Annotated in this window: 47 protein-coding genes (2 of these 47 running past the window's edge); 39 read left to right on the top strand and 8 right to left on the bottom strand. The window is 44.3% G+C overall.

Annotated elements, in window-relative coordinates:
- Nucleotides 1-444: the end of an ANL family adenylate-forming protein gene (locus AC6CIF_RS18690; RefSeq protein WP_498200998.1), read on the top strand. The gene continues 936 nt to the left of window position 1, outside the view; the window shows 444 of its 1380 coding nt (coding positions 937-1380); its start codon lies off the left edge, out of view; the stop codon is at nt 442-444.
- A 384-nt stretch (nt 445-828) separates the two neighbouring features.
- Here the strand turns inward: AC6CIF_RS18690 and AC6CIF_RS18685 are convergent, their stop codons facing one another.
- Together AC6CIF_RS18685 and AC6CIF_RS18680 are read right to left on the bottom strand one after the other, a co-directional pair.
- Nucleotides 829-2607: an alpha-glycosidase gene (locus AC6CIF_RS18685; RefSeq protein WP_498200996.1), complete on the bottom strand. Its 1779-nt coding sequence runs from the start codon at nt 2605-2607 to the stop codon at nt 829-831.
- A 262-nt stretch (nt 2608-2869) separates the two neighbouring features.
- The gene (locus AC6CIF_RS18680; protein WP_076213307.1) at nt 2870-3451 is read right to left on the bottom strand and encodes a hypothetical protein; all 582 of its coding nucleotides are present in this window, start codon (nt 3449-3451) and stop codon (nt 2870-2872) included.
- 424 nt (nt 3452-3875) lie between these two features.
- On the opposite strand from AC6CIF_RS18680, the gene AC6CIF_RS18675 reads away from it, so the two are divergent.
- The 15 genes from AC6CIF_RS18675 to AC6CIF_RS18605 all read left to right on the top strand — a co-directional run bounded on the left by AC6CIF_RS18675 (nt 3876) and on the right by AC6CIF_RS18605 (nt 24872).
- Nucleotides 3876-4889 carry an ABC transporter substrate-binding protein gene (locus AC6CIF_RS18675; protein WP_498200994.1) on the top strand — a complete coding sequence of 338 codons (1014 nt, stop codon included), beginning with the start codon at nt 3876-3878 and terminating at the stop codon, nt 4887-4889.
- Nucleotides 4890-4986: 97 nt separating this feature from the next.
- On the top strand, nt 4987-6000 hold the full coding sequence (locus AC6CIF_RS18670) for a FecCD family ABC transporter permease (RefSeq protein WP_498200992.1): 1014 nt from the start codon (nt 4987-4989) through the stop codon (nt 5998-6000).
- The gene (locus tag AC6CIF_RS18665) at nt 5997-7040 is read left to right on the top strand and encodes a FecCD family ABC transporter permease (RefSeq protein ID WP_498200991.1); all 1044 of its coding nucleotides are present in this window, start codon (nt 5997-5999) and stop codon (nt 7038-7040) included. The genes AC6CIF_RS18670 and AC6CIF_RS18665 overlap by 4 nt, the downstream gene beginning before the upstream one ends.
- Before the next feature lie 13 nt (nt 7041-7053).
- Nucleotides 7054-7875, top strand: a complete 822-nt coding sequence (locus AC6CIF_RS18660; protein ID WP_100526515.1) for an ABC transporter ATP-binding protein — start codon at nt 7054-7056, stop codon at nt 7873-7875.
- A gap of 538 nt (nt 7876-8413) precedes the next feature.
- On the top strand, nt 8414-9436 hold the full coding sequence (locus AC6CIF_RS18655) for an ATP-grasp domain-containing protein (RefSeq protein WP_498200988.1): 1023 nt from the start codon (nt 8414-8416) through the stop codon (nt 9434-9436).
- Between the two features lie 78 nt (nt 9437-9514).
- A complete protein-coding gene (locus AC6CIF_RS18650; RefSeq protein WP_498200987.1) occupies nt 9515-10870 on the top strand; it encodes a diaminobutyrate--2-oxoglutarate transaminase in 1356 nt (451 codons plus the stop codon).
- A gap of 11 nt (nt 10871-10881) precedes the next feature.
- Nucleotides 10882-12297, top strand: coding sequence for an MFS transporter (locus AC6CIF_RS18645; RefSeq protein WP_498200985.1), 1416 nt, complete (start codon nt 10882-10884; stop codon nt 12295-12297).
- Nucleotides 12275-14062 carry an IucA/IucC family protein gene (locus tag AC6CIF_RS18640; RefSeq protein ID WP_498201058.1) on the top strand — a complete coding sequence of 596 codons (1788 nt, stop codon included), beginning with the start codon at nt 12275-12277 and terminating at the stop codon, nt 14060-14062. Before AC6CIF_RS18645 ends, AC6CIF_RS18640 begins: the two co-directional genes overlap by 23 nt.
- Nucleotides 14037-16049: an IucA/IucC family protein gene (locus AC6CIF_RS18635; RefSeq protein ID WP_498200983.1), complete on the top strand. Its 2013-nt coding sequence runs from the start codon at nt 14037-14039 to the stop codon at nt 16047-16049. Before AC6CIF_RS18640 ends, AC6CIF_RS18635 begins: the two co-directional genes overlap by 26 nt.
- Nucleotides 16046-16822, top strand: coding sequence for an HpcH/HpaI aldolase family protein (locus AC6CIF_RS18630; protein ID WP_498200981.1), 777 nt, complete (start codon nt 16046-16048; stop codon nt 16820-16822). Before AC6CIF_RS18635 ends, AC6CIF_RS18630 begins: the two co-directional genes overlap by 4 nt.
- On the top strand, nt 16819-18138 hold the full coding sequence (locus AC6CIF_RS18625) for a type III PLP-dependent enzyme (protein WP_498200979.1): 1320 nt from the start codon (nt 16819-16821) through the stop codon (nt 18136-18138). Before AC6CIF_RS18630 ends, AC6CIF_RS18625 begins: the two co-directional genes overlap by 4 nt.
- Nucleotides 18098-19945, top strand: coding sequence for an IucA/IucC family protein (locus AC6CIF_RS18620; protein WP_498200977.1), 1848 nt, complete (start codon nt 18098-18100; stop codon nt 19943-19945). The genes AC6CIF_RS18625 and AC6CIF_RS18620 overlap by 41 nt, the downstream gene beginning before the upstream one ends.
- A 314-nt stretch (nt 19946-20259) precedes the next feature.
- Nucleotides 20260-23742, top strand: coding sequence for a glycoside hydrolase family 2 TIM barrel-domain containing protein (locus AC6CIF_RS18615; RefSeq protein ID WP_498200975.1), 3483 nt, complete (start codon nt 20260-20262; stop codon nt 23740-23742).
- 357 nt (nt 23743-24099) lie between these two features.
- A complete protein-coding gene (locus AC6CIF_RS18610) occupies nt 24100-24453 on the top strand; it encodes a VOC family protein (protein WP_498200973.1) in 354 nt (117 codons plus the stop codon).
- A gap of 35 nt (nt 24454-24488) precedes the next feature.
- Nucleotides 24489-24872, top strand: coding sequence for a VOC family protein (locus AC6CIF_RS18605; protein WP_498200971.1), 384 nt, complete (start codon nt 24489-24491; stop codon nt 24870-24872).
- 117 nt (nt 24873-24989) lie between these two features.
- Here the strand turns inward: AC6CIF_RS18605 and sstT are convergent, their stop codons facing one another.
- Complete coding sequence (gene sstT / locus AC6CIF_RS18600) at nt 24990-26219, bottom strand: serine/threonine transporter SstT (RefSeq protein WP_498200970.1); 1230 nt, start codon at nt 26217-26219, stop codon at nt 24990-24992.
- Nucleotides 26220-26609: 390 nt separating this feature from the next.
- Between sstT and AC6CIF_RS18595 the strand changes: the two genes are divergently transcribed.
- The 7 genes from AC6CIF_RS18595 (at nt 26610) to AC6CIF_RS18565 (ending at nt 31986) form a co-directional block, all read left to right on the top strand.
- A complete protein-coding gene (locus tag AC6CIF_RS18595; RefSeq protein WP_498200969.1) occupies nt 26610-27449 on the top strand; it encodes a DUF4183 domain-containing protein in 840 nt (279 codons plus the stop codon).
- Nucleotides 27450-27531: 82 nt separating this feature from the next.
- The gene (locus AC6CIF_RS18590) at nt 27532-27816 is read left to right on the top strand and encodes a DUF4183 domain-containing protein (protein ID WP_433751008.1); all 285 of its coding nucleotides are present in this window, start codon (nt 27532-27534) and stop codon (nt 27814-27816) included.
- Between the two features lie 253 nt (nt 27817-28069).
- Nucleotides 28070-29230: a WXG100 family type VII secretion target gene (locus AC6CIF_RS18585; RefSeq protein WP_498200968.1), complete on the top strand. Its 1161-nt coding sequence runs from the start codon at nt 28070-28072 to the stop codon at nt 29228-29230.
- Between the two features lie 18 nt (nt 29231-29248).
- A complete protein-coding gene (locus AC6CIF_RS18580; protein WP_498200967.1) occupies nt 29249-29737 on the top strand; it encodes a hypothetical protein in 489 nt (162 codons plus the stop codon).
- Nucleotides 29738-29864: 127 nt separating this feature from the next.
- A complete protein-coding gene (locus tag AC6CIF_RS18575) occupies nt 29865-30353 on the top strand; it encodes a hypothetical protein (RefSeq protein WP_498200966.1) in 489 nt (162 codons plus the stop codon).
- Between the two features lie 392 nt (nt 30354-30745).
- Nucleotides 30746-31219 carry a hypothetical protein gene (locus AC6CIF_RS18570; protein ID WP_498200965.1) on the top strand — a complete coding sequence of 158 codons (474 nt, stop codon included), beginning with the start codon at nt 30746-30748 and terminating at the stop codon, nt 31217-31219.
- A gap of 104 nt (nt 31220-31323) precedes the next feature.
- A complete protein-coding gene (locus tag AC6CIF_RS18565; RefSeq protein ID WP_498200964.1) occupies nt 31324-31986 on the top strand; it encodes a hypothetical protein in 663 nt (220 codons plus the stop codon).
- Between the two features lie 64 nt (nt 31987-32050).
- Here AC6CIF_RS18565 and AC6CIF_RS18560 read toward each other — a convergent pair whose 3' ends face one another.
- Nucleotides 32051-33007: an IS30 family transposase gene (locus tag AC6CIF_RS18560; protein WP_498200963.1), complete on the bottom strand. Its 957-nt coding sequence runs from the start codon at nt 33005-33007 to the stop codon at nt 32051-32053.
- 246 nt (nt 33008-33253) lie between these two features.
- Here AC6CIF_RS18560 and AC6CIF_RS18555 point away from each other — a divergent pair, with 246 nt between their 5' ends.
- The 5 genes from AC6CIF_RS18555 (at nt 33254) to AC6CIF_RS18535 (ending at nt 39965) form a co-directional block, all read left to right on the top strand.
- On the top strand, nt 33254-36391 hold the full coding sequence (locus tag AC6CIF_RS18555) for a DUF3427 domain-containing protein (protein WP_498200962.1): 3138 nt from the start codon (nt 33254-33256) through the stop codon (nt 36389-36391).
- A 446-nt stretch (nt 36392-36837) separates the two neighbouring features.
- Complete coding sequence (locus AC6CIF_RS18550; RefSeq protein ID WP_498200961.1) at nt 36838-37965, top strand: hypothetical protein; 1128 nt, start codon at nt 36838-36840, stop codon at nt 37963-37965.
- 34 nt (nt 37966-37999) lie between these two features.
- Nucleotides 38000-38380: a hypothetical protein gene (locus tag AC6CIF_RS18545; protein ID WP_498200959.1), complete on the top strand. Its 381-nt coding sequence runs from the start codon at nt 38000-38002 to the stop codon at nt 38378-38380.
- Between the two features lie 91 nt (nt 38381-38471).
- Nucleotides 38472-38891 (top strand): hypothetical protein, encoded by a 420-nt coding sequence (locus tag AC6CIF_RS18540; protein WP_498200958.1) that lies wholly within the window; start codon nt 38472-38474, stop codon nt 38889-38891.
- Nucleotides 38892-39230: 339 nt separating this feature from the next.
- Nucleotides 39231-39965, top strand: coding sequence for a restriction endonuclease (locus AC6CIF_RS18535; RefSeq protein ID WP_498200956.1), 735 nt, complete (start codon nt 39231-39233; stop codon nt 39963-39965).
- 77 nt (nt 39966-40042) lie between these two features.
- Here the strand turns inward: AC6CIF_RS18535 and AC6CIF_RS18530 are convergent, their stop codons facing one another.
- The gene (locus AC6CIF_RS18530; protein ID WP_498200955.1) at nt 40043-40390 is read right to left on the bottom strand and encodes a helix-turn-helix domain-containing protein; all 348 of its coding nucleotides are present in this window, start codon (nt 40388-40390) and stop codon (nt 40043-40045) included.
- A gap of 141 nt (nt 40391-40531) precedes the next feature.
- Between AC6CIF_RS18530 and AC6CIF_RS18525 the strand changes: the two genes are divergently transcribed.
- From AC6CIF_RS18525 to AC6CIF_RS18500, 6 genes are all read left to right on the top strand, one after another.
- Nucleotides 40532-41047 (top strand): HEPN domain-containing protein, encoded by a 516-nt coding sequence (locus tag AC6CIF_RS18525; RefSeq protein WP_498200954.1) that lies wholly within the window; start codon nt 40532-40534, stop codon nt 41045-41047.
- Between the two features lie 516 nt (nt 41048-41563).
- On the top strand, nt 41564-41890 hold the full coding sequence (locus AC6CIF_RS18520) for a nucleoside triphosphate pyrophosphohydrolase (RefSeq protein WP_293200237.1): 327 nt from the start codon (nt 41564-41566) through the stop codon (nt 41888-41890).
- The gene (locus tag AC6CIF_RS18515) at nt 41874-44312 is read left to right on the top strand and encodes a DEAD/DEAH box helicase family protein (protein ID WP_498200952.1); all 2439 of its coding nucleotides are present in this window, start codon (nt 41874-41876) and stop codon (nt 44310-44312) included. The genes AC6CIF_RS18520 and AC6CIF_RS18515 overlap by 17 nt, the downstream gene beginning before the upstream one ends.
- Before the next feature lie 21 nt (nt 44313-44333).
- The gene (locus tag AC6CIF_RS18510) at nt 44334-44630 is read left to right on the top strand and encodes an EndoU domain-containing protein (protein ID WP_498200951.1); all 297 of its coding nucleotides are present in this window, start codon (nt 44334-44336) and stop codon (nt 44628-44630) included.
- Nucleotides 44631-44642: 12 nt separating this feature from the next.
- Entirely contained in the window at nt 44643-44954 is a 312-nt protein-coding gene (locus tag AC6CIF_RS18505) for a hypothetical protein (RefSeq protein ID WP_498200950.1), read from the top strand.
- A gap of 525 nt (nt 44955-45479) precedes the next feature.
- Complete coding sequence (locus AC6CIF_RS18500) at nt 45480-45839, top strand: hypothetical protein (RefSeq protein WP_017690437.1); 360 nt, start codon at nt 45480-45482, stop codon at nt 45837-45839.
- Nucleotides 45840-45863: 24 nt separating this feature from the next.
- Here AC6CIF_RS18500 and AC6CIF_RS18495 read toward each other — a convergent pair whose 3' ends face one another.
- Nucleotides 45864-46919 carry a matrixin family metalloprotease gene (locus tag AC6CIF_RS18495; protein WP_498200949.1) on the bottom strand — a complete coding sequence of 352 codons (1056 nt, stop codon included), beginning with the start codon at nt 46917-46919 and terminating at the stop codon, nt 45864-45866.
- Between the two features lie 369 nt (nt 46920-47288).
- Here AC6CIF_RS18495 and AC6CIF_RS18490 point away from each other — a divergent pair, with 369 nt between their 5' ends.
- Nucleotides 47289-49334, top strand: a complete 2046-nt coding sequence (locus tag AC6CIF_RS18490) for a DEAD/DEAH box helicase (protein ID WP_498201056.1) — start codon at nt 47289-47291, stop codon at nt 49332-49334.
- Nucleotides 49335-49385: 51 nt separating this feature from the next.
- Here the strand turns inward: AC6CIF_RS18490 and AC6CIF_RS18485 are convergent, their stop codons facing one another.
- Entirely contained in the window at nt 49386-49766 is a 381-nt protein-coding gene (locus tag AC6CIF_RS18485; RefSeq protein ID WP_498200948.1) for a hypothetical protein, read from the bottom strand.
- 22 nt (nt 49767-49788) lie between these two features.
- Nucleotides 49789-50679 carry a hypothetical protein gene (locus AC6CIF_RS18480; protein ID WP_498200947.1) on the bottom strand — a complete coding sequence of 297 codons (891 nt, stop codon included), beginning with the start codon at nt 50677-50679 and terminating at the stop codon, nt 49789-49791.
- A 298-nt stretch (nt 50680-50977) separates the two neighbouring features.
- Here AC6CIF_RS18480 and AC6CIF_RS18475 point away from each other — a divergent pair, with 298 nt between their 5' ends.
- The 4 genes from AC6CIF_RS18475 to AC6CIF_RS18460 all read left to right on the top strand — a co-directional run.
- Entirely contained in the window at nt 50978-52897 is a 1920-nt protein-coding gene (locus AC6CIF_RS18475; RefSeq protein WP_498200946.1) for a 3'-5' exonuclease, read from the top strand.
- Between the two features lie 1159 nt (nt 52898-54056).
- Nucleotides 54057-55436, top strand: coding sequence for a radical SAM protein (locus tag AC6CIF_RS18470; RefSeq protein ID WP_498200944.1), 1380 nt, complete (start codon nt 54057-54059; stop codon nt 55434-55436).
- 23 nt (nt 55437-55459) lie between these two features.
- Nucleotides 55460-56707, top strand: coding sequence for a radical SAM family protein (locus tag AC6CIF_RS18465; protein WP_498200942.1), 1248 nt, complete (start codon nt 55460-55462; stop codon nt 56705-56707).
- Between the two features lie 97 nt (nt 56708-56804).
- A protein-coding gene (locus AC6CIF_RS18460; protein WP_498200940.1) for an ABC transporter ATP-binding protein crosses the window boundary here: on the top strand, nt 56805-57671 show its 5' portion. 792 nt of this gene lie beyond the right edge of the window; the window shows 867 of its 1659 coding nt (coding positions 1-867); the start codon lies at nt 56805-56807; the stop codon falls past the right edge of the window.

Here is a 57671-nt window from a genome sequence, read left to right as displayed (position 1 = left end):
GAAACTGCGATGATCGGATATTTGAATGCACCTTCACCTTTTACAGAGGACGGGTGGCTACGTACTGGGGATGAAGCTGTGCTGGAGCAGGGTTACATTCGTATTCTGGGACGTCGTTCCGAGATCATTAACGTAGGGGGACGGAAAGTGTATCCTGCCGAGGTCGAGGGTGTTCTGGAAGAGATGGAATGTATTGAAGCGGCCGTAGTTTCGGGAGAACAGAGTGGTATCACTGGTCAGAGGGTGAAGGTGACGATCCGGCTGGCTACAGAATGTACTCTCACCGATCTGCGGCGATCCATCTGGGAATATTGTCGGGACAAGCTGCCTTCATACAAGATTCCGCAGAAAATCGTAATTACACAGGGAGCGCTCGTAAGTTCAAGAATGAAGAAAATACGAAAACCGATGACTTCGACACCCTTCGCCTCGGCTGGGAAATAGGTCGCTGCCTCGAAGAGTTTCACCTTGCTTGAATCGCTATCGAACCTTAAACATCGTATTGATGGGATAAACAAGAAAAGTAAAAACCTAACGAATCTCAGTAACGTTATTGCTTCAAAAATACGGCTTCTGGTCTCGAAAATCGACGTATTGGACGAAATAAGGTCTCTCTGATTCGTTAGGCATTTAACCCGCGTATAATGAAGCGAATAAGGTGTGCTGGGTTCGTTAGGATATGACGTATAAGATACAGAAGAGGCTGTCCTTGGTCTGATATGCTACCCATACAGTAACAGGATTTTATTATTTTATCTGTCTACTTTATGGGGAGCATATCACCTGGAGGACAGCCTTTTTGAAGTTATTTTCCCTTGTTAGCTGTATTTATCTCAGGCCTCTAGCTGGTTGTTTAACCTCAAGTTTCATCAGGGAGAATCCGTATGCTTCCAGATCGAGGGTCAGTTTATTTTGCCGAGCTTCCACGGTGTTTGATGTGAACAGATTTCGCCAGACGTTACGATCTGCCAAAGGGAGTTCAAGGGTACACGGCTCATCACCCGCATTCAGCACAAGAAGCATGCGCTCTCCCGTCTGCGAATCCAATCGTTCGATGGCAAGACAAGGGTCTCCGGCTTTCGCATATACAATCTTCAGTTCCGTGCTGCGCAGGGCAGGGTGCTGTTTGCGAAGGGAAATCGTACGGGTGAAGAATTCCAGAAGCTCGCGATTCTGCTTGGTCTCATCCCACTCCATACACTTGCGGCAACCCGGATCATATCCCCCGTCAAGCCCCACTTCGTCTCCATAATAGATACATGGCACACCTGGATACGTAAGTAGTAACGTAACGGCAAGTTTCATCTTGCGCTCATCTCCATCACACAAGGACAGCAGTCTGGGTGTATCATGACTTCCAAGCAGATTGAAGGCGGCTTCCGTTACAGGCTGTGAATAGGCTGCAAGCAGTTTGCCGATCTCATTGGCGAATCCAAGTCCATCGAGCTTGCCATGCACCGTATAGTCCAATACCGAATTGGTAAACGGATAATTCATCACGGCATCGAACTGGTCTCCCTGAAGCCACATGAGCGAGTCATGCCAGATCTCACCAAGCAAATAGGCGTCAGGCTTGATGGCTTTTACCGTCTGACGGAATTCGCGCCAGAACTGATGATCCACCTCGTTGGCTACATCGAGCCTCCAGCCGTCAATGTCCATCTCTTCAATCCAGAAACGTCCTACCTCCAGCAGATATGCTTTCACCTCAGGGTGTTCTGTATTTAGCTTCGGCATAAGCGGTTCAAAGGCAAAAGTGTCATAAGTCGGTATGCCATCCTCCACACGTGGCGGCCAGTCCTTGATATAAAACCAGTCTGCGTAGGGGGAAGAGGCTCCATTCTTCATGACATCGACAAAAGGAGGGAACTCTCTGCCGGAATGATTGAATACCGCATCCAGAACGACACGTATGCCGCGCTGATGACAGGCGTCCACGAACGCCTTGAACTGTTCATTGGTTCCGAAGTGAGGATCAACTTTCATGTAATCGCCTGTATTGTATTTGTGATTCATCGTGGCCTCGAACAGCGGACAGAAGTAGATGGCATTGATGCCAAGCTGACTTATATGATCCAGATGATCCAGCACACCTTGGAGATCACCGCCGAAGAAGTTCACCGGTGTAGGTTCTCCTCCCCAGGGTTCTGCATTTTTGGGACTGATGGATGGATCGCCATTGGCATAACGTTCAGGGAAAATCTGATAAAACACAGCGTCCTTAACCCAGGCAGGCGGTTCAAAAATGTCGACTGGATTCATAAATGGAAAATCAAAAAATTCAAGTGGATGATCAGGCAGCGCCTGCTCGAATCCACGTTCTGTCATCCAGACTGATTCCTCTCCCTGAATCAGTTGGAATCCATACCGCAATCTGCGATAGGGAGGTGAAGTCTCAGCTTCCCAATAATCGAACATTTCATCCCGGGCAAAGATGTGCATAGGGATATGTGTGATCGTCCGATCCCAGGCATATTTGTCACCGGTAATGGCAATCACCGCATCCAGATCCCCACGTTTGGACCGAAGTCGGAGGTGCATGGTCGAGCGGTCATAAGCATAAGACCAATTGAGTTTGGGGCGGTGGTAGATGGCTTCAAGAATCATGTAAATCACTCCTCGTCAGATGATGAAATTCAGATAAAAGCGGCCATTAAACGCAAAAAAGGCACAACCTCAATTGTTCACGAGGTTGTACCTTTCGGCAGCATAGCCTTTTGATTATAGTGCTATTATACGAACTAACGCAGCAAAAGAAAACACTTTTTTTCCTTAAATTTCAAAAATTCTTAAAAAGGATAAAACGATGATTCCATTCACACGTGAACGCCAGAATAGTGTAGTCTGACGTTATACATGTGTGGCTGCTTTACATTTGATAGCCGAGTTTTTCGCCATAGGCTCTGATTTCAGCATGGTATTGTTGAATGCTTTTGATTCCTAATGCAATCTTGTCATTACCTTGTTTAAGGAGCTTGCTGTTTACTTTTGTTTTGGCAACAGACTTTTTGAACAATTGATATCCTTCAAGCTGAGCATAGCTGCCTTTGATCAGTTTGGCATGGATTTTTTTCAGTTCAGCGTTCTCCGGTTTGATCTGTTTCAGCATGGAGACATACTTGGTGTAGTTAGGGATGGCTGTATTATTTAGTTTCAGATAGAAGGATTTGCGATTGGAAGATGTGATGTACGTGCTGCCACCCACTGCATTCAAGGCTTTCTTCTCGTATACGGCAGGATCAGTCAATGCATCCAGGTAGTTGAGGAAATCTTCTTCTTCGACTGTAGGAATCGGTTCTTGTTCTGACGTGTCAACTTCTTCATAGTATTCGTCTTCTGAATATGTAGTGGTTGAGTCATCCGCAGCAGCGGCATAGGACCCTGCTGGTGCGAACACCCCGCCGAGCAATACAAAGCTCATAATAAATGATAAAATCCAAGATTTCTTCACGTTAAAAATTCCCCTATCTATAGATGTGATTTTATTCCAATGGATAATCTAACATAGTACGACAAGAAATTACAGGAATTGTTTTACAGTTGATTCATCAGTTAATCGCATATGAATGAATAATGATTCACTATCCAAAAGGACATGTATTAGATGAAGCTACAAGTAAGAAGAGAAATGTGCATGTTAAGTTATAGAGAAAAAAATACATATATGGTTTATGTATAGCCGTATTATATCGATATATATTGTATTGGTTGGGTTAATATATCTTCATTTAATGTTGTTTTATGAAGTTGAAGAGTTCGACAGGGAGTGAGAAGTTTTTCCAAAAAAAATGCTTGTATAATGATTTCAACTCTATTACAATACAATTGATAATGAGATTCAATATCATTTAGAGGAAAAAGGGGAGACGGATTTCATGTATAAAGTAAAGAAAAAGCTATACATTTATGCAGCACTTATTCTGATGATTTCACTACTTGCTGGTTGTGCTTCGGGTGGAAGTGCCGAGACAACGAATACGTCCAGCCAAGTTGCAAGTAGCAATGAGAGCAATAATGAAAGTGATACAACTGCCAGTGCGACTGAAGATCAGACCCGAGTGATCAAACATGCCATGGGCGAAACCACAATCAAGGGAACCCCGCAAAAGATCGTGACACTGTTCCAGGGTGCGAATGATGTCGTTGTTGCACTTGGCGTGAAACCGACAGGCGTGGTTGAATCCTGGGTTCAGCAGCCGGTATATGAATATTTGAGAGCAGATCTGGATGGAGTTCCACAAGTAGGACAGGAATCGCAGCCCAATCTGGAAGAGATCAACAAGTTGAAACCCGACTTGATTATTGCTACGAAGATCAGACATGAAGAGATCTATGAGCAACTGTCGCAGATCGCACCAACGGTAGTGACGGAGACGCTGTTTGACTGGAAAGAAACGGTGAAAACTGTTGGAGAAGCGATGAATATGGTTGAGCAATCGGATAAATTGTTGTCTGATTGGGATGGCCGTGTAGCTGATTTCAAAGAGAAAATGGGGGATCGTCTGCCAATTGAAGCAACCATCACGAACTTTAGAGCCGATCAGGTTCGTATTTTCTACATGGGATATGCAGGTAAGATTCTGAATGAACTTGGGTTCACCAGACCTGCCGGACATGACGCAGACACATGGGGAGTTGAATTGACTTCCAAAGAAAACATTCCGGATATGAATGCAGACATGATCTTCAACTTCAACTCAGGCACAGAAACAGATGCCATCCAGAAAAATTATGATGATTGGACCAGCAGTCCACTGTGGAAAAACCTTGATGCAGTCAAGAACAACCAACTGGTTCAGGTCGATGAAGTGGCCTGGAACATGGCAGGTGGATACACATCGGCCAACATGATGCTGGACGATCTATATAAGCAGTTCAACCTGAACTAACTAACAGGAGCAGGACCTGCCATGCACCAGGACATTCGTTAACGAAGTGTATGGGCAGGCAGGTCTTTTATCATTTTACAGATGAAAGAGTGAGAGTATGTTTCCCCTTTTTACAAAGGCAAGCGCCAAGATCTATGGACTGGCTGGTTTATTCATATTACTTCTACTTGCTTGCCTAGCCAGTATGATTCTGGGACGTACACATATCACGTTTCAGATGGCATGGGAAGCACTGCATTTCTATGACGAGAGTTCTGTGGAACATGTGGTTCTGCTGACGGAACGGTTGCCACGTACAGTTATTGCTGCCGTTGTGGGAGCAAGTCTGGCCGTGGCGGGTGGACTCATGCAGGCATTGACACGTAACCCGCTGGCATCGCCAAGTGTGTTCGGGATCAATGCCGGGGCGATCTTTTTTATTGTCATTGCCATCGTGGTATTGTCCGTATCTTCGCTAACCACCATGATGTGGTTTGGTTTTGCAGGGGCTGCCGTTGCGGCGGCAATTGTATATGGGCTAGGTTCCCTCGGTCGTGATGGCCTGACACCGATCAAAATTGTACTGGCGGGTACGGCTATCTCAGCATTGTTTGCCTCGTTCACACAGGCCATTCTGGTGCTGGATGGAACCGGATTGCAGGATGTATTGTTCTGGCTTGCCGGTTCAGTTAGCGGGCGGACATTGGATATGTTATATCCTGTTCTGCCGTACATGACAGCCGCAGCCATTGTCTCTCTGTTCATGGGCAGAGCCATCAATCTGCTCTTGACGGGTGATGATATCGCCAAAGGCATGGGACAGAATGTACTTTTGGTCAAGGTGCTCATGGGAATTGTTACGGTATTGCTGGCGGGTGGTTCGGTTGCCGTAGCCGGTTCGATCGGGCTCGTTGGTCTGGTTGTCCCACATATCATGCGTGCACTTGTAGGCAACGATTACCGCTGGCTCGTTCCTTACTCTATTGTAGGGGGAGCGATTCTGCTGTTGTCTGCGGATGTGGTGGCAAGGCTGGTGATTATGCCGCAGGAAGTTCCACTTGGTGTCATGACTGCACTGATTGGCGGACCCTTCTTCGTGTACATTGCCCGTAAGGGGGTGACGAAGATATGAGGAAGCTGTTGACTTTCCGCAACAAAAAAGACACCGTCTCGGTGCAAATGGAACGAAAATCATTGGTTGTCATCGGCACGTGTATCCTCTTGTTCCTGGTGGCCGGAGTTGTTGGTACCAGTGTGGGCAGTGACTTTATCTCTCCGCTGGATGTGCTTCGAACGATATTCGGTCTGAATGAAGGGGAGCATGACTTCGTCGTGCTGACCTTAAGACTGCCACGGGTGTTATTATCTCTGCTCGTAGGAGCAGCCCTCGGTATGTCAGGCGCACTTCTGCAAGGTATTATCCGTAATCCGCTGGCCTCACCGGATGTCATCGGCATCACCGGCGGCGCGGCCGTTGCAGCTGTAGGTTTTGTTACGTTGCTGGGTGGAGCGGTAAGTATCAAGTTGTTGCCGTTGTTCGCCATTGCTGGCGCAATTGTGACGGCATTGATCATCTACGTGCTTGCCTGGAAAAAGGGAGTCAGTCCGATCCGTCTGGTGCTGATCGGAATTGGAGTTTCAGCTATTACCGGAGCCGGAACCACCTTTATGCTGATCCTGAGTCCGTTCTACACGGCAGGTCAAGCCTATATCTGGCTGACAGGAAGTGTATATGGAGCATCGTGGACTGATGTCCAAACGATTTTACCGGTTATCGTAATCGTTGTACCGCTGGCGATCTGGTTCGCCCGTAGTCTGAATGCACAGGAGTTCGGGGATGATCTGGCTACGGGATTGGGTGTTACCGTTCAACGGCATCGTTCGGCATTGTTGTTATGCAGTGTATTGCTGGCGGGAATTGCCGTGGCAGTAGCCGGAACCATTGGGTTTGTTGGCCTGATCGCTCCGCATATTGCCCGGAAAATGGTTGGACGGATGTTCGGCAGTATGTTAATTGTGTCTGGCCTAGTCGGTGCTTTGCTTGTATTTGCAGCAGATCTGATTGCCCGCACAGCTTTTCTACCGTTAGATGTTCCCGCAGGGGTATTCACCGCAGGCGTAGGCGCACCATTTTTCCTGTATTTGTTGTTCAAGAATCGAAATCAGTTTTGAGGAGGAGCGAGCTGTGAGTATTCTGGAAGCCAAGGAGCTTACGATCTCCTATGGAGCAGATCCTATTATTGAAAATTTGAACCTGACCATTCCCAAGGGACAGATTACCGTCCTGATTGGTAGCAACGGCTGTGGTAAATCTACGCTGCTGCGTACGATGGCCCGGTTGCTGAAATCCAGCTCCGGTTCGGTGCTGCTGGATGGCGAAGAGATTGCAAAGCTGCCAACCAAGGAAATTTCAAGACGCATGTCCATCCTGCCACAGGGCCCGACCGCTCCGGAAGGCTTGACGGTGAACCAACTGGTTAAGCAAGGACGTTATCCACATCAAACATGGCTGAAGCAATGGTCACGAGAGGATGAGCGCATGGTTAAGCTGGCACTTGAATCCACACATCTGACAGAACTCGCGGATCGACCTGTGGATGCATTGTCCGGTGGACAGCGTCAGCGTGCCTGGATTGCGATGACACTTGCGCAGGGTACCGAAACGCTGCTGCTGGATGAACCTACAACCTATCTGGATATGACACATCAGATTGATATCCTCGATCTGTTGTTTGAGTTGAACGAACGGGAAGGGCGCACGATTGTCATGGTACTTCATGATCTGAATCTGGCATGTCGTTATGCGCATCACATTGTGGCTGTTCACAACAAGTCGATCTACGCAGAAGGTAAACCGGAAGATATTGTTACACAGGACATGGTCCGTAAAGTCTTCCAGATGGAGTGTGAGATTGCAGTTGATCCGCTATTCGGCACACCAACCTGTATCCCGCACGGACGGGGAAGGAAGCTGAATGGGGAACAGCGTTATACACAATTGGCTTGAAGATCAAAAAGTCCGCTCTTGATTCGTTCAATAGTTATTCAAAACTCCACATCGACTCCATTGCATGATCATGCAGATGACAAATTAGGCAAGCCGTTGGTAAAACCATGTCCCAGGCTTGCCTGGTTTGTTGTGCCTGTTATTCGATAAAAGCCTACCTGCATCAACTTAAACCACACGAAATTCAATCTTATTTTCCCTTAAAAGTTTATTATTGACAATATAACTCGAATTGCCATAAAATAGATTTTATATGATATTGATAATCATTATCAATATATAATTACAAAAAAAATTGATGAAGTATGAACTATATAAGTTTAATTCAAATTTCACACCTTAACGGAGGGGGCAGAACAGATCTGAAGAAGCGTAGCGTGCGCCTTTATCACCGGATTTCCCCTTTGTAAAGGGATTCAAAAAAATCTGGGGATAACAGCGATCGGAAGATGGTTCTGACCGCGCAGTGATTTCGTGTAAAAACAGTATTCAACTTATATAGGAGCGAGTACTTTCATTCGATCGAGGAGGATTTTCAGTGTTTCCGAAAGGGATTCATAATCTGCAAAACCGACTCATTATAAGCAAAGCGAGAGAAATGGGCATCACCTGTGAGCCACTTCTTGAGGGATGCGAAGATTTTCTGAAGCTGTCTGTAGGGGACAAAGAGATCATCATTAACAAAACCAGATCTCATCGTCTGCCGTTAATCGCTGGACTGCTCGCGAAGAACAAGCAGGCATGTAATATGTTGCTGCATGAACAGGGAATGCCTGTACCGTCATTTATCGTGATCCCGGAGATGGGAAGCGAAGCAGTAGCTTTTCTGAATAGATACGGCTCTATTGTAGTGAAACCACTGGATGCGAGCAGCAGCATGGGCGTGACGCTGGATGTGCGTACTGAAGAAGAACTGGAGACAGCCATTCAGCTTGCGAGTGTCCACGGCAGCAGCATTATGTTACAGCAATATGTGACCGGGATTGATTACAGAGTGCTGATCATCAACGGAGAAGTGGCGGCTGTGAACCAGTATCGGCCTGTCTATGTTGAGGGAGACGGAACTTCAACCGTTCGAGCGTTAATTGAGCAGTTGAATCAGGAACGAATCGAGATGACACTCATTGGCGAGTATGAAGCGTTTCCCGAGGTCAATGCAGACACGGAACGACTGCTGGAGGTATTACATGCACAAGGGACAACACTGGATGAAGTTCCTGCCGCGGGAAAAGAAATTGAGTTATACAATCTCCGCAATTCTGCCGCCGGAAAAATCAGTGAATTCTACAAGGATTGTACCGAAATCATTCATCCCGAAAATGCCCGGATGATCATTCAGGCGGCAAAGACTCTTCAGATCGATGTAGCAGGAGTTGATGTTCGTTGTCGTGATATCCGCACTCCGATCTCCAGAGATCAGGGAGGCATCCTGGAAGTGAACGCCTTGCCAGATCTGACACACCACGTCTTTCCCCATGGTGGAACAACTCGTGATGTGGTTCGGTTATACCTGGAATACCTGTGTCAGGAGCAACTTCAATATAAGATATACAGCTTATAACAACGGATAAAAGATGCAGAACAAGAATCACAGGCAGCAGGTTCAGCCTGAATCGATTATAAGGAGCGTTAGAGGGCTATGTCAGTAGAGGTGCAGACGGAATATCTGAAGATGCAAAATGAGAAGGAATCCAATGCAAGATCGTACCCGAGACATTTCCCGCTTGTCATTAGCAAGGCCCATGGGGTGAAGATTACCGATACGGAAGGCCGCGTATTCTACGACTGCCTGGCTGGTGCAGGAACATTGGCGCTGGGGCATAACCATGACACGGTGGTCAACGCCATTCGCGATGTTCTGGATCAGCAGATTCCGCTTCATACACTGGATTTGGCAACGCCGCTGAAGCTTGCATATATGCAAGAACTGTTCTCCATTCTTCCAGCAGAGATGCGAGATAAAGCCAAAATTCAGTTCTGTGGTCCATCGGGAGCCGATGCAGTAGAAGCAGCCATTAAGCTAGTCAAACATGCCACAGGTGGCAAGTCCATTCTTGCCTTTCAGGGAGGTTATCACGGTTCGACCCAAGCGACGATGTCGATGAGTGGCAACCTGAGCAAGAAGCAACATCTGCAAAGCCTGCTGCCCGATGTACATTTCCTGCCGTTCCCTTATGAATACCGCTGCCCATTTGGTGTTGGTGAAGGTATGACGGCCCGGTTAAGTTCACAGTATATCGAGAACTTGCTCGATGATTGCGAGAGCGGTATTGCCGCACCGTGTGGGGTCATTGTGGAGACGGTGCAGGGTGAAGGTGGAGCCATTCCTGCAGATATCGAATGGCTGAGGGAGCTGCGCCGAATCACAGCAGAGCGAAGTATTCCGCTCATCATCGACGAAGTGCAGACAGGCATCGGACGGACAGGCCGGATGTTTTCATTTGAACATGCCGGAATCATACCCGATGTAATCATCTGCTCCAAAGCAGTTGGCGGAAGTCTGCCCATGTCTGTTGTCATTTACCGAGAAGAACTGGACCAATGGCAACCTGGAGCACACACAGGTACGTTCCGTGGCAATCAGCTGGCCATGGCTGCGGGACTTGCTACACTTCGTTATATTCGGGAACAGGATGTTCTACACAACGTACATTTGCGCAGTGAGCAGTTCATGAATCAACTGAATGCAATGAAAGAGCGGTATGCAGAGATTGGTGACGTGCGAGGCAGAGGACTGATGATCGGCGTTGAGGTGGTTGATCCAATGGGACGCAAGGATCGTCTGGGACATTATCTGCCTAATGGTGCACTTGCTGAGTCTATTCAGCGTGAATGTTTCAAGAATGGATTAATTGTGGAACTGGGCGGGCGTCATTCAGCGGTTGTTCGTTTTCTGCCGCCTCTGAATATTACGGAACAAGAATCGGGTGCGATCCTGGCGATATTTGAGAAATCAGTAGCTGAAGCGATTGCCCTAGCAACGGCTGCATGTTGAAGCTATCCCTGATGAAAAGGCATGCAGTATTACTCGCGATTCTGATCGGTGCCTTTTCGCTGGTGCTGACCAACAGTGCATTTAACCTGCTGCTGCCTTATTTTGTGCAATACTATCAGATCTCTACCACAGCAGGCGGATGGATCATTGCGCTGTACATGCTGGCTATGACGTTAACAATGCCGCTGGCTTCCCTGATCGTGGACCGAATGGGTCGTAAGCAGACGTATATGCTGGGCATCACCATCTATGGACTGTTCTCGGTGGCAGGTGCGTTGTTTTATCACTCTATCGAAGTACTCCTGATGGTCCGTTTCATGCATGGCGTTGCCGCGGGGCTGATGATTCCGTTATCGCTTGTGCTGCTGTTTGATGTATACGGACCGGAGGTAAGGGGGCGAATTACCGGAGCGTGGGGCTTGCTGCTTATGCTGGCTCCGGCTGCTGGGCCAACGCTGGGTGGCTTCATCATACAGTATGGACGGCTTGAAATGTTGTTCTGGCTCAATGTGCCACTGGCTATATTCTCGTTGATCGGCTGCGGTCGAGTCATTCAGACCTATATTCCTGCCCGCAGGAAAAAATGGCATCCGACCAGTGTCATGCTACTGATCTGCGCGGTAGGTGCCCTTAGTCTGGGGTTACAGTTGTATGCGAGTCCTGTCGTGGCGGTATGGGTACCTTGGATATTGATTGCTATCGGTGTATTGCTGCTCATTCGTTTTGTCCAGACCGAGAACAGTCGCAAGGAACCACTGATCCGGTACCAGTTGTTGCGGCGTAATGCTGTCTTTCCGCTGACGGTATTGATCTCGACGATTCAGGATTGTGTCATGTTTGGGGTGATCTTTGCATTGCCGTTATTGTTCCAGGACGTTTTCCACCTATCGCCGGCCCTGTCCGGTGCACTGTTCATTCCCTTATCGATCTGTACAAGTCTATTCATGTGGATTGGCGGCAGCTTGCTGGATCGCGGTCGGTCCATGCATTTTATCGCATGGGGCACGTTGCTGGTGTCCATATCGATCTTGTCGTTTGCGGTTGTGCCGATGGGAGCATCGATCTGGATCATCGGTATGCTCATGGCGTGCCGTGGAATTGGTGTTGGTCTGTCAGGCATGAGTATCTCTGCGATTGGTCTGCAAGCATTACCGGACGAAGACATGCACGAAGGGTCGGTGTTATCAACCACGATTGAGCGTCTGGCTTCTTCGTTTGCGGTGATGGGCATGACCCTATATTACGATATGCGTTGGCAATGGCTTGCCGGGGCAGGAACGTCCATGGAGATGGCAAAATGGGGAGCACTCAAAGAGATCTGTATCGGACTTGGCTGCGCCATACTGCTTACACTTCCCCTGGTCTTACTTATAACCCGAAAGAAGGTTGGCATCATTGTTCGAGATGGAAAACAAGCTCCGGTCTGAGGCTGAGCAGCAGGCCCGTGAACATTCATGCAAGCTGCTGCTGAACTGTTACATCCGTGAGCTTGCGTTAGAGAAGGAAAGCGATATTTGGATCAATCCAAATATGCTGACGTACACTGTTGCTTTTCAAGCCAGTAGGGTGAAGGTGACAGGACGCTTGTCTTATTACTCTGCCATTGGGGAGCATGAATACCTCAGCATGGAATCTGGCGGGGAAGCGGTGCATTATAGCGACCTGGTTCGTTGGATCACATCTGAGCTAAGCGGGAATGGGGAACAGGGAGCGAGTTCGGATCAACATGGAATGAAGAAAAGCGTGATGGAAATGAAGCGTTCATTTGAGCTGGAGAATGTACATCCATGGGATGAGAATACGAATCGCGTAGAGGCGGCGTATGCCAGAGATTTTGCACAAAAGGTAGATAACAGTGTGGAGAACCTTACGTTGTATATCGAACAAGCAGCTGGTCTCGACATCCACGATTATTGTACATCGGAACAGTCACTGTTGTATGGTCATCCGTTCCATCCGTTCCCGAAGAATTCCAAAGGCTTCAGTGAGCAGGATGTTCAGAAGTACAGTCCAGAGTTACGGACATCATTTCAACTCTGTTATATCGCCGTGAGGCAGGATGTCTATATGCAGGAATGGGTGGATGAAGAGGCGGTAATGGATTTGCAAGACCTCCTGAGGAGCCATGTGGAACCTGTTTTAAAAGAAAAGAGTGAAATGTATGGGCTACTGCCTGTCCATCCATGGCAATATGCGTACATATCACGGTTGACCGAGGTACAGTCTTATCTTCGAGATGAAAAATTAATTCTGCTTGGTAGTGCGGGGCCTACCGTCTATCCAACCTCTTCGGTTCGTACGGTTTATGTTCCCGAATGGAACTGCAATATCAAGCTGTCACTGAATATGCAGATCACCAACATGATTCGCACCAATAGTGCTGAGCAGATGCGCAGAACACTGGATGCCTCCAAGTACGTCAGGCGGCATGACTGCTTCGGTGCTGAACCGAACACGCATATTGCGTATGAGACAGGTGTAGCGACTTGTGCTTTTGAAGATGAAGAGTTAACCAGTCTGTTTACGATAGCTTATCGGCCCATTGAGTTTGATGTTGAGAATACGTATGTCTTATCCAGTCTGGTTGAAGCACCGCTTCCCAGGATGCGGTCGAGACTGATGACGATGCTGGGTGGTGGACGTGACATTGCCGAGCGTTGGCTGGAACGTTATCTGAAATGTTCGCTGCTGCCGATTGTACGGGCGGCGGGAGAGAAAGGCATTCATTTTGAAGCTCATTTGCAGAATACCCTTGTGACCTTAAAGGATGGGTTGCCTGTGGATTTTATCGTCCGCGATCTGGAAGGGGTCAGTGTGGATGAGGAACTTATCCTTGAGCAGGATCGTGCTGCGTCCGATTTATTATTTTATTCGCGAGAGAAAGCCTGGGCGCGGACATCGTACTATTTTATCGTCAATCATCTGGGGTCTCTGATTCATGCGATGGCGCGAGACGTGAACGTATCCGAGGAGCGTTTCTGGAAGCAGGTACGTGAGGTGCTTGTGGATGAACTGGAACGAACGGGCAATGCATATGTGCGACATCTGCTGACAACGGATGCATTCTTGGCCAAACAAAATTTGGTGAGTTGTCTAAGGGGTATCAGCCAGACCCCGGCCTACGTGCCGGTGAGCAATGTAATGAAACGAATAGGGAGTGAAGTGCGTGGGAGTCGTGGGATACAGGGCTGAAGCAGGCGGCAAGACAGAAGCAGTCTACTTGGGTGTACAGGAACGGATCATGCGGCAGACACTGGAGGCGATGTGGTTCGAAGGCATTCTGGACAGTCATGTGAGTGGAAGCGAATGGCGAACCAGCGGCCTTACATCTTACGGTCATTCTGTGGCGTACACGTGTGAAGCCGAGCGGAAGTTTTCATTTGGCCGGGTGAAGGTGAAGAAGGGTTCGATTCAAAGAGAGGGCGTACCCTGCACCGATCTGGATCTGTTTTTGGAAGAAATTGTGCTGAACGCGTTGAAGGGTGCAAATGTGACTGCTTTTATCCAGGAACTGCTTGAAACGATGGCAAAGGACAGCCAGTGCCAAGCTATATTGCCCTTGAACATTCCGAATGAAGATCGGCATTATGATGCGCTCGAAAGTCATATGACCGACGGTCATCTGTACCATCCGAGTTATAAGTCGAGGCTGGGATTTTCTTTGAAAGACAATCTGGCCTATGGCCCTGAATTTAACTCGGAGGTTTCATTAGTCTGGGTTGCTGTGAAAAAAGAATTTGCTCAGACCGCTGTATCCGTAGGGTATAGCTCTGAAGAACTGGTGGGGCAACATCTGACCGCAGAGGATATGCAACGATTTCATCAGATCCTGCAACAACAAGGTCGTACGGACATGGGTGAGAACGTCAACGCATATGCTACGAGTGCAGATCAGCTTGGGAGCAGTGCCGAGGTTGGTGAAAGCGTTGGAGAGACAATCCAAGCGAAGCTTCATGAGGCAGTTCGTGAAAAAGGCGAAACAGTCCGTAGCTCGGGTAGGGAAGACGGCAAGGTTGGTATAGGAATAGGTTCTGACATTGGTGATCGATATGTATTCATTCCGGTTCATCCATGGCAGTGGGAGCATCAGTTGGAGTCGGTATATGCCCGTCAGCTGATGGATGGGGACATCGTGTATCTTGGTCCATCGTCTTCGCCCTATCGTGCGCAGCAGTCGATCCGTTCGCTATCGAACCGGATGAACCTGGACGCCCCTTACCTCAAGCTGGCTCTCAGCATTACCAATACATCGAGTACACGTATTCTGGCACAGCACACAACCCAGAATGCACCGCTGATCAGCGACTGGCTGGATAAACTCGTTCGTGATGATGAGCTGTTGCAACGGACGCAGTTTGGCATTTTAAAAGAAATCATGGGACTGTCGTTCCGTTATGAGCAGTTGCCTGCAACCCAGTATGGACGGGCCTACGGTACACTCGGTGCCATCTGGCGGGAGAATGTATCGGTTCATCTGAAGGAAGGTGAGACGGCATGGCCGCTCAATGCATTGATGTTGGTGCAGCCGGATGGTGTTCCATTTATCCAGGATGCTGTAGAACGACATGGTGTGGAAAAGTGGAGCGAGGCCCTTGTTCGCACAGTTACCCTGCCGATTATCCATTTGCTCTATGCACACGGGATTGCGCTGGAATCTCATGCTCAAAATATTATTTTGGTACTGGAAGATGATCTGCCAAAACGAATCCTTATCAAGGATCTGCATGATGGTGTTCGCTATGTACCGGATCAACTGTTGCACCCGGAACGGGCACCGAAGCTGAACCCGGAGCCGGAAACCCACCGCAAGTTCAATCGGTATTCATTCATCTATGCCGGAGATGTGTCGGAAGTCCGTGACTATACGTATGACGCATTCTTCTTTATCTGCATGACGGATATTGCGCTGGCTTTGGAGAAGTTTGGTTTGTCAGAGGAAGCGTTCTGGCAGCTGTGCGCAGGTGTAATTGTAGATTATCAGCGAGAGCACCCGGAGTATACGAAACGGTTTGTGGCATTTGACCTTTTTGCCGAAGATGCACTGATCGAAGAGATGACCAAGCGCCGTCTGTATGGGGATGGAGAGTTATATTTCCGCAAGGCGAGCAATCCGCTCAAGATATCAAAGGATGTACTTGAATCAAAGAGAACACCCGAATTAAAGGGAATCGTCGAATGAGAATTAACACGCTGAAGGAAAAAATTGCACGCAAACAGCCTGTCTACGGTCTTTTTGTATCCATACCACACCCAGTGATCATCGAGATGATCGGACATGCAGAATATGACTTTGTCATTATTGATCTGGAACATGCCGCAACATCGATGGAATCGGTGGAAGAGTTGGTTCGTGCGGCGGAACTGGTGGGCCTAACCCCGTTGGTTCGGATTTCGAAGGTGGAGCGAGCGGAGATTCTTAAAGTGCTGGACTGTGGCGCCCAAGGCATCGTCATTCCGCATGTCGAGCAACTGGAGCAGGTGGAGGAAGCGGTTCGTCACGCCTACTATCATCCGGTTGGCACGCGTAGCTTGAACAGCGGTCGTCCGGGTGTATTCGGGAAATATCCACTCACGGGATACGTTGGGAAAGCGAACGAACAAGTGATGGTTGTACCCATGATCGAAAGTGTGGAGGGTGTGCGGCAAAGTGCACAGATTCTGTCTCACCCTCAGGTGAGCTTTGTATTGGAAGGGGCAGCGGATCTGTCGCAATCCCTCGGTGTGCCATGGCAGACCGAGCACCGGGATGTGAGACGTGCGCTGGATGAATTACATGCTACCGCCCAGCAGTGCGAAGTACCTTATGCAACGGTCACCAGAGGTGTGGAGGATATGTCTCTCTGGGCTGAGCGGGGAGTACATATATATGTGCTTGGTGATGATCGGAATACGGCGTTTCGGGCATATGCCCAAAAACGGAATGACTACAGGAATGCGGGTGGGCAGATATGAAACCTAGTGTATGGCATGCGATTGATGAACTGCAACGCGGGATGGAAGAACCGGTATGTGCGTACGTTTACGACCTGGCTGGCATTCAGGAACAAGTACGTCGGATGTTAGGCTGTATGCCCGGAAACACACAGTTGTTTTACGCCATCAAGGCGAATCCAGATCCGCGCATCATTGAGGCGTTGCTTCCACTGGTGAAGGGTTTTGAAGTGGCTTCGATTGGAGAGCTACTCAAGGTTAGAGCGGTAAGTCGTGAGGTTCCGATTCTGTTTGGAGGTCCGGGTAAAAAGGAGAGCGAGCTGCGGCTGGCGATCGAGCATGGCGTGAGCTACATCCATGTGGAAAGTTTGCTGGAGCTGCGGCGGATCATTGCGATTACGAAAGAGAGAGCGATGGATCAAGAGCAGGTGCAGGAGCAAGTGCAGAAGCTAGAAAATGAGCCGAAACAGAAGAAAGCGCAGGAAGTACGCATACTGCTCCGAATCAATCTGCGAAGCAGTACGTTACCCCGGACGAAGATTGTTATGGGCGGTGGGCCGAGTCCTTTTGGGATCGATGAAGAGGCAGTGGAAGAAGCCATTGAACTCATTCGTGTGGAAGGCGCGGGTGTGGTTCGGTTAAGCGGATTCCATTTTCACTCTTTGTCTAACAATATGGACGCCAGGCTGCATGCCGAGATGATTGAGCTGTATTTGCAAAAGGTGGAGCAGTGGCAGCAGCGGTATGATCTTCCTGTGGAAGTGGTGAATGCAGGAGGCGGATTCGGAGTGACGTATGATGGGAGCCCCGGATTCGACTGGCCGTTGTTTACTTCCTTACTTGAACAAAGTGAAGCCAGACAGCGCCTAGTTTCACGCGGAGGTCAGCTGTATTTTGAATCGGGTCGGCTGCTGGTGGCAGACCATGGGTATTACGCAGCAGAGGTTACGGATATCAAAACTTCTCATGGTCAGTATTTCGCTGTGTTAAGGGGAGGTACGCATCACAATCGTTTACCTGCTTCATGGGGGCATAACCATCCGTTTCAAATTATGGAGACGGACCGTTGGAAACATTCGTTTGCCCGGCCAGAGGTAAGAGGCCGTCGAGTCCATATTGTAGGTGAGCTATGCACACCCAAGGATCGCATGCATTCTGATGCGGAGGTAACACTGCTGCGCGTGGGAGATATTGTTTTGTTTGAAAAGTCTGGGGCTTATTGCTGGACCATCTCGCATCATGATTTTCTGGGGCATCCGCACCCGGCATTCCATTATCTAACGGAGGACAATAATCATGTCAACACTGATGAAGCGTTCCAGTCTGCAAGCCGCTGAACGCCGGATTATGGCGGATTTGATGAATTCATTTTTGTCGGAGCAATTACTCCCACTGGAGGATCACCCGTTCATTGATTTTGCCGCAGCACCTGCACCGTTCCGTCGATTGTATAAGGAATATGACAGCGAAGAGCATAATCAGAATGGTGCTTCTCATGTCAGATTGCACACTCTAGGTGTACTGTGTCTGGTTGAAACAGGAGTAAGACAGGGGACTCAGTGGATTCAGGGTTCACCGATCTACGAGGAGAAAACTGATGGAAGCTGGGTTCTCCTTGATACTCCGGCAGAAGTTGGACGTGCGGTGTTACAGAGGGCTTTGTCGGATAAGGACTATGCGCAGCCTGGGGTGGCGGAATTCCTGGTTAGTCTGGACATTGCTGTGGAGCAGTATGCTTTGGGCTGGGAACAAGTCCAGTATCTGTCCGCTAACGTCCCGGCTTCTGCTTATGAATGGTTTATCAAAGGTGAACGTGTTGCGGCATTGCGGGATCGTCCATTTCACCCATCGTCCAAAGCCAAGGTGGGATTCAATGCAGAAGATGTAACTCGGTATGCAGCAGAATTCGGGAAGGCGATTTCGCTGCGCTGGGTGGCTATACAGCTGGATGCCGTGCAGCAAGGGTGCGAAGATGGATTGTCCATTTTGGACGTATTAGACGATGTTCAGCGCGGAGTGGTGGAAGCCGAGTTTGCCCGAAAAGGGATCACCTTGAACGATTATCTGCCGATGCCCGTTCATCCGTGGCAATTGGAACATGTGATTCTGCCTCGCTTCACGGGAGAGATCGAAGCGGGTAGCATTATCGTATTGGACATAGAAGTGGGCGACGTACAGGCTACATCCTCTCTGCGCTCGATGGCTCCGTCAATTGAATCCACTCGGATGCTTAAACTTCCGGTTAGTGTGCTGTCGCTGGGGGCAGCTCGCTATCTTCCAGTAGTCAAACTTCTGAATGGTCTTGCTGGAGAACGGATGTTAAGGCAAGCTGTTGCTTGTGACGAGACGTTGAAGCACAAGGTGTATATGTGCGAAGAGCAGAACTGGTGGGGCTTCATGCCAGAATCCATGGGACTGTTCGATGATCATCCACGCCATCTGGCTGCACAGATTCGTGTGTATCCCACTGAGTTGCTTAATGAAGCCTACAAAGTCATTCCAATGGCCGCACTGAGTGTGAATCTGGAAGGGCATCATCTATTAACGGAAATTCTAGGGGAAAACCTGAGCAGCACGGATGTTCTCGAGTTCTATACCAGTATAGCTACGACGTTCTATGATATCGTGATGCGTCTGTTCAAAGTGGGCGTTGTACCTGAGATTCATGGTCAGAACTGCTGTCTGGTGTTACGGGATAATCAGGTAAAAGGTCTTTTGTTCCGGGATCATGATTCCGTGCGTTTGCATCAGCCTTATCTGGATATACATGGCATTGCAGACCCTGCCTATCATATTCGCCCGGGCTACTCGAATAGCCTGTATAACGAGACGATTCAGAAGCTGATTTTCTATGTGCAGTCTTTGGGGACGCAGGTGAATCTGGCTGCGATCATGGAGGCACTTAGCGAGGTGTATCACATCCCGGAAACGAAGTTATGGGAGATCACGGAGCAGGCTTGGAAGGAAGCGCTGCAACATGTGCAGCTTCCCGAATCCGACCGGGCCGCGCTCGCTCATGCGATATTCGAGAGCAAGGAGTGGCCCGTGAAGTTAGTTGTCCGTCCGCTGCTTGAAGCGGATGGGGTGCCTGGCGCGATGCCATCGGGCAAAGGCATAGGGTGGAACCCTTTTTACAAGGGATAGAAGTAGAGTATGGTTGGTGTAGGAGTGTATAGAGAAGAAGTGGCGTGCTAAAGGATAGATATAGAAGGTGACCCGGTTAACGGGTTGCCTTTTTGGTTTGTTGTCATCGAAAGTTACAATGCTTGGAGGGAATAAAACGTTCATCATTATGGCTAAAAAATCTTATGAAATGGAGGTGTAGGAAAGAGACTGATGGTATAATCGGGTTATGTGGTATAGTACTACTTGTGTATTACCGAAAAGGTTTTCGGAAAAAGTGACATCAACTGTTGTAACCGCAATCATAATTTACTTCAAGAAAGTGAGAATCTACCATGAATCAGAAGAGACTTTTTAATGATGGATGGCAATTTGCGAAAAGTAAGCTGGATGTTACGGAACCTGCGGGTCTGGTGTATGAACCTGTGGAGCTTCCCCATGATTGGCTGATATATAATACGCTTGAACTGTATGAAGACAGTATTGGTTGGTACCGCAAGACGTTCCATTACACGAAGGATGAGCAACAGCTTCTGCTTTGTTTTGATGGCGTATACATGGATTCGTCGGTGTATGTGAATGGGCAGCTGGTCGGAGAGTGGAAGTATGGTTATTCCGCGTTTGAACATGAGATCACGAATGCACTGGTGGAAGGCGAGAATGAAATTCTGGTCAAAGTAGTGCATCAGAGCCCGAACAGCAGATGGTATTCCGGAGCCGGAATCTATCGCCATGTGTGGCTGAAGACGAGAGACCGCAACCATATCGTTACGGATGGAACGTATGTATCGATTCAGCAGCAGCCGGATGGCTGGCAGGTGGAAGTGGATACGGAGCTGAACCTGGAACAGAATCAGCAAGCAGAGCTGGTGCATACGATCCGGTATGAAGGTCAGGTGGTGGCATCGACGAAGGCGAATGTTACAGCTTCGGTGGGTGAGAAAGCGGCTGCATTGGCAGATAGCCAACAGATCATTGTAGAGAGTCCAAACTTGTGGAGCCCGGATGCACCGCATCTCTATGAACTGGTGACGGAGCTGCGATTGATCTCGGATGATCAGGAAGATCGGACAGTTGAATCGGTATCACAGCGCATTGGATTCCGGGATATCAAACTTGATGCCAATGAAGGGTTCCACCTGAACGGAGTTAAGATGAAGCTAAATGGTGTGTGTGAACATCATGATCTGGGGGCGTTGGGAGCTGCGTTTAACCTGACGGCACTGCGTAGAAGATTCGTTCTACTTAAAGAAATGGGTGTTAACGCCATCCGTACCGCGCATAATATGCCTGCCAAAGAGTTCATGGAACTTGCGGATGAGATGGGTATGCTAGTTGTGTCTGAAGCCTTTGATATGTGGGAACGTGCCAAAACGCCATACGATTATGCGAGATTTTTCCCGGAGTGGGTGCATACCGATGTGAAGAGTTGGGTGAAGCGCGACCGTAACCATGCGAGTCTGATCATGTGGAGTATCGGGAACGAAATTTACGATACCCATGCGGATGAGCGTGGACAGGAAGTAACCCGGATGCTGATGGATTATGTGCTGGAATTTGATCCAAAAGGCAATGCAGGCGTGACGATTGGTTCGAACTACATGCCATGGGAAAATGCACAAAAATGCGCAGATATCGTGAAGCTGGCCGGTTACAACTACGCCGAAAAATATTATGACAAACATCATGAAGAGCATCCGGACTGGATCATCTATGGTAGTGAAACGTCATCTGTGGTACAGAGTCGTGGTATCTATCACTTCCCATTCGAACAGCCGATTCTGGCAGATGATGATGAGCAGTGTTCGGCTTTGGGTAACAGTACGACGAGCTGGGGCGCGAAGTCGGCAGAATACTGCATCTTGGCAGAGCGGGATACACCGTATTCGTTGGGGCAGTTCCTGTGGACTGGATTCGATTATATCGGAGAACCGACGCCGTATCATACGAAGAATTCGTATTTTGGACAGCTGGATACCGCAACGTTCCCGAAAGACTCCTATTATATCTACCAAGCGGCGTGGACGGATTATAAGAAAAGTCCGATGGTGCACCTGTTCCCTTATTGGGATTTCAGCCCTGGGCAGATCATTGATGTACGCGTGTGCAGCAACGCACCTAAGATTGAGCTGCAACTCAACGGTAAAACCATTGGCACCTACGATATCGATCATGCCAATGGAACACAGCTGTCTGGCTGGTGGAAAGTGCCGTACGAAGAGGGCGAGCTGAAAGCGATCGCTTACGATGAGAATGGTGAGATCATTGCAACTGACGTGCAAAGATCCTATACGGATGCGAAGAAGATTCGTCTGCAAGCGGATCGGGCGCAGTTGCAAGCGAATGGAACTGACCTTATTTTTGTAGAAATTGATGTGGAAGATGAAGCGGGTAATCCGGTTCACAATGCGAACAACCGCGTACAAGTTAAGGTAACTGGTGCAGGACGATTGCTGGGTCTGGATAACGGGGACAGCACCGACTATGATCCATACAAAGGATTGAGCAGAAGACTATTCAGCGGTAAACTGATGGCGATCATCGGAGCGACAAATGAAGCTGGAACGGTACGGATTGAAGTTTCTTCCGAAGGGTTGGAAGGGGCTGTAGCTGAGTTTGAATCGCGTATTGTGGATGCGGAACTGGTTGATGAGAAGCAAGTGCAAACTGTCTTCATGAACAATGAAGAACGTCCAGTGCTTACGGGGAATGCTCAGGAGATTCCTTTGCGGAAAATCGAGATCATCAGTAGTGCAGGACAGTTGCTCGATCCGTCCAACCCGGAGCTTACTGTAACCGCCAAGCTGTATCCGGAGAACACCTCTTATCGCGACATCGAGTGGGCAGTTGTGAATGATGCGGGAATCGAGTCCAACATTGCCAAAGTGGAAGCTGTTCAAGCGGAAGCGGGCGATAGTGTTGAGCATCAACATGCGGTAAAGGTATCGGCTATAGGTGACGGGGAGTTCAGACTTCGTGCAACCAGTACCAACGGTACGGATAAAACGAAACTGATCTCCCAGCTGGAGTTCAAGGCGGACGGTCTCGGCACAGCTTACAAAGATCCATACGGCTTCATCACGGGCGGATTGTACGATTACACCAAAGGTGAGGTTGGTAACGGTAATGAGCGTGGGGTAGCGACAAGTCGCGACGGGGAAACGCACGTAGGCTTCCGTAATATTGACTTCGGACCGTACGGCTCCGATACCATAACGATTCCTATTTTCACACTATCCACTGAGGACTACTTCATTCAGATCTGGGAAGGTATGCCGGATGAAAAGGGAAGCACGTTGATCGCAGATGTGGTGTATGACAAAGAGTCCATTTGGAATGTGTACCAGGAAGAGACATACCAATTGTCCAAACGCCTTAGCGGAATTACATCGATCTGTTTTGTACTGAAGCAGAAGATTCATATTAAAGGTTTCTCTTTCGAACGTCAGAGTCGTGCTTTTGAACAGAATGCGGCTGCATCCTGTGATCATCTCTATGGAGATACATTCAAAATTGAGGGTGACCGTGTTGAAGGCATCGGAAACAATGTGTCACTGGAGTTTGAAAACATGGACTTTACGGCAGAAGGCACATCAAAGCTCGTGATCTACGGCCATTCACCGATTGATAAGAATACGATTCATATTCGTTTCGCAGGTGCGGACGGACAGAGCAACCAGCTGGTTGAGTTCACGCAGTCGGGTGGATATGAGGAGAGGGTGTTTGAGCTTGAACGCGTGACAGCTGTGCAAAAGGTAATCTTTATCTTCTTGCCGGGAAGTCAGTTTGACTTCGGCTGGTTCCGATTCGAGAAGTAGTCATATGAGGGGGCCGCAGGTGGCGTTGTATCCTCATTAGTAATACGGTAATCATTCTTATACACGATAGAATCCTGGGAGGCCTAAGGCTTTGCAGGATTTTTGGCGTAGCACATGGAGAGCAGCATCGGCCCTGTCAAAAAGATGAGAGGAAATAAGATGCATACAATTTGTCTCAAGAAAAGTAATAAGAACACTTGTACCTATATGCTGGCAGATGTAAAATATAGATGTGCCCAATATTAGAAGAATATGGTGGGATGTTCATTTGCTAAATGCCAAGTATTCAAACTGCAACAATCGGAGAAGCCTTGGTCGTAAAATCAAAATCCCTAAATGGAATGGAGACAAAGATGCATGGAAAAGCCAGTGCTGAACCAGGTTAGAGGCGTGTTTATTCCGGTAAGTAACATCGAAAATGCAAGGGACTGGTATTGTCGATTGCTCGGGTTGCCAACAGACGGTGAGATTTTCTTCGGACATATTTACGTGTTGCCAATGGAAGGGGGAACGAATATTGTGCTCGACAGCAAGATGTACTCAGTGGAAAGCATACATAACGTTCCCGTGATCCAATTGGCTTCAGACGACATCGAGAAATCGTATAAACTTCTTCAAGCTCAACATGTGGAAATCATCACCGAAATTCAGAATAATCATTGGTTTAATATCAAGGATCCATATGGAAATGTATTAATTGTATGTGAGTAAAGTATTGTTAGCGATATCGAACAAGGAGGCGCCATATGTTGAAAAGTCCAATTGCCAACAGAGTGGATACGATCTTTATTCATGTAACGGATCTAGAGAAATCTGTCGCATGGTATAGCAACCTTTTGGGAGTAGAGGTCAATCATAGGGTTGAAGGTCCGATATATACTTTTTCTATGGGGGATGGAAGACCAGGACTAACTCTTGATAACCACTGTTTTGATGAAATGTACGAACTCCAACCATCCAACCAACCGTTATTTAACTTGAGTACAAGCGATATTCATGCTGCATATGAATATGTGAAAGAACTGGGAGCGGAGCACATATCCCAAATTCAAACCTATTCTGATCTATCCGAATTTACCTTTAATGACCCGGATGGGAATGTACTTATGATTTGCACCTGTTACAGTTAACCCAGTTCACGTTGTCATAAAGAAATCCCCTCGGGTCTACGGTGTGGATCACAGGATATCATGTGATCGTTCTCACTGTAACCAGGAGGGGATATGGTATAGCCATCTGCTTTGATTCTAGAGCTGAACTGCTGTTTTCTTACCTTCTTTACGTTTCTTAGCGTATTCTGCTGTAGCGGTAAACAAAACATCCGAGGATGAATTCAGTGATGTTTCAAAAGAGTCTTGCAGTACTCCGATGATGAAACCAACACCAACGACTTGCATCGCAATATCATTCGATATGCCGAACAAGCTGCATGCCATAGGAATAAGCAGAAGAGAGCCACCTGCCACACCCGAGGCGCCTGTAGCGGCGACAGCGGACAATACGCTGAGAATCAGCGCTGTTCCAAAATCTACTTGAATGCCCATCGTATGAACGGCCGCAAGGGATAAGACCGATATGGTAACGGCTGCCCCTGCCATATTAATCGTAGCACCCAATGGGATGGAAACCGAATACGTATCCTTGTCCAATCCTAACTTTTCACATAATCTCATATTGACTGGAATGTTCGCCGCAGAACTTCGTGTAAAGAATGCTGTGATCCCGCTTTCTCTTAAGCACTGCAAGACGAGGGGGTACGGGTTCTTACGAATGTTCAGATACACGATTAACGGATTGACAATAAGTGCGGTAAACACCATACATCCAACAAGAACGGAAAGTAATTTGCCGTAACCCAACAAAGACGAAAGTCCGCTTGTTGTAATGGAGTCAAAAATAAGGCCCATAATCCCGAACGGAGCAAATTGGATTACCCATTTCACAATCTTCGATACAGCTTCAGAGAATTGAGTAATCAGGTTTTTGGTGCTATCACTGGAGCCTTTGAGAGCAACACCGAGCAGCACCGCCCAGGCCAGAATACCAATATAGTTAGCGTTCATCAGTGCACTTACCGGATTATCAACCAGCTTCAATAACAAGCTCTTCAAGACCTCTACAATGCCATCAGGTGGAGTCAATTCTTGCACGCCCGATACCAAAGTCAATGTCACCGGAAATAGGTAACTTGCCGCAACAGCGAGTAGTCCAGCCAGAAAGGTACTCATAACGTAAAGGACGATAATCCTTTTCATATTGGTTTGGACACCTTTTCGATGATTGGATATAGCGGCCATTACTAGAAGTAACACTAAGATTGGAGCAACTGCCTTTAATGCTGAGACAAATAAGGAACCAAAAAGCGCAATTCCCGTTGCACCGGGCACGATCAGGGCCAAGACAATCCCCAAGAAAATTCCCAGTAAAATACGTTTAATAAGACTTATTCGGTTCCATTTCATTAATACCGTTTTCATCCATATTCCTCCGAGTTTTAATATAAAATATCATCAAGCAACGCATCGATGCTGTAATGAAGCATAGCGTTAGTTTATCACGGAATTTGTCTTTTGTGTGGTTTGGCAATATTTGTATTCATGGATCATCCGCTGCTTTCCTTATGCAAGCCAGTAGGCATTTACATAACATGCACTAAAGACGCAAAACGGCTTCCATTATAGTTATTCGCACACTCTCCGAACGTGCCACTGACATATACATAGGGCATACACACTGTATGCACCGGCCTAAGGAGAGTGACAATTTTGAAGAATCTGAACAAGAGGACAGCTACCCTCAACAAATTAAGGCCAAGACGAGCCAGATTGAAATACAAAAACAAATTTCCACGAAAACGGAAATGTTATATGATTCGTAAAGTCTGCCGAAGAAAGCACCGCTCCTTGAAGCGTCCATTAAGATCACAGAAAATGTCCCGTGACAAAAAAGTCATTGCATTACCGAGAGCGGGAGTCAACAACCCGGTATGTTGTGAGCCCGGCCCCCCGCTCCCTCCGTTGAGACACCATGAATTGGAGATGGTGAGTCTCCCTGGAACGCAAGGTATAGCAGGTGCCCAAGGCTCCGCCGGATCTCAAGGTGAGCCCGGCCAAGCAGGGACTCCCGGAGCGCAAGGCCCCGCTGGTCCTCAGGGTGAGCCGGGTCAACCCGGAGTTCCCGGGGCGCAAGGCCCGGCTGGTCCTCAAGGTGAATCGGGTCAACCCGGAGTTCCCGGAGCGCAGGGTCCTGCTGGGCCTCAGGGTGAGCCGGGTCAACCCGGAGTTCCCGGAGCCCAGGGCCCCATTGGTCCTCAGGGTGAGCCTGGTCTACCGGGAGTTCCCGGAGCGCAAGGTCCCGTTGGCCCTCAAGGTGAGCAAGGTCCGCCGGGCAGTGTACCCGGAATTGAAATCATTCCTACGGCAAACCGTTACTTCTATTTTCCGGACACCGATCTGGATTTGTCGACCTCGGTTATCATTCCTGCCACAGAATTCACGAATGACGATGGCGGCAGCATAACCGAATTTGCCGGGGTTGGACTTACCAGTTTCAACAATCTTTATATAAACGGGATCATCCAACCGGGAAACTCATACAATGTAAGTGCGGAGAGGTTGTTTTTTTCGTCACAAAATGGTGTGATCTTTGCAGGGACACCTATTATTATCGAGATAATTATAATAACAGTCAATATAATAAATGGATAAAAATGGTTTTATTTACAGGTTGCTTTGCCCTCACTGCGCTCGAATCTACCACATATACTGTGTCAGGTAGGAGGTGAGAAACATGCCACTTGTGACACCATTTCAGAACAGTTTAAGATTTGCTGCAACTATTGGTGATGGAACCGGCACTGGGGAAACGTTTGCCATTGCTGCGACAGCTTTTACAAATGATGCGGGTGTAGCTGCAACGGCATTTCCAGGCACGTTCAACTATTACAATCTTTATATTAATGGCCTTATGCAAACAGCAGATACATCCTCGGCTACGACGACTACAATTACAATTCCCGGTGGAGATGCATTAAATGCAGGGACTCCAATTGTTGTACAATTTGTAGTGTCTTAAAGAAGAGTTAATTATGCTGTATCGTTATCTTGTGCGACTTCTATCTGAGATAGAAGTCGTTTTTTTTGTACAAGACTCCTGGCGACTTAACAGTATTCATTCATGCATTAATGTGCAAAAATAGTTATCCAAGGATGTTGCCCAACTACCGAATAACCTCTGAGGAAATGATCCTTCCGTTTGATTCCAATCTTCCTTCTTACTTGTTAAAATTTAGTTACATAAACTAAGGTCAGGTTGGCGGTGATAGGAAATGCAGCGAATCGAGGTACATCCCGATCTATTGGAGGAAAAGGCCCGGTTGGTCCAGCAGAAGAAACAGGAACTGGAGCGAATGGTCAGGGAACTGGAGAAATCCATCTATATGTTGCAATCCGATTGGTCGGGTGTGACAGGAGAGCGTTTCTTCTGGGATTTTATGCAGGTGAAAGAAGTGTTCCCGACTACACTTGGGCTGTTGGACGAAATCCAGAAAGAGTTTACGTTTATCGCAATGAACTTCAGAACAACGGACGGCTCAGGTGAAGTTGCGCTGTATATTCCAGAGGAACTAAAGCGGAATTTCGCTGTAGGGCTGCTTGATAAATCAGTAGGAGAAACAATATCGGGAATGGGTCAGACGGCAGAAGCTTTCTTCTCTAACCCGTTCAGTACATTAAGCAGTGTGGCATATGCGATGACAGTGGGAAAAGTTGTGGACGTTGGGCGAGGTATTCAGTTTGCATGGGACACCGCCTGGGGCACGGGTACGGCGAGATCTGACATAGAGCAATTTGTAGAAGAGCAGAAGAAGCAGATCGATGAGAGTGGAGCAGGGTATTACGGTGGAGCGATGACAGGTCAGGCTTTGGCGTATGTTTTGTTTGGCAAAGCTTTTCGTTCGAAGGACGACATTGGGTCGGGTGGATCAGGGGGAGATAAGAAGGAGCCTGGAAAGGGAATTGACAGTCCCAGAGATCTAATAAAACCCAGTGGATCACCTAATCCAGAAGCCTTCCCAAGTGGAGCGAGAACAAAAATTCCTAATAATGCGGATAAGGCCACCAAACAGTCTTTGGAATTAGAAAATGATGCTGCTGATCAATTGGCGAGAAGTGGATATCGGATTGAACAGAACCCTAAAGTTCTAGATAGTGATGGAATAGATTCCAAAAGAGATCCCGATTTTAGAATTGAAGGGCGTATATTTGACTGTTATGCACCAACTGAAAATAAAGGTATTAGAGGTATTTGGAGTGAGGTTCAAGAAAAGGTTGTTATTAAACAACAAACTAAGAATGTGGTGATTAATTTAACAAAGTGGTCTGGAGATGATTCTGCGTTGCTTAAGCAATTTAAAGAATGGGAAATCCAAGGTTTAGAAGAAGTTATCGCAATCAAAAAGGACGGTAAGATCATATCGGTATTCCCTTAAAGTAGAGGAGACAAGTTTATGGAATATTCACTGAAATTGAATGGAAAACAGGATCCGTTATGGTTGAAAAGATTAATTGAAAGTAAGAATTTTGAAGTGAATTATATGAAACGACAACACAATGCATTGTTCATTCATGAGTTTGATCTAAGCGGTGGTTTAAAAATTACTGTTTATGATAATAATTTTCCGGCTGATCATCCAGCAGCTTCATATGAAACTATGTTTCAAGAAGAGGATTTTATTTATCAACAAACCATATCTTTTGAATTGGAGAATAACCACCAATATGAATTATGGTATAAAACAATGTACGAGATTTCTTTTTCTGTTATCGGATCACTCAAAGTAGATGGAGTATTCTATCACACATCTGGAGAAGAGATATTTTTCTTTAAAAATGGAAAGTATACGTTCAACGTAACATATCTTGAATTACTCCAAACGCATTACGGAGAACTTCTTGAAAACATTGAGTATTCGGTTTTTAAGAAACCTCACAACTGAATAACAGATAAATAATGCATAAAAGCACTTCTACCAGAAAAAAAGTAGAGGTGCATTTTTATGGAATGAGGATACTAGCAAGTACTACGAATATGAGATTGATTGCTAAATGTTGAGGTGGAACAGAATGTTATTGGAAAATGCAGTATCCAAATTAAATAATATAAATTGGGGCTCAGTAGGTACTGTTATCTCTGAGGAAGATACTAACCTCGGCTATGAATTTCTCAGAAGAATGGCTCAGTTTTATAAAGTGGAGCAGCTTAAGCCTATGCCACCTGCATTTACGAATGTGGCGAAACTGCTAGGAGATCAAGGAGAGGAATTAGATATTTCAGCTTATTGTAGTTCAGAGGCTGTTGCTTATTTGAATCAAAACTCATATGTGAAAAGTATATTTGAATACTATCTACAGTTGGCGAAGTACGCAGCGGATACCCCGGGTATTAGTCAATATCTAGACATATATGAACCGTTAATTGAACTTTTTGAACGGGGCGGCTCGTTTACCATCAAACCACTCTCTTTAGAAATTATACAAGGCTCACATTTCCCACTAAACAATTGGTATGAAAAATTTGTTGAGAAAGATCCGATTGATATTAATAATTTGTAGATCATATTTTTATGCAATAGTAGGAGGAGATTAAATGGCAACTGACTGCTCCTTGAAATGTGAAGAAGTTGTGTTGACAAAAGAAACTCTGATTGAGATCTTAACTAAGATCAATATTATTTGTGATGAAGTAATACAATTAGACAAAAGGATTAAAAATTGAGGAAACAGTAAATAAAGTTAGATTTTCAATTGCTTTAATTGATACTTCAGCTAGTCCATTTGGTTACGATTTAGAGTTTCTTGCCAATGATTTTAAATATAATCAGAGTTTTGGGATCGAGTAGAGTACAGAAGGTTTATTGAAACCAGAGAATATAAAGATATGTAGAAGATTTTTAGTGAGATCAATTCAACAGGATTCTACTCATCGAATAGAGGAGGATCAATAAATGGATTACGAATTATTTCTACAATCTAATTTAGATCTTAATTCTTTAGGGAAGCTGTTAGAAAAATATACCATTGAATTGGTTAATGGATCGGCTTCTTTTAATAGTAACGATGAAGAAATTGTAATTGGTTCTGTTTTTTTCTCTTTGACACTTGAGATAGAGGATATTTCTGATATCACTTTTGTTCGACAGCATTATAACTTAGATGTGAATGTATGCATTAGAACTCAATTGTTTGGCAGTACTTTTTCTGAAGGTATAGAGCATATGTTCAGAATTATTAGTAAGCTTATAAAACATACTGAGGGTAATCTTTTATTCCTAGAAGATGGTTCTACTCAACTACTTAGAATGGAGAATGGTCTGTTGGCGGTTAATAATCGGTTGGATGAATATCAAACTAAATACCTAACTCCAAGCCTTCTTCTTTTACTTGACCGTCCTTATATTGAAAAGGAGCTATCAAGTTAAAAAAAGCAACCGGTAAATGAAATAATGATACTACTTAAAGGCACTTCTACCGGACAAACGTAGAGGTGCTTCTTTCAATTAAAAACCTAGGAGAATAAATTGCCATGATATCAAAGAAACGATTTGTAATGATTGTATGCTGTATTGGCTTAGCATTATTACTTGTTCTAACCTATAGCTTCTATAAAGAAAAAAGAATGTATGAACAGTATCTAACGATTAATGTCCGCCAAGATCTCGTTGATATGAAAAGTGCGATTATAAATAATGATATTTTGTTTAACCGAATACTTAAGAATGAGAAAATAACAAACGAGATGGTTGAGGATGGAGAACAAGCTAGCCAGCTCTATTACAATTTTACAAATATGACTCAGATTATAGATAAGTATAACTTGATGAATCTAAATTTCAGTGAAGAAGCTAATTGGCTGGTACAACCCGCATCTTTATTCACAAACGATCTAGGTCAAGATGATGTAATGCCACCTACACTTTACCGCATGCGTAAGACGTTCGAGAGACTGGACATAACCAGTTATCCTGTAACCCCTGAACTTAAAGAAAGAATCGAGGAGTACAAGGAGTTAAATCATCGATGGCTGAACATTGTTGGGGACTTTGAATCCAAGGAAACTAACGAGAAGGATTGGCCCAAAATCTTGAATGATCTGGAGCAAGAGACCCAAGCTTATTTTATTGAAAAAAAGCTTGATTTCGTGGATGATGAGGTTTGGAGAGATACATTGAATCCAAGGTACGAATGATGAAGAAGAGTGCTCCTGCCGTTCATAGGCAATAGAGAGTGCTCTTTTTTTATATGACGGATTGTCAAACCAAGTGCGACAGTTCCTCTGTGAAGGATTCGTGAGCGGTTCTCCAACCCAAGCATTTTCGTGGTCTGTGATTCATTAGATCGAGTGAACGGGCGAGAGCTTCATCCTCCACTTGAGCGAGATCGGTACCTTTAGGGAAAAACTCTCGAAGCAACCCGTTTGCATTCTCGTTGGAACCGCGTTGCCAAGACGAATACGGATCAGCAAAATAAATGTGCAGGTTATGGGTCGTTTCTAGATTGGCATAGCATGCAAACTCCTTTCCTCGATCAGCTGTAGCCGTGAGGAAGGTCCCTGTAGGGTACTGTGAGATTGCTACACCGAGCGCAATCTCCATCGACAAAGCGGTACGGTCTGGCATGAGAACAGCGGTATACAGGCGTGTTTTACGTTCAATCAACGTGGCTACGCAGCCTTTACTTTTCCCACGACCCGATACGACGGTATCCAGTTCCCAGTGTCCAAACGTTTCGCGGGAACGAACCTCTTGGGGACGATCTGAAATGGATCTGCCGACAGCGAATTTACCGCGAGTTTCTGCCGGTTTCTGGCGCTTCCCCTTGTGCCGAAGAACCTGTAATACACCTCGAACCAAGCGCCCAGCGTAGATCCAGCGATAGATGGATTTGAAGGAGACTACACGCCGGCCTTCGATACGGAAGCGTTGAGTGATCTGTTCTGGAGACCACGTTGCCTCCAGTTTTTCCTCCAGTGAAGCAGCCAAGCTGTCTGACCATTTACCTGAAGAAACAGAGGCTTTACGACGCTCCTCATAAGCGTTCTGAGCGTGTTCTGCCTGATAGGGATGCGATGAATTAACACGATCTAGTTCACGGCAAATCGTGGATGAGTGCCTTCCCAGCTCTTTTGCAATAGCTCTTGAGCTTTTGCCTTGTCTGTGGAGGATTTCTAGCTTGCTGCGTTCGATTATGCTAAGATGTGAATAACTCATGGACTGATTCTCCTTGTGTGAATGCTGGTGTGGTAACTTTCATTCTACACGAATCAGGCTATGAGCCATTTTTTATTTCTAGCGGGTGTCGCACTTCATATTACAATCCGTCATATACAAACAACTAATGAATTTTTTCCCATGCTGGACGATAATAGAGTAGAGACCATATTTACCAATTCTAAGCATATGAAATTTTATCACTTACATATCCACAACCATCCTACACCCACACGAGGTACATTCATGAAACAAGGCATATATGAACAGCTTATCAACACAATCACCAGGCAGGAGATTTCGGCGCTGGACCCGGATGTGTATCACATTGGGACTGAGAAGTTGGATGCAGAGGAAGCACGTAAACTACTGTCCACGTATTTGGCGGCGGTGACCCGGCGAGCGCTTAAGATTGTGCGGGAACAGACGGAAGATAAGACAGCAGTGTTAGCGCAGATTCGAACGTGTAATGAGATTATTGCTACGCTGAAAGGCACGCTTGGGGAAGAAGAATACAACGAATTGCAACTGGACGAGCAGGGGGAGGTACTGACCCATGTGTATTCCAAGTTGAACAGCATTCGTGCGGTCAGAGATACCAAAATCGTACGTCCAGATACGCCGATCGCCCAAAGCTCTTTATTCACAGGTGCAAAGTCCGAGCCGAGTATGTTACTGGAGCTGCAAAAGGAGATCGTGACCGCCGATCGGATCGATTGGCTGGTATCGTTTATCAAGTTCAGCGGCCTTCGCCTGCTGCTGGAACAGCTTCAGCAATTCACGGCGGGCGGCGGGAAGCTGCGGATCATCACAACTACATACATGGAAGCAACCGACCTTAAGGCCATCACTGAACTTAGCAAACTGCCCAACACGGAAATCCAGATTTCGTATGATACCAAAGTGACTCGGCTGCACGCCAAAACGTACATTTTTCACCGCGATACTGGATTCACCACAGCCTATGTCGGCTCTTCCAACCTATCCAACCCGGCGCTGACCAGTGGTATGGAGTGGAACCTCAAGGTGACGGAGAAGGATTCACTTGACGTGCTGCGCAAGATCGAAGCGACCTTCGAGAGTTACTGGAATGACCGCGAATTTACGCGGTATGTAGCTGAGGATGAAGGCCATGAGGCACAGTTGAAGGCGGCTCTGAATCGTAAAAAAGATCAATCCAACCACTTCCATCTCGACATCCAGCCTTACGATTATCAGAAAGAAGTGCTGGAACAGCTGGACGCCGAGCGTACACTGTACGGACGAACGCGCAACCTGATCGTTGCCGCCACAGGCGTTGGTAAAACGGTCATCTCTGCCTTCGATTTCAAGCGGTTTCGTGCAAGCCATGCGGGAGCAAAGCTGCTTTTTGTCGCCCATCGGGAAGAAATCTTAAAGCAAAGTCGAGACACGTTCCGGTATATCCTGAAGGATATGAACTTTGGTGAGCTGCATGTCGGGAATCACCGAGCAGAGGCGCTGGACCACTTGTTTGTTAGCATTCAGAGTCTTAACTCCATGAAGCTGACGGAGATCACCAGCTCAGACTATTACGATTACATCATTGTGGATGAATTCCACCATGCCGCTGCTCCTTCGTACCAGAAGCTGTTGTCCCACTATGAACCTAAGATTTTGCTAGGACTCACTGCAACGCCTGAACGGATGGATGGCAAAGACATTACCGCCTACTTCGATCATACGATTGCCGCCGAGATCCGTCTAACCGATGCAATTGACCGCAAGCTCCTGAGCCCTTTTCAATATTTTGGCGTCACCGATACTGTCGATCTATCTCAGGTGAAGTGGTCGCGTAAAGGCTACGATCTGAACGAACTGGAGAAGCTCTACACTCATAACAAAATCCGTGCCAACCAGATCATCCAAAGTCTGAACAAATACGTAACCGATCTGGACGATGTGAAGGGGCTTGGTTTCTGCGTAGGGGTGGATCATGCGATGTATATGGCAAAAATATTTAACGAAGCCGGCATTCCATCCATGGCCCTACATGGCGGGTCGAGCGAACAGGAGCGTCATTCTGTGAAAGGACAGCTGGTGAACGGGGAACTGCGCATGATCTTTGTCGTTGATCTGTACAATGAGGGCGTGGATATCCCTGAGGTGAACACGATCCTGTTCCTGCGTCCTACCGAGAGTCTGACCGTATTCCTACAACAGTTGGGACGTGGACTACGGATGGCGGATGGCAAAGAGTGCCTGACTGTGCTCGACTTCATCGGACAAGCGCATCAGGAGTACAGGTTCCAGGATAAATTCCGCGCCCTGATCGGCGCCACTAAACATTCCATCTCGTACTACGTCGAGAACGGCTTTTCGAACCTGCCTCGCGGCACTTTCATTCAATTGGAAAAGCAAGCGAAGGAATACATTATGCGTAACCTCAAGCAGATGAGTCGTAATCGCAGAGCGTTGATCCAGAAGCTTCAAACGTTCCAGCAAGACACCGGACTGCCGCTGACCTTGGCTCATTTTGTAGAGCATCACGGGATGACACTATATGAATTGTATGGTGGACGTACGGGCAAAAGGTATTTCCGTGGCATGTTGGCCGAAGCTGGATTAACAGCACCTATCGAGGGTGAACACGAGGAGTATATCCGCAGACTGCCATCTGTGCTTACGATCAACTCCCGAAGCTGGCTCACATTCCTAATCGACTTTATTGAAAAAGGCAAAGAACCGACGACCGCGGATGAACAGCGCATGCTCACCATGTTCTATTACACTTTCCACCGGGCTGCGCCCGAGAAATTAGGGTTGAGCAGCATCGAAGAGGGTGTGCAACGTGTGCTGTCTTGTGAGGCGTTCCGAGCAGAGCTTGTGGATATTTTCAAATATAATCTGGCTCATCTGCGATTTGTGGATAAAAGCAATTCGTTCCCGTACACTTGTCCACTGGATATCCACTGTATGTACTCCATCGACCAAGTGCTTGCCGCCTTCGGCTACTGGAATGCCCAGCAATCACCCGCCTTCCGTGAAGGTGTGAAGTATTTTGCCGACGAACAGACGGATATCTTCTTCATTACACTAAACAAATCGGACAAAGATTTCTCTCCATCTACGCTGTATGAGGATTATGCGATCAACGAGCGTCTATTCCACTGGCAGACACAGAGCAGGGTATCAGAGCATACGGCTACCGCGCAGCGGTATATCCATCATCGGGAGAAGGGCAACCGAATCGTGCTGTTCGTGCGGGAGTATAAGGAAGAGCATAACTATACATCTCCATTTGTCTTCCTGGGCGAAGCCGATTATGTGAGTCATGAGGGGAACAAACCGATGAGCTTTGTATGGCGACTGCGGGAAGAGATGCCTGCGAAGATGGTGGCGGTGGCGAATAAGTGTATTGTTTGAATTAGTAGAGGGTAAAGCCTGCTGTAGGTAGCAGGTTTTTGTTTGAATTTTATTCATATGAAAGTTCTTGATTATTTGAAAAGAAAATGTCGAATTATCTGGAATAGGATATTCAGACTATTCATTCAAAAGTCATATTAAAAATCATTAATTCAGGGTCTTTTTCCTCATTTTTAATGATAACCGTTGCGAAGTAAACCTGGAATTAGTAATATTCATGTGTGTTATAACAATGATGGCTCACTAGTGAAATAATTCGTCTAACAATTCATATTTACTCTTTATCAATACTATATTTCTTTATAAGATTGACAAGTTTAATGATTTGGAAGTTGAAGAGAGTAATTAAACGGCGAATTTCAAATGTGGGCTAATATTCTCTTAAGCTGGCCAGCATACAAAATTAGAGAGTTTCTGTATTTTTTATTTTTCAGGAGGTTTATCCAATGAGAAAAAGTATAATGTTTTTAGCTGTGATTTTGCTTGTTACTCTGTTTCCTAAGTCAACATATGCTGCAACTGATGATCAATTTAAAATAAAGAATGTATATGAATATAACAACGAAACGTATGATAAAATTAAACAGTATGATCATTTAAACGTGGAACTGTCGTCAGATAACAGTTTATCCATGGTTTTGGATACAGGAGAAGAAATTTTAAATGTGACTGATATTGCTTATGAAATGAACTATGATAACGAATCGAATACAACTTTAATTTCTGCTAGTGGGATGTTGCAAAATGGTAAATCTTTTGTATTGAAGTTAGGTTACGATCAGAAGGAGAACGCTAACGGAGACATTATTATTACATCCACTTCAGAGGGAAATGAATTTCCTGATGAGACCTTTATTCGTTTCAATAATAATGAATGGATTTCTTTAAAGGAGATGCATGAAGGAATTCAGACTAATGAACAGCCAAGAGAAGTTCCTTCTGTGATCGGACCTATGGCTGCTGCTAATTTGCCTGTTGTTAAGTCGTCTAAATACGGTAAATATACGTTCTCGAACGTACAGTGGAATACAACGAATTTGATGTCAAATAACGATAATAACATGCAAATTAAATTCCAACCTTTGTTTTCTAATCTGGCAACTTGGAAAGCACCGAATGGGAGTACAGGTCAGCTCATTAAGAAACAATCCGACATCCATACGATTTTAACTCGTTATGAATCTTACGATGTTAATTCGACATATGCTATTGCATACACCAGACCTATTGTTAAGACGTCGAGTCAGCGCTCCATTCCAATTGCTATATCCTATGCAGGAATAGGAACTGAAATCCAGATCCCTATTGGTTCGAGTAACACAAGTAATGAGGGAAACCCTGCTAGATGGGATCTAAAAAGTATGTCCATTCCGCTTCAAAATTCAAGTGGTAGAGACCTAGATAAATATACAATACAAGGTGTCACAAGCATTACAGGTAAAGGTAAGAATGTGAAAATTCAAGCAGGCGTATATGTTAAAATCGGAGCATTTTATTCCTTTGGCAATAAGCCTGCTCAATGGACTACATTTACAGATACTTACACACATGATATAACTGCTAAAGTTCAATAATTACCTTAACGAGCTTTAGCTCTAAGGAGGAAATATGAAGAAACTCTTGCTTTTGGCATTGCTAGTTACATTGATTACTGGTTGCAGTTCAAATGATCGAGAAAAGGCAATAGATTATCTTGTGAAGAATCAAACCAATGATGTGACTGTCATCGTTTTTGGAGATAAGCCATCTGAGCGTTCCTACATCATAGATTTGCAAAAGGATCTCCAATTCATCAATGAGAACTTGAAAACAGATAATCCTATTGCGAATGTGAGCTATATTGATATTAGTGAGAAGCAACAGTATAATTTTAGGGAGATTTTCAAGATCCAAACGTATCCGCATATCATTGTATTTGAAAAGAATCAGATTGTCTTAGAAGCACAAACACCAGATGAAATTGTTCGCTTCTACGAGAAAGAAAAGTAGAATTATCTAAACCTTGCAGGGCAAATGCCTTGCAAGGTTTTTAATTTAACAAAGGTATTTAGTTTGAAAAGTAGTGGAAATAAGTGGATTTATGCTCGATAATGATTCTAAAAGCTTGATTCTCGTTCAATTATCTAGTCCATTAGACTTATATGTAGAAATTAAGATAAATAAGAAAGGTGATAAAGACATGGAAAGTGATGAAGTACATACTTCAAGTAATAAAAGTGGGAAGTATAGATTTTGGATATTAATTGGATTTATATTGATTTTGCTTGCCGTGACAAATCCAAGCATAGAAGATTTCGTTGAGTGTGTCGTAAACTCTTCAATAGAAGAGTCAGATAATGAATGGGTCAGTGCAAGGATCAATTTGTTTGGGAGTCCAGTTATAAATGGCGTTACTAAACAACAAGATCTAATATTTTTTTCTGTTTTCAAAATGGAGCTTGGAACAGAAAAAACTTCTACATTGGGTTTCGGAAAACGCTTCTTTATTAGACTTCCTTAATTCTAGAGATATGAGTATATTGCTATACAGCTATTTGGATAGGAGAATAATACACCGGATATTGATATTCGAGCATATGGCAGTCACGTTTTCGAAGGTATAGAAGATTCAGTATCAGAATCGAGAAATATCAAAGTTTAAAACTCGATAGCGGAGTAAAGGCAGATATATGGGTTGGTTGTGAGGATGGAATGGTTTTACTGGAGTTATCCTGGATGTCTGATGATAAAATTGAATACATCTACTACGTTAAAGTATCAAAAGATTTTTTTAATGAAAACGAAAAAACTACACTTCATATTGCTAAAAGTATGAAAGCTATCTAAGGAGAATGAGTGAATGAATGAAATAATATGGCTCGTTATTGGTGTTGTTACATTATCAGTTATTGCTGGACTATTACAACCTTCTAAAAAGAAAAAACGAAGAAGTTCTAAGACAAGGAATAAGAGAATAACGAAAAAGCCAGTGAATACTGGATTTAATCGTGCCTCCTCTACGTGCAGATCTGACGAAATAATTCTAACTCTACCATTAGATAAAATGACAGGAGCAGAGTTCGAGCGACTGCTGACACTTTATTTTAAAGACAATGGTTATACTGTAAAAGAAGTTGGCGTTGGAGGTAGCGATGGTGGAGTTGATTTGGTTATCACCGATAAGCGTGGCGAAAAAACAGCAGTTCAGGCAAAATGCTATGCCGATCATAATAAGGTCCAAGTAATGACGGTTCGTGAGCTGGTAGGTGCGAAAAGGAATCATGACTGTATTTTGTCTCTGATCGTGACGACATCTGATCTAACGGGTCCGGCAAGAAAAGAAGCTGATCAATTCAAAGTGGATTATTGGCACGGTGGTTTAGTAGACAGCAAGCTGCGCAGTTGGGGGAAATGGACACCTTCCAATAGAAAAGTAAAAACTACTACGACCAAGAAAGAGCAATCTTTATCTAAAACCGTATCTAATATCAAGTGCAGTTGTGGTACTGCAATGGTCAAACGCAAGAATAAAGCTGGAGCGGAATTTTGGGGATGCAGCAATTTCCCGAATTGCCGAAAAACGAAGGCTATCTGAGTAAAGGCACTAAAATGACGTGGAAAACAAAGGAAAAGTAGCTAATAAGCCGCCTTGCCTTTGTTTTTTATATTTGTTCAAGATCCTCTTAATATTTCACGTATCACATTTCTGGTTAGTTGAATGCTCTCTGGGGAAGCATCTCTCAGCATGGCTACAATCTCCTGTATAACTACTTCTGACTCTGTGGAGTGAATGTCTTCATCAACATAAGCGAAGAGCTGCATTAGATTTACTTCAAGTGACTCAGCAATCTTTGCCAAGTTCACCAGAGAAACATTCTTTTCTCCACGTTCGATCTGTCCTATGTATGAAAAATGAAATCCGCCTTTTTCTCCGAGGGATTCCTGTGAATACCCTCTTTCTTTGCGTAGTGCTCGAATCCTGGCTCCGACCAGCTTCAAAACTTCTCTGTCTTCGTTCATGGTATTCACCTCTCTATGTTCAAAAGTGTAGACAAGTTTTCTCAAGGTAAACACCAAACGAAGAATACAAATAATTTATTTGATTACTATAGGTATCATTTTATTGTATAATACTGGTATTAACTCTTTGGAGGGATGACAATGGCAAGAAATTGGTCCATAACCGAAGCACATTGTAATCACCAAGTAGATTTTACTCCACGTTCGCAAGACCATGATATCTCCACACAACTTAGGTCCAGACATACTCCTGCTTACCATATGCTACATACTACAATATCGGACTATCACCAACATGCTAAGTATCATCTCAAACTTGCCGCCATCATGCGTAATCACAATCAGTTCAAAGCCTGCCTGATTCTATGTGATTGGGCTCTAGCCTCCATGATTAAGGCGCTTTATATCCATAAGTATCATTCAGTTCATCCACCTAAGGAACTCACCATGAATGAAATCTTGCCTTTAGTGCACACGGAGACTGAACCCGGACTAGATATTGCCTTGTTCATCGGCACGATGCAACATATGTCTTCCCAAGCAGATTACCCATATGACCAACCACTAGAACTGAACAACATCGAAAAGCTTCTTCAACGAACAGAAGAGATATTGGACGAGTTAGCTGCTCGATTGAAGGATGATTCATCAGAGTAAGATTTTTTTTTATTGAACATTTGGGCTAAATGTTTGATTGATCTATGTTACGCTTACAAGACAACATCATCCAAATAAAGGATATATGATGCAGAGATTACAAAGGATTTTCTTTGCTTTGCATCGGAAAAGTAGGTGTACATCTTGAAAAGAGTAATTGCTATCGCGTTTTTCATATTATCTATAATGGAATTGGTGACATTAATCCTAATTGGTAAAAGCTTGATGACTGGGTATATGAAACCGAGTACGTTTAGAGGGATAATTTCATTCCCACTAGGCGCTACGTATCTCTCGATCTGGATGTTCTTTTCACGGCAAGAGTTTACCGGAGGACGAGTCGCGGGACAGATCAGTTTGACAGCGGCATTGTTGACGTTGTGCCCGTTGGTGTGTTTATTGATCGTTTTCTATTAAATCAACCCATCCCTCCCCATAGCAAATGGTATAATGGCAAAAAGGGAGATTCTGGCGCGAGGCTTGAAGGCTCTCACAGCAGAAAGGATGTTATACCACATGCCTACATACAACAAATTGGTGCGGGACAAGATTCCGCATATTATCACATCCAGCGGTAAGGAATGCCGGACGCGCATTCTGGACCCGGAGGAATATAAGCAAGAATTAAGAACGAAGCTGAGTGAAGAGTCTGAAGAATACATGAGTGCAGGAAGTGATCAGGAGGCTTTGGAAGAACTGGCCGACATGCTGGAGGTTATCCGGGCGCTGGCGGAGGTGCACGGTGCGAATGCGGCCCAGCTCGATAAGCTGCGGGCAGACAAAGCGGAGGCACGCGGTGGATTCCAGGAACGGGTGTATCTGATCGATGTCGACGAAGCTTAACGTTAAACTCATTACAGATAACTTGGCAGATGAACTGATCACCCGGATGCAGCATGCATCCGGGATTTATATTATGACGTCCTTTATTATGCAGTCTGGGGTGAAGCTGCTGGCCCCGCATTTGAAGCGGGCGGCAGAACGTGGAGCAGAGGTACGGATGCTCGCGGGAGACTATCTGTATATCACGCAGCCAGAAGGTTTGCGGGCGCTCTGTGAGGTTGACCCACGAATTGAGACACGGCTGTGGCGAAGTATGGGCACTTCTTTTCACCCCAAAGCTTATCTGTTCGATCATGACAACGGGGAAGGACTGCTGATTGTCGGTTCGTCCAACTTTTCGTTCACGGCGCTGAAGACGGGGTATGAATGGAATCTCGCAATGAATGCGGAGGCGGAGCCGTATACGTTTCAGTCAGCTTTGGACAAGTTCATGCAGAGCTTCTACCACGAGACGACATTGCCGGTGAACCCGGATTCGATTGCACTGTATGAGGAAGAGTATCGCAAATATCACCAGAAGAACCCAGAGATGATCCAGCGGATCACGGAGATGGAAGAAGCGGAATTTGGCACAGGTCTACCTGAGGACAAAGAAGAAGAAACCGCCGAGCTATCGCTTGCACCGATCCAGCCGCGGTTGGCGCAGTTAGATGCTCTTGAAGCACTCCATGGCACGATGGAGGAACAGTACGACAAAGCGATGGTCGTCATGGCGACCGGGCTTGGCAAAACGTATCTGGCGGGCTTCTTTGCCCAGCGGTTCCAGCGAGTATTGTTTGTGGCTCACCGGGAAGAGATTTTGTTCCAGGCGAAGAAATCTTTTCAGCGGATCATGCCGGAGCGCAGTCATGGGATATATAACGGACAGTATAAGGATGGGGCGGCGGATTGTGTGTATGCTTCGATCTTTACGCTGAGTATGCAAAGGCACCGGGATGGGTTTGCCGTGGATGCATTTGATCTGATCGTGGTGGATGAGTTCCATCATGCGGCGGCGAAGACGTACATGTCAGTGATAGAGCATTTTCAACCAAGATTCCTGCTGGGCATTACGGCTACCCCGGATCGACTGGATGGCAAGGATGTGTATGCGCTCTGTGATGGGAATGTGGCGTACCAGATGCACTTTATCGAAGCGATCCGGCGAGGGTGGCTGGCGCCATTTCAATATTATGGGGTATTCGACGACACGGATTATTCGCAGATTCGCTGGATCGGCACGAAGTATGATGAAGAACAGCTCATGGCCGTTCAGTTGCAAGAGGAGCATGTGGAAACGATCTATGCGGCCTGGCTGCGGCACAAGCAGACGAGAACGATTGGCTTTTGCTCGTCGATCCGGCAGGCGGACTATTTGGCTGCGTATTTTTGCAGTCAGGGGGTGAAGGTGCTCAGTCTGCATTCGCGTACATCGGAGATGTCGCGTGAGGAAGCGATTCGGCAGCTTGATGCGGGTGAGCTGGAGGTTGTGCTGACGGTGGATCTGTTCAATGAGGGGACAGATATACCGCGTGTGGACACGCTTCTCTTTGTTCGTCCTACAGAGTCACTTACGGTGTTTACCCAGCAGGTGGGGCGCGGTCTGCGGATGGCAGAGGGGAAATCGCATTGTGTCATCATCGACCTGATCGGGAACTACCGCAATGCAGATGTGAAACTGAGTCTGCTGGATGTGCGTGGGGAGCTGGAAGGAACCACGAAAGATCGGGATTCGGCTGTGCCTGAGGTTCCGGCTAACTGTGGGATTCATCTGGAGACCCGGGTAGTGGACCTGCTTCAGGAGTTGAGCCGCAAACGATTGCCGCGCCGCGAGAAGTTGCATCAGGATTTTCTAGATGTGAAGCGAGAGCTGGGACGTATCCCGACGTATCTGGAGTTGCACCTCGTGGGGCGTTCGAAGAGTGTTGGGTACCGGAACGAATTTGGCTCGTATGTTGGATTTCTCTATTGGGCGGAGCTGATGTCCCCGTATGAGGGAGAGGTGTACGTCCAGCATGAGGCATGGCTGCGTGATGTGGAGAAGACACTCATGAACAAAAGCTACAAAATGATCGTGCTGCTGTACATGCTGGAGCGAGGCGAAGCCCACTGGATGGACCCGATCACGCCGGGGGAGATGGCAAGCTTTTTTCATACGTATCTGACGGGGAAGGAATACCGGAAACGGAAAGACTTTTCGGACAAAGGCAAACTTGCGCTGTGGGAGTGGAATGAGAAGACGGCAACGGAGATTGAGAAGTTGATTGTTAACATGCCGATGTCCATGTGGAGTCGGGCAAAGGGCAGTATGACCCGTTTCGAGGATGGCGTGTTCTCGCTGAATGTTCAGGTGGAGGATACGGAGGAACGGGCGCTGTTGTATCGCTGGACCAAGGAGATTTGTTTGTACCGGTTGCATGCGTATTTTGAGCGGGGACAATAGAATAATGCAAGAAAAGCTACTTTGAATAAAATCACATTTAACATAACTAAAGAATATGAAAACGGTGTACGAGTTGGTAATATACCAAACCACAAAAACAAAGCAAAGCGAAGTGGAGAGGGCCAAGCATGGTTCCCTAAGGAATGGACATCGGAAGATATCAAAAAATCAGGTGAGCATGTAGCAAATCTGCCTGAGAATAGAGTTAAGGGTGACGGTGAATGGATGTTTGGAAACTATAATAACGTTAGAGTAGGAGTGATCAAGAACGATGGACAGATCGGAACGATTACTCCAGATAACTCAAGACAACCGTGAGGAGAGCAAACCATGGTAGACTACAGTGAAAAAGTTATCTCATTAGTAAAGAAGAGAAAAGATTTACATCCCGACGATCCAGCTATTCAAACGATATGGAGTGAGATGGTAGACATTCTAAAAGAGAATGAGCAGAGTGCCATATCATTTCTAAATCAATGCGGAGAAGAAGATTTATATTGGCTCAGTGAGATATTTGAAGATCTATCTTCTGAATTCCAAAGTCGAGCATTTATAGATTGTCTTCTTCAATTGCAAAAGAAGTATCCTGATCTGGATATGGAGCAAGACATAGAATATGCCATTCAATCCATTGAGGAATAATACGAAAAAATATGCCTATTTCAACTCCTATACGGAGTAGTCATGGGCTATTTTTATCTCCTCAATCCAATCGACTACTTTACAAAATCAACCGATCCCTTCAGTTGAAAGTATCCAAGCCGTGAAATCTATAATTTTGTTCCTGAAGTTGCAGATCTTTATTTATTCTATCGCATTTCAGCATAATCAAAGTATTCTGATGAATTCAGCAAATACTTTTTACATGTAGAGCTTATCGTAATCAAAGACAGAACGTTTTTTAGATGGATTTAGGTAAAGTATATGACATCTGGTTACGGGCTACCGCCGCTTCGCAGGCGCTTCTTCCAAGTTTTTTTTAACTTTCCTACGACCATACTTCTGACATAAATGATAATTTACAGAATTTCATGATGAATTACACAGCTTAGTGTGGACAATAAAAAACATTATTGGTAATATTATGTACATATTCGCGCTTTAAATTCTTGCTGTTCGAATTTTCCGGATTATGAGATAACAACATTTGTAGTGGGAGGTTTTTTTATGAGAAGGACTTTTGTATTCATTCTGACTTCAATGTTGTTACTTGTGGCATGCTCAAACTCAGGTCATAATGAACTTCAAAGTTGGGCATTTGATGTCGTAACTTGGGAGAATGGGATTTACAAGGTGACAACTGAAACTGTTACTACAACTGATGTGGAAATCGAAATTGGAACAATTAAAAAATACTCTACAAATGAAAGTAATAAATTACCGAATCTGTTCTCCAACAAGTATAAAAAAGGGACAAAATTATTTAAAGTAAAAAATGTAGAGACAGACGATTATATTGCAGTAAAAGATAATGAGACTTATTATAGAGCAGTAAAGATGGATGGAATGAATACAGCGGCCAATTAAGGCCGCTGTATTCATTCCATCATTTTAATGTGTAGATTCCTCTATAAGTGTCAATTCAGAGATGATCTTAAGACTTTGTAAATTTATAAGCTGCTCATTAGTTCCCACTTTAAAAATACTCACATCCTCATTGATTGGAATATACTCATTGTCGCCAATTTTCTTTAAATAGAGAATTACACTATCATTTTCAACAAGAGGAGTTGTTCCATGATATTTGACTACAACATTTTTATCTTCACCACCCATTTGATAGAGTGTGACTTTTTGGTTGAGTAAAGCAGAATCACCCTTTAGAACTGTTTGGATGTTTATTTCGGACTTTTGCTTATAATCATAAAAATTCTCACCCATTACAACTGTACCGTTTTGGGCTGTTACTTTTGCCTTAACAACCAGATCAGCATCCCTTGTAAGATCTTTTAGATTGAGATACCACTTGCTCCACGATACATCAAGATTAACTAGTTCTTTGCCTTCTACAAAGTCATTTTCGTTCAAAATGGATTGTTCTGACGTTAAACTATTGTTGTTGTAAATACTGTTTACGGAGTTTTCATCTCCAATTCCAGGGAAATATTGAAGACGAGCAAACTTCCCATCTGATAAAAAAGTTGCTGGAACCATTACGGATAATGTTCTTTCTGGTGCATGTGCCAAACCTAAAGCATGACCTAATTCATGCGTTGCAATACTTTGAATTGCATTATCTGTACTGATGTACTCGAACTGTGAAGTATAGAAATCATTCACCCAAACTTTAACAGATTTAAAAGTCTTGTTAGCATTATAGACAGGTTCCATAATTCCATCCCATGTAGCATTAGCAACCGTCTTATTTCCTGCTGTAAAATTAGAATTGGTTCCAGACGAAAGGTTAACTACTGTGGCATCATTCCATTCTTTTGCTCCAGTAGTCCATAGACGTTTAAAGACTGTATTTGATCCATTATTCTGATACGTAATATTCTTACTGCTCCATTTATAACCTAACACTGGTGTATCTGCAGCAAACACTGAACTAGCAAATGACATAGTAAGAGATGATACAAGTAGTATTGATAAAATTTTTTTCTTCAAAAATAATTCCTCCTATAAAGTTGTATTAATTGTTTTTTTATTTCTTTTTCTAGAATATTACATCTTTCTGAAAAACCACCCTCCTTTTTGTTCGTAAATCAACTATAATTGGATTATACTTGAAATTCAACTTAAATTATCCATAAAGATAAAAACAATCTTTTATATGATGTTTTTAGACAATATAAATCAAATATCGACATTATATTTCTTCCTGAATTTGTCGTTTTATAAGGTTTTTAGATAAATCAAATTTTATTGAACATTGGAAAAAAATTAGGTATATAATGGGTTAAAAATAGAATGAATAGGTATTTTTCGTGAGTGAATTTACAAATCCAAGACATAGGATATGAATGGAATCTGGCGATGAATGCGGAGGCGGAGCCGTATACGTTCCAGTCGGCTTTGGATAAGTTCATGCAGAGCTTCTACCACGAGACAACCCTGCCGGTGAACCCGGATTCGATTGCGCTGTATGAAGAAGAGTACCGAAAGTATCACCAGAAGAACCCGGAGATGATCCAGCGGATCACGGAAATGGAAGAAGCGGATTTTGGCACAGGTCTACCTGAGGACAAAGAGGAAGAAGCCGCCGAGCTGTCGCTTGTGCCGATCCAGCCGCGTTTGGCGCAGTTGGATGCCCTCGAAGAACTCCATGGCACGATGGAGGAACAGTACGACAAGGCAATGGTCGTCATGGCGACCGGGCTTGGTAAAACATATCTGGCGGGTTTCTTCGCCCATCGGTTCCAGCGGGTATTGTTTGTGGCGCATCGGGAAGAGATTTTGTTCCAGGCGAAAAAATCTTTTCAACGGATCATGCCCGAGCGCAGTCATGGGATATATAACGGACAGTACAAGGATGGAACCGCGGATTGTGTGTATGCTTCGATCTTTACGCTGAGTATGCAGAAGCATCGGGATGGATTTGCGGTGGATGCCTTTGATCTGATCGTGGTGGATGAGTTCCATCATGCGGCGGCGAAGACGTACATGTTGGTGATTGAGCATTTTCAGCCTAAGTTCCTTCTGGGCATCACGGCTACCCCGGATCGGCTGGATGGCAAGGATGTGTATGCGCTCTGTGATGGGAATGTGGCGTACCAGATGCATTTTATTGAAGCGATCCGGCGAGGATGGCTGGCGCCATTTCAATATTACGGGGTATTCGACGATACGGACTATTCGCAGATCCGCTGGATCGGGACGAAGTATGATGAAGAGCAACTTATGGCTGTTCAGTTACAAGAGGAGCATGTGGAGACGATCTATGCGGCCTGGCTACGCCACAAGCAGACGAGAACGATTGGCTTTTGCTCGTCGATCCGGCAGGCGGACTATTTGGCTGCGTATTTTCGTAGTCAGGGGGTGAAGGTGCTCAGTCTGCATTCGCGCACATCGGAGATGTCGCGGGAGGAAGCGATCCGCCAGCTTGATGCGGGTGAACTGGAGGTTGTGTTGACGGTGGATCTGTTCAATGAAGGAACGGATATACCGCGTGTAGACACGCTTCTCTTTGTGCGTCCAACGGAGTCACTCACCGTGTTCACCCAGCAGGTAGGGCGTGGTCTAAGGTTAGCGGAGGGCAAATTTCATTGTGTTATCATCGATCTGATCGGGAATTACCGCAATGCGGATGTGAAACTGAGTCTGCTGGATGTGCGCGGGGAGCTGGAGGGAACCGCGAAAGATCGGGATTCGGCTGTGCCGGAAGTTCCAGACAACTGCGGGATTCATCTGGAGACCCGAGTGGTGAATCTGCTTCAGGAGCTAAGCCGCAAACGGCTGCCACGGCGAGAGAAGCTGCATCAGGATTTTCTAAGTGTGAAGCGAGAGCTGGGGCGTATTCCGAACTATCTGGAGCTGCATCTGATGGGACGTTCGAAGAGCATCGGGTACCGGAACGAATTTGGCTCCTATGTTGGATTTCTCTATTGGGCGGAGCTGCTGTCCCCGACTGAGGGAGAGGTGTACGTCCGCCATGAGGCGTGGCTGCGTGATGTGGAGAAGACACTCATGAACAAAAGCTACAAAATGATCGTGCTACTGTACATGCTGGAGCGAGGTGAAGCCCACTGGATGGACCCGATCACACCGGGGGAGATGGCAAGGTTCTTCCATACGTATCTGACGGAGAAGGAGTACCGGAAACGGAAAGACTTTTCGGACAAAGGCAAACTTTCGATCTGGGAATGGAATGAGAAGACGGCAACGGAGATTGAGAAGTTGATAATTGAAATGCCCATGTCCAAGTGGAGTGGGGCGAAGGGCAGCATGACGCGTTTCGTGGATGGTGTGTTCTCGCTGAATGTGCAGGTGCAGGATGCGGAGGAACGGGCGCTACTATATCACTGGACGAAGGAGATTTGTCTGTATCGGTTGCATGCGTATTTTGAGCGGGGAGAACAATAAATAAAACAACCCGAATTATAGATTTTTAATTCTATAATCCGGGTTGTTATTTTAAAAATTCTTATATAATGTTTTTTTGCCTGTGGCTAGTTCAAGCACACCTACAAGTAGACAGAGGACGAGTAAATACCAAGAAGTTGAAAATTGTGGGATGAATGTTACTAATGAATAGAGCATAAAGTACACACTATCTATTAATATAAAAATACCCAATAATTTCTCAGCATTTGCTTGTTTCGTTAGAATTAAAATAGCTGCTGACAATAGTACAAGCCCTGCCAATATTATTGAGGGAAGATACCAAAAGGTACTTAATTCCAGCTGAAAAAAAGGGAACGAGTCATTGTTTATAAAAGGAATAAGATGGTAGTAACCTCTACTGACAATAATAATTACAACAAGAATTTTTGCAATGAGCCAATCATTTTTCATAAATATACCCTCTAACTTATCGTTATGGTATTACAATTTCTTTGGTGTCGAAAGCATAAATAGGTATAGGCCCAGCCTGTACTTGTCTTGCTGCTGCAGAATATAGTATAAAATCATTACTACTTGTTGATGTTGTTTTAATAGGATAGTCTGTGAAGGGCTGCGTCACTTCAAAAGGTGTCGTGTAGACAAAGCCATAACCAGCATCTTTGTTTTTAATTCCGAAAGAACCATAAGGTCCTAATTTCTCAATAGTTGCATTAAGTTTATTGAAGTAAATCTTAATTCCATCAGGATCGTTTGTATATCTAGTATAGTATAACGTACCATCATTATAACCTGTTCTTACAAAGCCGCCCATTTCGGATGATTTATGACTCAGTCTTACTGTCATATTTTTTGCTGTTGAAAACGTAGAGAATCCACTGTTTTCTTCGATTGACACTTCCAATTCACCTTGGCTATCATTAATGGTATCGATGATTTGTTTAGAGTTTTTGATTGCCTCGCCTTTATCGTCAATGACAAAGGCATGATGAACTACTTGATTGGAATCAAAAACTACTCCACTTAATCCGTATTGATTAGTTACTACGTCTGTTTGTAGGTGATCTACACCTACAAGCGCATTCCCAGAGTAACTCTGCAATACGTCGTCTGAATATTTATCTGCTTCAAGATTAACTTCTACATCATCCAAAATATAAGAAACAGATAGATGTGAATCAGAGTAAGAGACTTCAATATCTTTCAAATCAGCCTTTTTTGAGAAAACATTATCGATAGAATTATAGCTAAAGCCGCTAAAATTTTTTTCGGAAGTTTTCCCATTTGCCGCATAGCTGGCACTACTTAAAGAAAGACTTAGGACTAGACTTGTGCAGAGTATTAAGATTTTTTTATTGATTCTCATTAAAACCCTCCGTTGGAAAAATTTTATTTATTTTAATACTCTAACATACATATTTACCAAGAGATACCTTATGAGTTCATTTATATTAATTGATTCTAAAGGACCATTTTCAGGTATGGAATCTTAATTAGTTCAAAAGTGCTACATAAAGATTTTGGCGGGGGAAGGTAAATATAATGGATAAGATGCTTCAGAAAAATGACTGGTAGGGAAAAAGAGTGCTGGAAAATTGTGGTTTACTGATAGATAATGTACATATAGCAAGTAAAGATTTCACTAGGAATTAGGAGCGATTAGCATGGCAAATACAGTACCAGAGGTTATCCCGAAGAAAGCGATGCCTGGTGAACGGTTATTATTTGAAACTCTTAAGAAACATCTCCCGGAAGACTACATTGTGTACTATGAACCTGAGATTCGTGGAAGACGACCGGATTTTGTCATTATCGGGCCAGATTTAGGATTGCTTGTACTAGAAGTGAAGGATTATACCAAAGGCACACTGCATCAGGTGAATCGGGATGAATGGACTTTACACACTACGGCAGGTGAGACGGCTATTGAACGAAGTCCACTAAAGCAAGCGAGAGATAATGCATTCCTCATAACGGGTCAATTGAAGAAGGATAAGAATTTGATCAAAGAAGGAACGCCTGGATATCTGAAATTCAATTATGGGTATGGTGTTGTATTCAGCCGCCTGAAGCAAAAGGACTTTCTACATATGGATTTGTATAGTGTCATAGATCCGGTGTTTGTGCTGACCAGAGAAGAGATTGATCCAGAGGATGAAGATTTCTCTGAGGTAATCCTGATTGAAAAACTCTTGCACATGTTCACGGTGCCGACTCGAAATCGATACACCTTGACCGATGAGGATGTGCAGGCGATCCGGTACCATCTGTTTCCCGAAGTGCGGATTAGCGCGGAGCGTAAAGAAGTCGTACCTCATCAAGACCAGCTATTATTATCCCTACATAATATCAAGACGATGGATCTGCATCAGGAAAAACTGGCGAAGCAAATCGGGGACAGGCACCGTTTGATCCGTGGAGTAGCGGGTAGTGGCAAAACGCTGGTGCTCGTCAGTCGGGCCCGGATGTTGGCCAAGGCCAATCCGAACTGGAATATCCTTGTTCTGTGCTATGGTTCTACACTGTCCCAATATTTGAAGCAGGCGATTGTACAGAAGATGGCGGAGCCTGAGGATTTATTTGATTTTGCCGATGGTGATGCGGCTTCAGCGCATACATCGAATATTCAGGTGAGCACGTTCCACTCGTGGCTGGGTAAACATTTTCGCATCATCGACAGGAAGTTGCCAGCGTTGCTGGAGAAGGTGGAGCAAGGGCTGGAAGAGTTGCCGGAATATGATGCCATATTGATCGACGAGGGGCAGGACTTCGAACCAGAATGGTTGAAGCTGGTGAGCGCTTGCCTGAATGCTGACACGCAGTCCTTGCTGCTGGTGGAGGATCGGGCACAAACCATTTTCAAACGAAAGAACAGCTTGGCCCAAGATACAGGGTTAAATTTTCGTGGCCGCTCCAAAATACTGACGATCAACTACAGGAACACGGCTCAGATCGTGCAATTCGCATGGGATTTCTACAAGGAGTATTCCAAGCTACAGGAGAAAGTCATAAGTACTACGGTAGACGGAATCGAGATTATACCGCCTCAGTTCACGAAGCGTAAAGGGCCAGAGCCTCTGATCTACAAAAGCCGGAGCACTCAGGCCGAGATGGCGTTTGTTGCCAAGTCCATTGACTTTTTACGCCGGGAAAAATCATTCGCCCTGAAGGACATCGCCATTTTGTACAGGGTACAGGAATATAATGAGATCAATATTATTGGTGAAGTGGAGCAAGTGCTGGATCAACATACGATCCCGTATAATTGGGTAACCAAGAATGATCAGACCAAGAAGAACTTCGATCGCAACGAGGAGAGCATTAAAATTTTGACCATCGATAGCGCCAAGGGGTTGGATTTCAGGGCTGTGTTTATCATTTCTATTGAAACGATGCCTCGCAAACAAGGAAAAGCGGATGAAGTGGATGAACGGGAAGTATCCCGCTTCTACATTGGAATGACTAGAGCGCTGGAATGGCTGTTCCTTAGCTACTCTGGTGAATCGCGATTCACGCAGTATCTTGATGAGGTGCAGCAGCAACGAACGGAGAGGCAGATGAATAAGGCTGTAAGGAAAGTGTAAATGCTTGTAGTTTGAACAGGGGAAAATAAAATACTCACGTGAATATACTTGAAAAAACGTACCTTTCATACATTTTGTTATGGAAATGCGTTTTTTCGTTTTGTGTTCTTTTAAGAGGTGCATTCATACAGTTCCAGAATGAGGTGTTTCGTTAGAATTTTCAGGTGCAGGATACGGAGGAACGGGCGGTGCTGTACTGTTGGATGAAGGAGATCTGTCTGTATCCGTTGTGTATACATTTTGAGCGGGGGACGGACTATATTTAAGGAGAGGATAAATGTAATCAAGAAACGTCTATTTTAAGTAAATTTAGTAAAATTAAAAATTTATCTTGACACAGAAATCACACAAAAAAATAAAGACTGGTGATTGAATAAAAGAAAACAAAATGTATAATTGTATTATAATCCCAGTTAGAGATGAGGAAGGAGCACAAATGAAAAAATATGTTGGTTTGAATGTTCTTTTAGGGGTAATTGTGATTTTATGCTTTGTGACTATAGAGAATCTTTGGCCTGATCTAAACTATAAATTTCTGATTTATCTAGGTCTCATTGTGGCTGTATTGTATATTCTCAAAGATTTTTTCGTAACCAATAAACTTTCGTACAAAATGAGTTCTACTATTTTATTGATATTTCTAGCTGTTACTATAGTCTCTCATTTTATATTTTCGGTCTTAATTATGGACAAAGGTTTTTTTGATAACAATTATATTGTTTTTTTAGGATTAATTTATTTGTTAGTATGGATTCGTCTAATGTACACCAATAAATCTAAACAAAAGGCATAGAAGGAAATTTTCAAAATGATTTTAAAGCTCCACTAAGTGGAATTTTAAAATAAATAATAACACGGAAAGGAGGTGATCGCATGTCAGAGATTACGAATTCCGATGTTACTCCAACTTGGAGTAAATGTACAACTGGTTGTTTAGTTTGTGTAGGGACTTGTGTTGCCGACGGCCCAGTCCCATTGGTTGATGTAGCAGGTGCCATTATAGCTTCTGAATCACTTGACTGGTTTAATAATCACTAGTGCAAAAGAATGTATTTTGGGTTGGCTCTGCGTTAGTCAGCTATTCTGCGGGGCTGACCCTCACCTTAATTAAGGAGGTAAAACCAAAGTGAACGTCAAAGCTTAGCTTTGGTTACTGCTCATGAAAAGGGGATTTTATTTTTCAACCAAAAAGAATAACTACTTTTACGATGATATAACCGGAAATGTTGATATAGCCAGAGATGATTTACCTGAAAATCCCATTGTTTATGGAGATTCTAAATATATTCCAGCAAATGTTGACACAATGGATATTGAATATCATATACATCAACAAGCTTCCAAAATATTGACCCTGGTTGTTACAGAAGATTGCAATTTTAGATGTAAGTATTGTGTTTATTCTGACAACTATTCAAATACTCGTGTTCATGAAAAAAAATTTATGCAGCTGGATGTTGCTTTTGAAGCGGTAGATAAGTATTTAAATCATTTTAATTCATATAACAACAGGAATCCGTTAACCTTACCTAAGATTTGTTTTTTTGGCGGAGAGCCTTTGATAAACTTTAAACTGATTAAGGAGGTTGTGCAGAGATCGCAAAAGTTATATTCAGGCAAAATCCTATTCTTAATGACTACCAATGCTTCTTTGCTAACAAATGATAAAATAGATTTTCTTATAGAGAATGATTTTTACCTTACGATTAGTTTGAATGGAGACAAACAAGAACATGACCGAATGCGTGTTTATTCCAATGGTAAAGGCACGTTTGATGATATTGTCAAAAAGTTGGATTTAATAAGAGAGAAAAGCCTAATTTACTATACTAAGAATTTGTCTATAATTAATGTTTATGATACAGGCACAGATATGCAGAGTTTAAGGGGCTTCTATAATGAAGGGATCCTACAAAATAAGTTAGCGAAATTGTCACCGGTACTTGACACTGGCACCAACTGGTATGAACAGTATAGTGAGGAAGAAAAGAAGAAATTTAAAGACTCAACGCGAGCTATAATAGAAGAGTGTGTAGAATCAATAAAATTAAATATAGAGATGGACGACGTCTCAAGATTGATTTTTATGAATACTATTTTTAACATCATTAATCGTCCGCTTAATGTTCCCATCGAAAACATTAAGTACTCTTTGTTACCATATACGGGTACTTGCTTTCCTGGTATGAAGATAGTAGTCGATACAAATGGTCTTCTGCATTCCTGCGAAAAAATCAATGAGAAAATGCCAATAGGAAATGTTAGAAGTTGGGTTGATGCAAGATTGATTGAGAAAATAATCACAAAGTATAACGATACTATGGGGCCAAGGTGCGTTAATTGTCCCGTACAGCGATTGTGCGAAATATGCTATCAGCATGTCTTGGATGAAAAGGGTGAATTCTCATTACATTTAAACAATAATGTATGTGATAACTTGATACAAAGAAAACAGGAAGCATTTTCGTTTCTTTATGGGATTATGGAAGAGGGTATCCACTTCGAGGAGCTCACAAAATCGTTAACCAAAAAAATATGAGCTGCAAAAAGAAGGTGAATTTATTGAAGACATATTTTAATTTTTATAATTCCAGCGTAATCGTATACGGTGAAATAAATTCGGTGTTATATGACTTTAGGATGAATAAGATTTATCATCTTCAAAATATAGAAACTCAAATTGTAAAGGCAATTTATAGTGGAACTACGATTGATGAAATTAAAAGAGAAATTGACAATGATACAGTTGAAAAATTACTAGGGATTTTTGAGACGAAAAATTTAGGCGAATATTATAAAAACTATATACCCCACGAGCCATTTAGAATAGGCTCACTTAACTCCAATAGTATGGAAAAAATCACTTTAGAGAATATTTTCTACGAATTACCATGTGGTTGTGATAATGAATGCTCTCATTGCTTTCTCCCGAAAACAGGTGGATGTATAACCTGTAAGAAAGTTGATACTAGTAAACCTGTTGACGCTGATTGGCAAGCCTACTATACAATATTGAGAGATACAGTGTCGATGGGATTTAGAAATATATATTTTCATGGAGGGAATCCTTTATCGGAATGGGAAAACCTAAAGAAAATATTAGATTTTACAAATTTGATAAAAAATAAAGAACAAATTGTTTATGTAATAGCTCCATATATTAAAGAGAATAGTTCATACATTAAAAAATTGAAAGTTCTCTTAGATAACAGGGTCAGGCCGATCGTTTCACTTAAATATTCTCCTCGGCATAAAAAAGAATTTAACGAGAATGTTAATATCCTGAATTATTTAGGTGAAAGTAACAAAAGTGAAAAAAACGGCATAATACTTAATGTTGTACTTGAATCGAAATTTGCTTGTGAGAAGCCATTGGAACATGCAATGACAAATTATTTAGATTATACATTTTCCTATATTATTAACAAGGATACTGATTTACTGGACCATAACAAATACTACTATAATCAAATCGTAACTCACCATTCCTACATTAGTTCAGAGTTTTTTCATCCGTGTTTAAAAGGAACGATTGCGATTGATGCAGAGCAGCGAATACGGCCATGCCCTCGAATAAGTGAAATATTACTGGACAAATATTCTTATCCATCATTTATTAGATTATTTCAAGAGTATTACAAATTAAGCCCCTACTGGAGTTTACCATTAAACAAGATGAATCCTTGTAAGAATTGTGAGTTTAATAGATTATGTTATGACTGTAGGGCTTCTGAACTCGCTCTTGGTTGTGAAAATGATCACAAAGAAACTTGTTCAAGTTATACAACTTTATATCAGCCTCTATCTTAATGTAGCTAGGACGACGACTTGACTTATTCAACTTAAATCAAGAAATGTGTCAAGTCGCGTCTAACTCATTCTAAATATAATATGAGGGGATTGCTTTATGGGTAATAAGATTAGGCAACAATATAATTTTTTTTCTAATCTTTTGAAGGGATATTACATTGCTCTCTCCATAGGAATGTGTTGTCTTGTGGGTGTTTCGCTTTTGGCAATGCCAATCCCCAATATAACAGGTGATCTAGTTGACCATCTCGCAAGTAAACCTTCCTATTCAACTTTATACAAATTAGTGCTGATAATTGCTTTTCTGCAACTGCTGAAGACAATATTATCTTTATTAGGCAAACTACTCTTGAGTAAATTTAGTATTGAATTATCCAATAAAGTGAGATTAATGATGATACAAAAAACAATTAATTTCCCAATGAGTTTTTTAAATAAAAAAGAAAAAGGCTATCTGATGTCAAGAATTTCAGAGAGTTCGAATGTTTCTAATTTATTTTCCCCATCCATGATTAATATTGTAGTAGGAGTTTTCGATTTTGTTATTTCATTTATAATGATATTCAAAATTAACCTTTACTTATCTTTAGTTGTTGTGATTATGCTCCCCTTCTATGTTGTTCTTTCTGTTTACTTTTCAAGTAGAATAAAAAAATCAGTTACTCAAATGAATGAGGATTCGGCAATCATGTCAGGAGGAGTATTTGAGACAATTAATTCCATAGAAGAGATTAAGATACTAGATCTAAAAACAATTCAAATGAATAAAGTTGACTATTTATCTAAGATTGTAAAAGAATCCATTGTGAAAATGAATCGGAATTTAAATTTTTATTTTGAGAATTTCTCATTTATGAGTGCATTCATTGGCACAGGAATTCTATACTTATCGGGGCTTCTAATCATAGATAATGCTCTGACGATCGGGAGTTACATAGCTTTCACAGGTTACTTGTCCAGAATA

This window comes from Paenibacillus sp. GQ49 (assembly GCF_059759055.1).
This window is presented reverse-complemented; position numbering and strand designations above follow the sequence as displayed.

Bases quoted from the DNA above. Each gene is read 5' to 3' on its own strand.
- AC6CIF_RS18685 (WP_498200996.1), bottom strand. From the start codon at position 2,607: ATGATTCTTGAAGCCATCTACCACCGCCCCAAACTCAATTGGTCTTAT.
- AC6CIF_RS18675 (WP_498200994.1), top strand. From the start codon at position 3,876: ATGTATAAAGTAAAGAAAAAGCTATACATTTATGCAGCACTTATTCTG.
- AC6CIF_RS18670 (WP_498200992.1), top strand. From the start codon at position 4,987: ATGTTTCCCCTTTTTACAAAGGCAAGCGCCAAGATCTATGGACTGGCT.
- AC6CIF_RS18665 (WP_498200991.1), top strand. From the start codon at position 5,997: ATGAGGAAGCTGTTGACTTTCCGCAACAAAAAAGACACCGTCTCGGTG.
- AC6CIF_RS18650 (WP_498200987.1), top strand. From the start codon at position 9,515: ATGTCAGTAGAGGTGCAGACGGAATATCTGAAGATGCAAAATGAGAAG.
- AC6CIF_RS18645 (WP_498200985.1), top strand. From the start codon at position 10,882: ATGAAAAGGCATGCAGTATTACTCGCGATTCTGATCGGTGCCTTTTCG.
- AC6CIF_RS18640 (WP_498201058.1), top strand. From the start codon at position 12,275: ATGGAAAACAAGCTCCGGTCTGAGGCTGAGCAGCAGGCCCGTGAACAT.
- AC6CIF_RS18630 (WP_498200981.1), top strand. From the start codon at position 16,046: ATGAGAATTAACACGCTGAAGGAAAAAATTGCACGCAAACAGCCTGTC.
- AC6CIF_RS18625 (WP_498200979.1), top strand. From the start codon at position 16,819: ATGAAACCTAGTGTATGGCATGCGATTGATGAACTGCAACGCGGGATG.
- AC6CIF_RS18620 (WP_498200977.1), top strand. From the start codon at position 18,098: ATGTCAACACTGATGAAGCGTTCCAGTCTGCAAGCCGCTGAACGCCGG.
- AC6CIF_RS18615 (WP_498200975.1), top strand. From the start codon at position 20,260: ATGAATCAGAAGAGACTTTTTAATGATGGATGGCAATTTGCGAAAAGT.
- AC6CIF_RS18610 (WP_498200973.1), top strand. From the start codon at position 24,100: ATGGAAAAGCCAGTGCTGAACCAGGTTAGAGGCGTGTTTATTCCGGTA.
- AC6CIF_RS18605 (WP_498200971.1), top strand. From the start codon at position 24,489: ATGTTGAAAAGTCCAATTGCCAACAGAGTGGATACGATCTTTATTCAT.
- sstT (WP_498200970.1), bottom strand. From the start codon at position 26,219: ATGAAAACGGTATTAATGAAATGGAACCGAATAAGTCTTATTAAACGT.
- AC6CIF_RS18595 (WP_498200969.1), top strand. From the start codon at position 26,610: ATGATTCGTAAAGTCTGCCGAAGAAAGCACCGCTCCTTGAAGCGTCCA.
- AC6CIF_RS18590 (WP_433751008.1), top strand. From the start codon at position 27,532: ATGCCACTTGTGACACCATTTCAGAACAGTTTAAGATTTGCTGCAACT.
- AC6CIF_RS18585 (WP_498200968.1), top strand. From the start codon at position 28,070: ATGCAGCGAATCGAGGTACATCCCGATCTATTGGAGGAAAAGGCCCGG.
- AC6CIF_RS18580 (WP_498200967.1), top strand. From the start codon at position 29,249: ATGGAATATTCACTGAAATTGAATGGAAAACAGGATCCGTTATGGTTG.
- AC6CIF_RS18575 (WP_498200966.1), top strand. From the start codon at position 29,865: ATGTTATTGGAAAATGCAGTATCCAAATTAAATAATATAAATTGGGGC.
- AC6CIF_RS18570 (WP_498200965.1), top strand. From the start codon at position 30,746: ATGGATTACGAATTATTTCTACAATCTAATTTAGATCTTAATTCTTTA.
- AC6CIF_RS18565 (WP_498200964.1), top strand. From the start codon at position 31,324: ATGATATCAAAGAAACGATTTGTAATGATTGTATGCTGTATTGGCTTA.
- AC6CIF_RS18560 (WP_498200963.1), bottom strand. From the start codon at position 33,007: ATGAGTTATTCACATCTTAGCATAATCGAACGCAGCAAGCTAGAAATC.
- AC6CIF_RS18555 (WP_498200962.1), top strand. From the start codon at position 33,254: ATGAAACAAGGCATATATGAACAGCTTATCAACACAATCACCAGGCAG.
- AC6CIF_RS18550 (WP_498200961.1), top strand. From the start codon at position 36,838: ATGAGAAAAAGTATAATGTTTTTAGCTGTGATTTTGCTTGTTACTCTG.
- AC6CIF_RS18545 (WP_498200959.1), top strand. From the start codon at position 38,000: ATGAAGAAACTCTTGCTTTTGGCATTGCTAGTTACATTGATTACTGGT.
- AC6CIF_RS18540 (WP_498200958.1), top strand. From the start codon at position 38,472: ATGCTCGATAATGATTCTAAAAGCTTGATTCTCGTTCAATTATCTAGT.
- AC6CIF_RS18535 (WP_498200956.1), top strand. From the start codon at position 39,231: ATGAATGAAATAATATGGCTCGTTATTGGTGTTGTTACATTATCAGTT.
- AC6CIF_RS18530 (WP_498200955.1), bottom strand. From the start codon at position 40,390: ATGAACGAAGACAGAGAAGTTTTGAAGCTGGTCGGAGCCAGGATTCGA.
- AC6CIF_RS18525 (WP_498200954.1), top strand. From the start codon at position 40,532: ATGGCAAGAAATTGGTCCATAACCGAAGCACATTGTAATCACCAAGTA.
- AC6CIF_RS18520 (WP_293200237.1), top strand. From the start codon at position 41,564: ATGCCTACATACAACAAATTGGTGCGGGACAAGATTCCGCATATTATC.
- AC6CIF_RS18515 (WP_498200952.1), top strand. From the start codon at position 41,874: ATGTCGACGAAGCTTAACGTTAAACTCATTACAGATAACTTGGCAGAT.
- AC6CIF_RS18505 (WP_498200950.1), top strand. From the start codon at position 44,643: ATGGTAGACTACAGTGAAAAAGTTATCTCATTAGTAAAGAAGAGAAAA.
- AC6CIF_RS18500 (WP_017690437.1), top strand. From the start codon at position 45,480: ATGAGAAGGACTTTTGTATTCATTCTGACTTCAATGTTGTTACTTGTG.
- AC6CIF_RS18490 (WP_498201056.1), top strand. From the start codon at position 47,289: ATGAATGCGGAGGCGGAGCCGTATACGTTCCAGTCGGCTTTGGATAAG.
- AC6CIF_RS18485 (WP_498200948.1), bottom strand. From the start codon at position 49,766: ATGAAAAATGATTGGCTCATTGCAAAAATTCTTGTTGTAATTATTATT.
- AC6CIF_RS18480 (WP_498200947.1), bottom strand. From the start codon at position 50,679: ATGAGAATCAATAAAAAAATCTTAATACTCTGCACAAGTCTAGTCCTA.
- AC6CIF_RS18475 (WP_498200946.1), top strand. From the start codon at position 50,978: ATGGCAAATACAGTACCAGAGGTTATCCCGAAGAAAGCGATGCCTGGT.
- AC6CIF_RS18470 (WP_498200944.1), top strand. From the start codon at position 54,057: ATGAAAAGGGGATTTTATTTTTCAACCAAAAAGAATAACTACTTTTAC.